Origin of the sequence: Pseudomonas tumuqii, assembly GCF_013184545.1 — a bacterium.
Classification (GTDB): Bacteria; Pseudomonadota; Gammaproteobacteria; order Pseudomonadales; family Pseudomonadaceae; genus Aquipseudomonas; species Aquipseudomonas tumuqii.
In genome coordinates, this window is the sequence record NZ_JAAOJA010000007.1 from 1 (window position 1) to 55330 (window position 55330).

56 protein-coding genes are annotated in these 55330 nt (G+C 64.2%); 42 read left to right on the plus strand and 14 right to left on the minus strand.

Translation table 11 applies throughout. The features are described from left to right. A partial coding sequence (locus G9C89_RS13940; protein ID WP_256674190.1) for a LysR substrate-binding domain-containing protein occupies window positions 1-402 on the plus strand: 402 nt, incomplete at its 5' end. Window positions 403-516: 114 nt separating this feature from the next. Here the strand turns inward: G9C89_RS13940 and G9C89_RS13945 are convergent. The 3 genes from G9C89_RS13945 to nifL all read right to left on the minus strand — a co-directional run bounded on the left by G9C89_RS13945 (window position 517) and on the right by nifL (window position 4444). Next, complete coding sequence (locus G9C89_RS13945) at window positions 517-1194, minus strand: thiopurine S-methyltransferase (RefSeq protein ID WP_172148960.1); 678 nt, start codon at window positions 1192-1194, stop codon at window positions 517-519. Between the two features lie 103 nt (window positions 1195-1297). Then, window positions 1298-2863: a nif-specific transcriptional activator NifA gene (gene nifA / locus G9C89_RS13950; protein ID WP_172148962.1), complete on the minus strand. Its 1566-nt coding sequence runs from the start codon at window positions 2861-2863 to the stop codon at window positions 1298-1300. Window positions 2864-2881: 18 nt separating this feature from the next. Further along, window positions 2882-4444, minus strand: a complete 1563-nt coding sequence (gene nifL / locus G9C89_RS13955) for a nitrogen fixation negative regulator NifL (protein WP_172148964.1) — start codon at window positions 4442-4444, stop codon at window positions 2882-2884. Window positions 4445-4885: 441 nt separating this feature from the next. On the opposite strand from nifL, the gene rsxA reads away from it, so the two are divergent. From rsxA to G9C89_RS13995, 8 genes are read left to right on the plus strand one after another with little or no spacing between them, the layout of a single operon-like run. Continuing rightward, window positions 4886-5458: an electron transport complex subunit RsxA gene (rsxA, locus tag G9C89_RS13960; RefSeq protein WP_172148966.1), complete on the plus strand. Its 573-nt coding sequence runs from the start codon at window positions 4886-4888 to the stop codon at window positions 5456-5458. Window positions 5459-5493: 35 nt separating this feature from the next. Continuing rightward, window positions 5494-6018 (plus strand): RnfABCDGE type electron transport complex subunit B, encoded by a 525-nt coding sequence (locus G9C89_RS13965; RefSeq protein WP_172148968.1) that lies wholly within the window; start codon window positions 5494-5496, stop codon window positions 6016-6018. A gap of 20 nt (window positions 6019-6038) precedes the next feature. Then, window positions 6039-7571, plus strand: a complete 1533-nt coding sequence (gene rsxC, locus G9C89_RS13970; protein ID WP_172148970.1) for an electron transport complex subunit RsxC — start codon at window positions 6039-6041, stop codon at window positions 7569-7571. After that, window positions 7568-8668: an RnfABCDGE type electron transport complex subunit D gene (locus G9C89_RS13975; protein ID WP_172148972.1), complete on the plus strand. Its 1101-nt coding sequence runs from the start codon at window positions 7568-7570 to the stop codon at window positions 8666-8668. The genes rsxC and G9C89_RS13975 overlap by 4 nt, the downstream gene beginning before the upstream one ends. Further along, complete coding sequence (gene rsxG / locus G9C89_RS13980) at window positions 8665-9348, plus strand: electron transport complex subunit RsxG (protein ID WP_172148975.1); 684 nt, start codon at window positions 8665-8667, stop codon at window positions 9346-9348. The genes G9C89_RS13975 and rsxG overlap by 4 nt, the downstream gene beginning before the upstream one ends. Next, a complete protein-coding gene (locus G9C89_RS13985) occupies window positions 9345-10061 on the plus strand; it encodes an electron transport complex subunit E (protein WP_172148977.1) in 717 nt (238 codons plus the stop codon). Before rsxG ends, G9C89_RS13985 begins: the two co-directional genes overlap by 4 nt. 31 nt (window positions 10062-10092) lie before the next feature. After that, complete coding sequence (locus G9C89_RS13990; protein ID WP_172148980.1) at window positions 10093-10359, plus strand: RnfH family protein; 267 nt, start codon at window positions 10093-10095, stop codon at window positions 10357-10359. A gap of 18 nt (window positions 10360-10377) precedes the next feature. After that, window positions 10378-11106, plus strand: a complete 729-nt coding sequence (locus G9C89_RS13995; protein ID WP_172148982.1) for a dinitrogenase iron-molybdenum cofactor biosynthesis protein — start codon at window positions 10378-10380, stop codon at window positions 11104-11106. Between the two features lie 353 nt (window positions 11107-11459). On the opposite strand, the gene G9C89_RS14000 is transcribed toward G9C89_RS13995, so the two are convergent. Continuing rightward, a complete protein-coding gene (locus tag G9C89_RS14000) occupies window positions 11460-12026 on the minus strand; it encodes a hypothetical protein (RefSeq protein ID WP_172148984.1) in 567 nt (188 codons plus the stop codon). A 39-nt stretch (window positions 12027-12065) separates the two neighbouring features. Continuing rightward, entirely contained in the window at window positions 12066-12923 is an 858-nt protein-coding gene (locus tag G9C89_RS14005) for an SIR2 family protein (protein WP_172148986.1), read from the minus strand. 415 nt (window positions 12924-13338) lie between these two features. On the opposite strand from G9C89_RS14005, the gene nifH reads away from it, so the two are divergent. The 7 genes from nifH to G9C89_RS14040 all read left to right on the plus strand — a co-directional run bounded on the left by nifH (window position 13339) and on the right by G9C89_RS14040 (window position 19623). Beyond that, window positions 13339-14220, plus strand: a complete 882-nt coding sequence (gene nifH, locus G9C89_RS14010; protein WP_172148988.1) for a nitrogenase iron protein — start codon at window positions 13339-13341, stop codon at window positions 14218-14220. A 117-nt stretch (window positions 14221-14337) separates the two neighbouring features. Next, window positions 14338-15819 carry a nitrogenase molybdenum-iron protein alpha chain gene (gene nifD / locus G9C89_RS14015; RefSeq protein ID WP_172148990.1) on the plus strand — a complete coding sequence of 494 codons (1482 nt, stop codon included), beginning with the start codon at window positions 14338-14340 and terminating at the stop codon, window positions 15817-15819. A 102-nt stretch (window positions 15820-15921) separates the two neighbouring features. Then, the gene (gene nifK, locus G9C89_RS14020; protein ID WP_172148992.1) at window positions 15922-17493 is read left to right on the plus strand and encodes a nitrogenase molybdenum-iron protein subunit beta; all 1572 of its coding nucleotides are present in this window, start codon (window positions 15922-15924) and stop codon (window positions 17491-17493) included. A gap of 122 nt (window positions 17494-17615) precedes the next feature. Beyond that, on the plus strand, window positions 17616-17837 hold the full coding sequence (gene nifT / locus G9C89_RS14025) for a putative nitrogen fixation protein NifT (RefSeq protein ID WP_172148993.1): 222 nt from the start codon (window positions 17616-17618) through the stop codon (window positions 17835-17837). Between the two features lie 3 nt (window positions 17838-17840). After that, window positions 17841-18581, plus strand: coding sequence for a dinitrogenase iron-molybdenum cofactor biosynthesis protein (locus G9C89_RS14030; protein ID WP_172148994.1), 741 nt, complete (start codon window positions 17841-17843; stop codon window positions 18579-18581). A gap of 9 nt (window positions 18582-18590) precedes the next feature. Then, on the plus strand, window positions 18591-18860 hold the full coding sequence (locus tag G9C89_RS14035) for a DUF6129 family protein (RefSeq protein ID WP_172148995.1): 270 nt from the start codon (window positions 18591-18593) through the stop codon (window positions 18858-18860). Window positions 18861-18867: 7 nt separating this feature from the next. After that, a complete protein-coding gene (locus G9C89_RS14040; RefSeq protein ID WP_172148996.1) occupies window positions 18868-19623 on the plus strand; it encodes a 4Fe4S-binding leucine-rich repeat protein in 756 nt (251 codons plus the stop codon). A gap of 84 nt (window positions 19624-19707) precedes the next feature. Here the strand turns inward: G9C89_RS14040 and G9C89_RS14045 are convergent, their stop codons facing one another. Continuing rightward, entirely contained in the window at window positions 19708-20031 is a 324-nt protein-coding gene (locus G9C89_RS14045) for a LysE family translocator (RefSeq protein WP_390623817.1), read from the minus strand. Between the two features lie 155 nt (window positions 20032-20186). Here G9C89_RS14045 and G9C89_RS14050 point away from each other — a divergent pair, with 155 nt between their 5' ends. Beyond that, on the plus strand, window positions 20187-21095 hold the full coding sequence (locus G9C89_RS14050) for a DMT family transporter (protein WP_172148997.1): 909 nt from the start codon (window positions 20187-20189) through the stop codon (window positions 21093-21095). After that, window positions 21082-22098 carry a transcriptional regulator FtrA gene (ftrA, locus tag G9C89_RS14055; RefSeq protein WP_172148998.1) on the plus strand — a complete coding sequence of 339 codons (1017 nt, stop codon included), beginning with the start codon at window positions 21082-21084 and terminating at the stop codon, window positions 22096-22098. Before G9C89_RS14050 ends, ftrA begins: the two co-directional genes overlap by 14 nt. Window positions 22099-22302: 204 nt before the next feature. Here the strand turns inward: ftrA and G9C89_RS14060 are convergent, their stop codons facing one another. After that, window positions 22303-22761, minus strand: a complete 459-nt coding sequence (locus tag G9C89_RS14060) for a MarR family winged helix-turn-helix transcriptional regulator (RefSeq protein WP_172148999.1) — start codon at window positions 22759-22761, stop codon at window positions 22303-22305. A gap of 110 nt (window positions 22762-22871) precedes the next feature. Here G9C89_RS14060 and G9C89_RS14065 point away from each other — a divergent pair, with 110 nt between their 5' ends. The 4 genes from G9C89_RS14065 to G9C89_RS14080 all read left to right on the plus strand — a co-directional run bounded on the left by G9C89_RS14065 (window position 22872) and on the right by G9C89_RS14080 (window position 26408). Then, window positions 22872-24038, plus strand: a complete 1167-nt coding sequence (locus tag G9C89_RS14065; RefSeq protein WP_172149000.1) for an aminotransferase-like domain-containing protein — start codon at window positions 22872-22874, stop codon at window positions 24036-24038. A gap of 72 nt (window positions 24039-24110) precedes the next feature. Then, entirely contained in the window at window positions 24111-24713 is a 603-nt protein-coding gene (locus G9C89_RS14070; protein WP_172149001.1) for a glutathione S-transferase family protein, read from the plus strand. 133 nt (window positions 24714-24846) lie between these two features. Further along, a complete protein-coding gene (locus G9C89_RS14075; protein WP_172149003.1) occupies window positions 24847-25449 on the plus strand; it encodes a DUF2238 domain-containing protein in 603 nt (200 codons plus the stop codon). 215 nt (window positions 25450-25664) lie between these two features. Then, complete coding sequence (locus G9C89_RS14080; protein ID WP_172149005.1) at window positions 25665-26408, plus strand: carbonic anhydrase; 744 nt, start codon at window positions 25665-25667, stop codon at window positions 26406-26408. 94 nt (window positions 26409-26502) lie between these two features. Here G9C89_RS14080 and G9C89_RS14085 read toward each other — a convergent pair whose 3' ends face one another. Beyond that, window positions 26503-29004, minus strand: a complete 2502-nt coding sequence (locus G9C89_RS14085) for a cation-translocating P-type ATPase (RefSeq protein WP_172149007.1) — start codon at window positions 29002-29004, stop codon at window positions 26503-26505. Between the two features lie 194 nt (window positions 29005-29198). On the opposite strand from G9C89_RS14085, the gene G9C89_RS14090 reads away from it, so the two are divergent. The 7 genes from G9C89_RS14090 (at window position 29199) to codA (ending at window position 35376) form a co-directional block, all read left to right on the plus strand. Continuing rightward, a complete protein-coding gene (locus G9C89_RS14090) occupies window positions 29199-29612 on the plus strand; it encodes a hypothetical protein (protein WP_172149009.1) in 414 nt (137 codons plus the stop codon). Between the two features lie 111 nt (window positions 29613-29723). Then, window positions 29724-30032, plus strand: a complete 309-nt coding sequence (locus G9C89_RS14095) for a hypothetical protein (RefSeq protein ID WP_172149011.1) — start codon at window positions 29724-29726, stop codon at window positions 30030-30032. A 10-nt stretch (window positions 30033-30042) separates the two neighbouring features. Beyond that, a complete protein-coding gene (locus tag G9C89_RS14100; protein ID WP_172149013.1) occupies window positions 30043-31455 on the plus strand; it encodes a TolC family protein in 1413 nt (470 codons plus the stop codon). Between the two features lie 16 nt (window positions 31456-31471). Then, entirely contained in the window at window positions 31472-32884 is a 1413-nt protein-coding gene (locus tag G9C89_RS14105; RefSeq protein WP_172149015.1) for a multicopper oxidase family protein, read from the plus strand. 133 nt (window positions 32885-33017) lie between these two features. Next, the gene (locus G9C89_RS14110) at window positions 33018-33632 is read left to right on the plus strand and encodes a cupredoxin domain-containing protein (protein ID WP_172149017.1); all 615 of its coding nucleotides are present in this window, start codon (window positions 33018-33020) and stop codon (window positions 33630-33632) included. Further along, complete coding sequence (locus G9C89_RS14115; RefSeq protein WP_172149019.1) at window positions 33629-33955, plus strand: copper-binding protein; 327 nt, start codon at window positions 33629-33631, stop codon at window positions 33953-33955. The genes G9C89_RS14110 and G9C89_RS14115 overlap by 4 nt, the downstream gene beginning before the upstream one ends. Before the next feature lie 182 nt (window positions 33956-34137). After that, window positions 34138-35376, plus strand: a complete 1239-nt coding sequence (gene codA / locus G9C89_RS14120; protein ID WP_172149021.1) for a cytosine deaminase — start codon at window positions 34138-34140, stop codon at window positions 35374-35376. A 179-nt stretch (window positions 35377-35555) separates the two neighbouring features. On the opposite strand, the gene G9C89_RS14125 is transcribed toward codA, so the two are convergent. Beyond that, window positions 35556-35927, minus strand: coding sequence for a glutathione S-transferase N-terminal domain-containing protein (locus tag G9C89_RS14125; RefSeq protein WP_172149023.1), 372 nt, complete (start codon window positions 35925-35927; stop codon window positions 35556-35558). Between the two features lie 195 nt (window positions 35928-36122). Here G9C89_RS14125 and G9C89_RS14130 point away from each other — a divergent pair, with 195 nt between their 5' ends. After that, complete coding sequence (locus tag G9C89_RS14130; RefSeq protein WP_172149025.1) at window positions 36123-36344, plus strand: DUF3820 family protein; 222 nt, start codon at window positions 36123-36125, stop codon at window positions 36342-36344. A gap of 161 nt (window positions 36345-36505) precedes the next feature. Here G9C89_RS14130 and G9C89_RS14135 read toward each other — a convergent pair whose 3' ends face one another. Further along, entirely contained in the window at window positions 36506-37066 is a 561-nt protein-coding gene (locus G9C89_RS14135; RefSeq protein WP_172149027.1) for a lipid-binding SYLF domain-containing protein, read from the minus strand. A gap of 298 nt (window positions 37067-37364) precedes the next feature. Here G9C89_RS14135 and G9C89_RS14140 point away from each other — a divergent pair, with 298 nt between their 5' ends. The 4 genes from G9C89_RS14140 (at window position 37365) to trhA (ending at window position 41875) form a co-directional block, all read left to right on the plus strand. After that, a complete protein-coding gene (locus tag G9C89_RS14140) occupies window positions 37365-37709 on the plus strand; it encodes a hypothetical protein (protein ID WP_172149029.1) in 345 nt (114 codons plus the stop codon). A 173-nt stretch (window positions 37710-37882) separates the two neighbouring features. Next, the gene (locus G9C89_RS14145) at window positions 37883-38347 is read left to right on the plus strand and encodes a bacteriohemerythrin (protein ID WP_172149031.1); all 465 of its coding nucleotides are present in this window, start codon (window positions 37883-37885) and stop codon (window positions 38345-38347) included. A gap of 700 nt (window positions 38348-39047) precedes the next feature. Next, a complete protein-coding gene (locus G9C89_RS14150) occupies window positions 39048-41129 on the plus strand; it encodes an LTA synthase family protein (protein ID WP_172149033.1) in 2082 nt (693 codons plus the stop codon). A 128-nt stretch (window positions 41130-41257) separates the two neighbouring features. Then, window positions 41258-41875 (plus strand): PAQR family membrane homeostasis protein TrhA, encoded by a 618-nt coding sequence (gene trhA / locus G9C89_RS14155; protein WP_172149035.1) that lies wholly within the window; start codon window positions 41258-41260, stop codon window positions 41873-41875. Window positions 41876-41939: 64 nt separating this feature from the next. Here trhA and G9C89_RS14160 read toward each other — a convergent pair whose 3' ends face one another. Both G9C89_RS14160 and G9C89_RS14165 read right to left on the minus strand, forming a co-directional pair. Beyond that, window positions 41940-42209, minus strand: a complete 270-nt coding sequence (locus tag G9C89_RS14160; RefSeq protein WP_172149037.1) for a hypothetical protein — start codon at window positions 42207-42209, stop codon at window positions 41940-41942. A 376-nt stretch (window positions 42210-42585) separates the two neighbouring features. Next, window positions 42586-43470: an SDR family NAD(P)-dependent oxidoreductase gene (locus G9C89_RS14165; RefSeq protein ID WP_172149039.1), complete on the minus strand. Its 885-nt coding sequence runs from the start codon at window positions 43468-43470 to the stop codon at window positions 42586-42588. A gap of 665 nt (window positions 43471-44135) precedes the next feature. Between G9C89_RS14165 and G9C89_RS14170 the strand changes: the two genes are divergently transcribed. The 6 genes from G9C89_RS14170 to G9C89_RS14195 all read left to right on the plus strand — a co-directional run bounded on the left by G9C89_RS14170 (window position 44136) and on the right by G9C89_RS14195 (window position 49720). Continuing rightward, a complete protein-coding gene (locus tag G9C89_RS14170) occupies window positions 44136-44477 on the plus strand; it encodes a ribonuclease E inhibitor RraB (RefSeq protein WP_079202128.1) in 342 nt (113 codons plus the stop codon). Window positions 44478-44603: 126 nt separating this feature from the next. Then, complete coding sequence (locus G9C89_RS14175; RefSeq protein WP_172149041.1) at window positions 44604-45311, plus strand: type 1 glutamine amidotransferase; 708 nt, start codon at window positions 44604-44606, stop codon at window positions 45309-45311. A 173-nt stretch (window positions 45312-45484) separates the two neighbouring features. Beyond that, entirely contained in the window at window positions 45485-46894 is a 1410-nt protein-coding gene (locus tag G9C89_RS14180; RefSeq protein WP_172149043.1) for a circularly permuted type 2 ATP-grasp protein, read from the plus strand. 266 nt (window positions 46895-47160) lie between these two features. Next, entirely contained in the window at window positions 47161-48111 is a 951-nt protein-coding gene (locus G9C89_RS14185) for an alpha-E domain-containing protein (RefSeq protein ID WP_172149045.1), read from the plus strand. Then, the gene (locus tag G9C89_RS14190) at window positions 48108-48905 is read left to right on the plus strand and encodes a transglutaminase family protein (RefSeq protein WP_172149047.1); all 798 of its coding nucleotides are present in this window, start codon (window positions 48108-48110) and stop codon (window positions 48903-48905) included. Before G9C89_RS14185 ends, G9C89_RS14190 begins: the two co-directional genes overlap by 4 nt. Window positions 48906-48985: 80 nt before the next feature. Beyond that, window positions 48986-49720 (plus strand): proteasome-type protease, encoded by a 735-nt coding sequence (locus tag G9C89_RS14195; RefSeq protein ID WP_172149049.1) that lies wholly within the window; start codon window positions 48986-48988, stop codon window positions 49718-49720. 92 nt (window positions 49721-49812) lie between these two features. Here the strand turns inward: G9C89_RS14195 and G9C89_RS14200 are convergent, their stop codons facing one another. Both G9C89_RS14200 and G9C89_RS14205 read right to left on the minus strand, forming a co-directional pair. Further along, on the minus strand, window positions 49813-50619 hold the full coding sequence (locus G9C89_RS14200) for a c-type cytochrome (RefSeq protein ID WP_172149051.1): 807 nt from the start codon (window positions 50617-50619) through the stop codon (window positions 49813-49815). Then, window positions 50616-50975 carry a rhodanese-like domain-containing protein gene (locus G9C89_RS14205; protein ID WP_172149053.1) on the minus strand — a complete coding sequence of 120 codons (360 nt, stop codon included), beginning with the start codon at window positions 50973-50975 and terminating at the stop codon, window positions 50616-50618. The genes G9C89_RS14200 and G9C89_RS14205 overlap by 4 nt, the downstream gene beginning before the upstream one ends. 746 nt (window positions 50976-51721) lie before the next feature. On the opposite strand from G9C89_RS14205, the gene G9C89_RS14210 reads away from it, so the two are divergent. Both G9C89_RS14210 and G9C89_RS14215 read left to right on the plus strand, forming a co-directional pair. Continuing rightward, complete coding sequence (locus tag G9C89_RS14210) at window positions 51722-52927, plus strand: acetyl-CoA C-acetyltransferase (RefSeq protein WP_172149055.1); 1206 nt, start codon at window positions 51722-51724, stop codon at window positions 52925-52927. 129 nt (window positions 52928-53056) lie between these two features. Beyond that, window positions 53057-55201 carry a 3-hydroxyacyl-CoA dehydrogenase NAD-binding domain-containing protein gene (locus G9C89_RS14215; protein WP_172149057.1) on the plus strand — a complete coding sequence of 715 codons (2145 nt, stop codon included), beginning with the start codon at window positions 53057-53059 and terminating at the stop codon, window positions 55199-55201. The last annotated feature ends 129 nt before the right edge of the window (window positions 55202-55330 follow it).

A 55330-nucleotide genomic window follows, 5' to 3' on the forward strand; every position in this document is an offset into this window, starting at 1 on the left:
GCCGCACCCGCCTTGCTGCGGGACGCCAAGATCAGCACGCCTGAAGACCTCTCAGCGCTGCCTGCCCTGGGTGCCCTGGAGGCGGACCGCAGAATTCACCTGCGCTTGCAGCATGACAGTGGGCGCGTGCAGGAAGTCGTGCTGGAAGCGCGCCTGGCCATCGAGGACTTCAGCGTACGCAAGCACGCAGCCCTGGCCGGCTTGGGCTTTACCATGCTGCCCGCGCCCCTGTGCCTGGATGAACTGGCCGACGGCCGGCTGATCCGCCTGCTGCCTGACTGGGCGCTGCCCACCGGCAATCTGCAGGCGGTATACACCCACAGACGCGGCATGCTGCCAGCCGTGCGCGCCTGGATCGAACATATCAGTGAAGCCTTCAGCCGCTGGGATCAGCCGGTTTAGCGGAAAAGGCGACGGATCTATTTTCCAGGGCCTGAGCGGCCGCTCCTGGCCGGCTTTTGTCTGTTGCGACTGAGCCCAATGGGCCTTTGCCACCCGCCATCAGGCCCAGCACCGCTACCGCGTTTGCACCCTCCCAGCCAAGCGGTACACCTTGTACTCGGCGCGTTTCGGCGGCTGCTCGGGGGCCTGGGGATCGGCTTCGAACAGGCTTTCGACATGCGCTAGGTCGATGTCGAAATCCGCCGCGTAGAGGGCCTGGAGTTCCGGGTCCACGCCCAGGGCTTGTTGCAGGCTGGCGTGTTCTGCTGCGTCTTCGATGGTCAGCAGGAAGACGGGGCAGGTGGCGGGCAGGAGCAGGCGCAGCTGGGCCACGTAGCGCCTGCGGAGGTCTTCCGGCAGGGCGGTGAGGGCGGCGCGGTCGTAGACGCTGTCGATCTGCCCCAGGTCGGCCTGGGTCAGGGCGAAGTAGTCGCCGCAGAGGATGGTGAGGCACCCGTGTTGCCAGAGGGTGAAGCGGCCCTGCCGGCGCTTGACCGGCTGCAGGTGGTTCTCGCGGAAGAAGGCCTTGACCGCCAGCGGGCTCAATTCGACGCCAATCACCTCATGGCCCTGCTCGACCAGCCAGAGCATGTCCAGGCTCTTGCCGCACAGCGGCACGAATACCCGGCTGCCCGGGGCCAGGCCGAGGCTCGGCCAGAAGCGGCTGAGCAGCGGGTTGACCGCCTGCTGGTGGAAATCGGTTCTGCGTTCGCGCCAGAGCCGCAGCCAGAGCTGGTTATCGCGCCCGGTCACGGGGCCGTCGGGCGCGTTGGCGCGGGGTTGCCCGCAGGCTGGACAAGGCGCCAGCGGCTGGCTGGCGCAGGGGCAGGGGCAGGGCGACGCGGGGCGGCGCCCATCAGAGCTTGCGCATATGGATGTTCAGGGTTTGCACTCGGTAGGCGATCTGCCGCGGGGTCATGCCCAGCAGGCGCGCGGCCTTGGCCTGCACCCAACCGGCCTGTTCGAGGGCGGCGATCACCCGTTCGCGGTCGTCCATGGAGCTGTCGTCCAGGTCGACCTCCGGCAGCGGGGCCAGGCGTACGGCGTCGTTGTCCAGGCCGGTCAGCGAGACCACGTCGCGGGTGATGCTGCCGTCTTCGCTCATGATCGCCGAGCGTTCCAGGCAGTTCTCCAGCTCGCGCACGTTGCCCGGCCAGCGGTAGCTCATCAGCAGGCGGATGGCGCTGTCGGTGATGCTCAACTTGCGCCCCTGCTGACGGGCGATCTTGTCCAGGAGAAATTCGGTCAGGTCGGGGATGTCGGCGCTGCGTTCGCGCAACGCCGGCACGCGGATCGCCATGACGTTGAGGCGGTAGTAGAGATCCTCGCGGAACTGGCCTTTTTCCACTTCGCTTTCCAGGTCGCGATTGGTGGCGGCGACGATGCGCACGTTGACCCGTACCGTCTGGTTGCCGCCGACCCGCTCCAGCTCGCCTTCCTGCAGCACGCGCAGCAGCTTGGCCTGGAACATCGGCGAGATCTCGCCGATCTCGTCGAGGAACAGGGTGCCGCCATCGGCCTGCTCGAAGCGCCCCTTGCGCTGTTTCACCGCGCCGGTGAAGGCGCCTTTCTCGTGGCCGAACAGCTCCGACTCGAGCAGGGTCTCGGGCAGGGCGGCGCAGTTCAGGCGGATCAGCGGCTGGTGCGCGCGCGGCGAGTTGTAGTGGATGGCGCTGGCGATCAGTTCCTTGCCGGTGCCGGATTCGCCGAGGATCAGCACCGTGCTGTCCCACTTGGCCACTCGCCGTACTTGGTCGAACACCCGGCGCATGGACGCGGTGTGGCCGACCACCATGTTCTCGAAACCGTACTTGGCGCGTACCTCGCGGCGCAGTTCGTCGCGCTCGTTGGCCACCTCACGGCCGTCCTCGATGTTCACCACCAGGCGCACGGTCTGCGCCAGCAGGTTGGCGACTATCTCCATGAAGCGTGCGCGATCGGCCATCAGTTCGTCGGCGCGGCTGTCCGGTTGTGCGGCGAGCACGCCGATGGTGTTGCCTTCATGGGTCTTGATCGGCACGGCGATGAAGGGCATCTCCATGTCATACAGGCCCAGGCGGTCGAGAAAGCGCGGCTCCGACGAGATGCGCCCGAGCACCACGCTGTTGCCGTGCTTGAAGATGTTGCCGAGCACCCCCTCGCCGATGCGGTAGCGCACGCTTTCGCAGGCGCGGATCACCGCTTCCACGTCGCTGTGGATGGCGCCGACCTGCAGGCTGGCGTGCTCTGGATCGCCGATCGACACCAGGCCGTGCAACAGGCCGAGTTCGTTGTGCAGCACGGCGAGAATCTTGGCCAGGATCTCCTCGATCTGCTGTTCACGGCTCAAGATGCGGGCGATCCGCGCCAGGGCCTGGATCTGGCTGTTGTAGAGCTCCAGCCGGGTCGGTACGACTGGGCGCTGAGCGAGCGAAGTATTCATCGGCATGGCCTCTGCGGATCAGCCAGCGGCCGAGAATGGCAGTTCCACCACCATCCTGCAGCCCGGGTGGTAGCCGGTGTCGATATGCACCGTGCCGGCGTGTTCGGCGACTATCTCCTGGACCATGGCCAGGCCCATGCCGCGCGCGGCCTTGTGCGGCGGTTTGGTGCTGAAGAAGGGTTGGAAGACCTTCAGCGCCAGTTCGCCGGGAACCCCCGGGCCGCTGTCGCTGATCTCCATGCGCACCACCTGGCGGTTCTCCACCCGGGTGCTGATGAACAGTTCGCGCAGGCTGATCTGGCTGGTGCTCATGGCTTCGATGGCGTTGTCGATCAGATGCTTGATCATGTTGCGCAGGCGGCTTTCCGCGCCCATCACCCAGGGCAGGCGCAGTGCCGGCTGCCAGTCGATGACGATGCCCTGGGCCAACAGGCAGTCGGTGCGCAGGGTGATGACTTCACGGATCAACTGGTTGATGTTGACCGGCAGCTTGGCTTCGGCGAGGCGCACCGGGATCGAGCCGCCGAGGTTTTCCAGGGCTTCCATGCCGGCCGCGCTGGCCTCGCGCATGGCCGCCAGCACCGGGTCGTTCTCGGCCTTGTCGCCGAGGCGCCGTTCGAGCATGCGCGTTGCCGCGTTGATCAGATTGACCGGGCCCTGCAGGCGGTGGATGGCCCCGTTGAAGGTCTCGCGCATGCCGTCGAGCAGTTCCTCCTCGGCCATCAGCGCCTTGAGCGCATGCAGCTGCGAGTCCTGCTGCTTCTGCCGCAGCTCGGAGATGTCGTTGAGGGTCAGCAGCAGGTAGCGCTCTTCGCCGGGGGTGAAGAACACATCGGCGCGCTCGTCCTCGATGTGGATGGCCATGCCGTGGCAGGCCAGCCAGCGCGGCGAACGGCCGCCGAGGTCGAAGGAGATTTCCTTGCCGGAGAAGGTGGCGCCGTGGCTTACCAGCGCCTCGATGGGCGCGGCGAGGTTGTCGTGCAGCAGCGTCACCAGGCATTCCGCCGAGCCGTCGGCGGTCAGTTCCCCGGCCAGCTGGCAGAAGCTCGGGTTGGACATCACCACCCGGCGCTGGCAGTCCAGCACCACCATGGCGGCGGGGGATGAGTTGAACACCGCCTCGATCATCAGGCGCTGGTTGCTGACGCGCTGCTCCAGCTCGTGCAGGTCGCTGGTGTCGCGGTGCATGCCCAGGTAGTAGATGGTCTGGCCGTGCTCGTCGAGCACCGGCGCCACGGTCAGCTCGGCCAGATACAGGCTGCTGTCCCGGCGCCGGTTGACCAGCACCCCGGACCAGGGCTTCTTCTGCGCCAGGCGGCTCCACAGGGCCTGATACACCAGGCGCGGGGTGGTGCCGTTGGACAGCATGGACTCGTTCTGGCCGATCACCTGCGCGCTGCTATAGCCGGTGGTGCTGCTGAAGGCGCGGTTGGCGTAAAGAATATTGGCCTTGAGGTCGGTGATGGAAATGGCCATGGGCGCATGTTCCACCGCTTGCTGAAACACCTCCGGGACCAGCCCTGCATCGCTGTCGGGCGCGGTTGACATCTCAGTGTCGGGAATCGGTTTGCCCTGGGTCATGCGCCTTGCCTCGTCAATCGGTGGAATCCAGCGAACGCGAACACAGCTGCCGCACGGCGTACTGCATAAAAGACGTACTGGCCATGGGGTTTTAGCAAGCACTGTGCCGCCGGCAGAAACCGCCAAAACGCCTGGGCAAACCCAGCAAAAAGCGTTTTTAGAGAAGTTTTGCCGGCCTGCCAGGGGATTCTCTGTATGAAACCGTACAGTCGCGGGGTTATGGCTGGGCCGATCTGTCGCAAAGGCTACAAACGCCTGGAGTGACAGCGGCGGCGCGGTGGATTTTTCTGCAGCTCCATTGACCTGGGTCAAGCTTTTCCGGCCCTGGCGGCCGAATCGGTGGCCTGCCGGGGCGTGGCATGCTTGATGCAAAAACGCTCACAGCACAAAGCGCCCCAGAGGGGTGCAGCGCAGCTTTCCGCGAACAGGTAGGTGGGCGTTATGGATTATCTGTTGTTTCTGATCGGCACCGTGTTGGTCAACAACGTGGTGCTGGTGCACTTCCTCGGCTTGTGTCCGTTCATGGGGGTGTCCGGCAAGCTCGACCCGTCGCTGGGCATGGGTGCGGCCACCACCCTGGTGATGACCCTCGGCGGCCTCTCCAGCTGGTTGCTCGAACACTATGTGTTGCAGCCGCTGGGCATCGGCTTCCTGCGCATCCTCGCCTACATCCTGGTGATCGCCGCCCTGGTGCAGTTCATCGAGCTGCTGATCCGCAAGAGCAGCCCGAAGCTGTACCGCGCGCTGGGCATCTACCTGCCGTTGATCACCACCAATTGCGCCGTGCTCGGCGTGCCACTGATCAGCGTGCGCGAGGGCCACAGCCTGACCCAGGCCGGGCTGTTCGGCTTCGGTGCGGCGCTCGGTTTCACGTTGATCATGGTCATCTTCGCCGGCCTGCGCGAACGCCTGAGCCTGGCGAGCGTACCGGCGGCCTTTGCCGGCCCACCGATCGCCTTCGTCACCGCCGGCCTGCTGGCGATGACCTTCATGGGCTTCGGCGGATTGATCTGAGAGATGACCGGCTAGCGGCCGGCGAGGAGGGCGACATGCTGGTGGCAACGCTTGCACTGGCGGCGATGGGGCTGATCCTGGGCGCTGGCCTGGGACTGGCGGCGCGGCTGTTCGCCGTCGGCGACGACAACCCGCTGCTGAAGGAGATCGAACAGCTGCTGCCGGGCAGCCAGTGCGGGCAGTGCGGCTACCCCGGCTGCGGTCCGGCCGCCAGCGCCTTGCTCGAGGGCCGGGCGGCGGTCACCTGTTGTCCGCCCGGTGGCGTGGCCCTGGCCGAGAAGCTCGCCGAACTGCTCGGCGTGGCGCTGGACGCGGGGCAGATGAGCGCGCCGCTGCTGGCGCGCATCGACGCTGCGCAATGCACCGGCTGTACCCGTTGCTACCGGGCCTGCCCGACCGACGCCATCGTCGGTGCCAACGGCCAGATCCACAGCGTGCTGGCGAACGCCTGCACCGGCTGCGGCAAGTGCCTGGCGGCCTGCCCGGAGGACTGCATCGGCATGGCTGCGCAGCAGCCGACCCTGGACCACTGGCGCTGGGCCAAGCCCCAGGCCGCCTGACCCGACCACGGAGCATTCGCATGTTCAATCTCGCCCGCATCCGCGGTGGCATCCACCCGGCAGGCCACAAGGACCGCTCGGCCGCGCTGCCGATCGGCACCCTGGCGCTGCCGCCGCGCCTCTACCTGCCGCTGCTTCAGCATGCCGGGGCGGAAAACCTGCCGCTGGTCAAGGTCGGCGACCGGGTGCTCAAGGGCCAGCTGCTGGCCAGCTCGCCCTCGGAACTGTCGGCGCCATTGCATGCACCCAGCTCCGGGCGAATCGTCGAAGTCGGGCCGATTCCCGCGCCGCACCCGTCCGGGTTGCAGGTCAACGGCCTGGTCATCGAGTGCGACGGCGAGGAGCGCTGGATCGACCTGGACGTCCCGGCCGATCCCTTCGCGGTAGCCCCGCTGATTCTGGCCGAGAGGGTGGCCCAGGCCGGCATCGTCGGCCTCGGCGGGGCGATCTTCCCGGCGGCGGTGAAGCTCAAGCAGGGCACCCGTCACGAGATCAAGACGGTGCTGGTCAACGGCAGCGAGTGCGAGCCCTACCTGAGCACCGATGACCGCCTGATGCGCGAGCGCGCCGAGGCGATCGTCGACGGTGCCCGCTTGATCCAGCACATCCTGCGCGCCTACAGCATCGTCATCGCCATCGAGGACAACAAGCCGGAGGCCCTGGCCGCCATGCGCGCCGCCAGCGAACCCTTCGGCGCCATCGAGGTGGTGGCGGTGCCGGCGCGCTATCCGATGGGCTCGGCCAAGCAGCTGATCCAGGAGATCACCGGCCGCGAGGTGCCCGCCGGCGGACGCAGCACGGCGGTCGGCGTGCTGGTGCACAACGTCGGCACGGTGTACGCCATCCAGCAGGCGCTGCGCCATGGCCGGCCGCTGATCTCGCGGGTGGTGACCGTGGCCGGCAGCTGCGTGACCAGCCCGCGCAACCTGGAGACGCTGATCGGCACCCCGGCGCAGGCGCTGTTCGATGCCTGCGGCGGCCTGGCCCGCGAACCCCGGCAGTTGATGCTCGGCGGACCGATGATGGGGGTGCAGCTGCCGTCCGCCGGGGTGCCGCTGATCAAGGGCGCCACCGGTCTGCTGGCGCTGGCCGCGCACGAGCTGCCGCAGCGCGAGGCGGCGCCCTGCATCCGCTGTGCGCGCTGCGTGGATGCCTGCCCGATGGGCCTGACCCCGCTGCAGATGGCGGCCCACGCGCGGGTCGACGACTTCGACGGGGCCAGCGACTACGGCCTGAGCGACTGTATCCTGTGTGGCTGCTGCGCCTATGTCTGCCCCTCGCACATTCCCCTGGTGCAGTACTTCCAGTACGCCATGGGCCAGCAGGACGAGCGGCGCAACGCGGCGCGCAAGAACGACTACATCAAGCAGCTCAGCGAGGCCCGCACCGCCCGCCTGGCGGCGGAGGAGGCCGCGCGCAAGGCAGCCAAGGCGGCCAAGGCGCAGCAGCGCAAGCCGGCCAGGCCGGTCGGCGAAGCGTCCGGCGCCGCGCCGATCCCCGAGTCCATCCCCGAGCCCGTCGCCGAGCGAATTAGCGAGAGTGTGCAACCATGACCCCTGATCAGCCGGCCTGCGGGCCGTTCGCCCACGACCGCTCCACGGTCAACCGCCTCATGCTGCACGTCTGCCTGGCGCTGCTGCCGGCCAGCCTGTTCGGCCTCTATCTGTTCGGCTGGCCGGCGATCAACCTGTGGCTGCTCACCTGCGCTGCGGCATTGCTCAGCGAAGCGGTCTGCCTGCACCTGCTCGGCCAGCCGCTGCGCCGTCTGCTGGACGGCTCGGCGCTGCTGACCGGCTGGCTGCTGGCGTTGTCGTTGCCGCCCTGGGCGCCCTGGTGGGTCGGCGTCGGCGGCAGTGTGTTCGCCATCGGCATCGGCAAGCAGCTGTACGGCGGCATCGGCCAGAACCTGTTCAACCCGGCGATGCTGGCGCGGGTGGCGCTGCTGATCGCCTTCCCGCTGCAGATGACCAGCTGGGCGCTGCCGCATCCGCTGGGGGCGGCCGGGACGCCGGACTTCCTCGACGGGCTGCGCATCACCTTCGCCGGCGCCGCGCCCCTCGACGGCATGAGTGGCGCCACCGCGCTGGGCAACCTGAAGACCCAGCTGACCCTGCAACGCAGTGCCAGCGACATCCTCGCCAGCGACTTCCGCCTGTTGCCAAGCCTGCTCGGCTACAGCGGCGGCAGCCTGGGCGAGACCTCTACGCTGCTGCTCCTGCTCGGCGGCCTGTGGCTGTTGGCGCTGCGTATCGTCCACTGGGAGATCCCGCTGGCCATGCTGCTGGCGGTGCTGCTGCCGGCCGCGCTGGCCCAGCAGATCGACCCGCTGCGCTATCCCGGCGCGCTCTACCACCTGAGTTCCGGCGGCCTGCTGCTGGGCGCGCTGTTCATCGCCACCGATCCGGTCACCTCGCCGGTCAGCCGGGTCGGACGGCTGATCTTCGGCGGCGGTTGCGGCCTGCTGGTCTACCTGATCCGCACCTGGGGCAACTTCCCCGAGGCGGTGGCCTTCGCCGTGCTGTTCATGAATGCGCTGAGCCCGCTGATCGACCGCACCTGCCGCCCGCGCGCCTATGGCCGCAACCCGCGCGGCAAACCGCTGGTCGCCGCCAGTTGGACCCGGCGGGCGAAGGAGGTGGACAAGGTATGAACAGCGAACAGACCGATCTGCCGGTGCCCCCCGAACGCGAGGCGGAGGCTTCGCGCCTTGCCCGCTGGCGCTCGCGGGTGGCATACCAGGGGCTGTCGCTGGGCCTGGTATGCGCCCTGGTGGCCTTGGCGCTGCTGCTCGGCGACCACTTCACCCGTGACGCCATCGCCAGTCGCCAGCAGGAGGACCAACTGGCCACGCTGCGCCAGGTGTTGCCGGCGCGGCTCTACGACAACGACCCGCTGGCCGAGGCCTTCCGCCTGCAGGATGCCGAACTGGGCGAGGTCGAGGTCTATCCGGCGCGGCGTGGCGGCGAGCTGGTGGCCGTGGCGCTGCGGGTCGGCACGCTTGGCTATGGCGGGCCGATCGTCCAGCTCATCGCGCTGGACAACCAGGGGCGGATCCTCGGCGTGCGCGTGCTCAGCCACAAGGAGACTCCCGGCCTGGCCGACAAGATCGAAGCGGCCAAGAGCGACTGGATCACGCGTTTCGCCGGCCTGTCGCTGGGCAATCCGCCGCTCGCGGGCTGGGCGGTGCAGAAGGACGGCGGCCAGTTCGACCAGTTCGCCGGCGCCACCATCACCCCGCGCGCGGTGGTCAAGGGCATTCTCCGGGCGCTGCAGCTGCACGCCCGCCACGCCGGCAAGCTGGCCGGACAACCTGAGGAGGTGCAGCCATGAGCCACTGTGGCGGAGCGCAGATCGTCGTGCGCCAGGGCAAGCGGCCCTGGCAATACTTCACCGATGCCCTGTGGGACTACAACGTCGCCCTGGTGCAGATGCTCGCCCTGTGCCCGGCGCTGGCGGTCACCACCAGCGCCACCAACGGCCTGGGCATGGGCCTGGCCACCACCCTGGTGCTGATCATCAGCAACGCGATCATCTCGTCGTTGCGCCATGTCATCTCGCCGGAGGTCCGCAACCCGTTGATGATCGGCATCATCGCCGGCGTGGTGACGCTGATCGACATGGCGATGAACGCCTGGACGCACGAGCTGTACCAAGTGCTCGGCCTGTTCATCGCGCTGATCGTCACCAACTGCGCGGTGCTCGGCCGCGCTGAGGCGTTCTGCCTGAAGCACCCGGTGCTGCCCTCGATACTCGATGGTGCCGGTAGCGGCATCGGCTTCACCTGGGTGCTGGTGCTGATCGGCGGCATCCGCGAAATCCTCGGCAGCGGCACCCTGTTCGCCCAGGCCTCGTCGCTGCTCGGGGTGCATTTCCAGTGGCTGGAGCTCACCGTGCTGCCGGGCTTTCAGGGCATTCTCCTGGCCATCCTGCCGCCCGGCGCCTTCATCGCCCTGGGCTTTCTGTTGGCCGGCAAACGGGTGCTCGACCGGCGCCGCGCCGAGCGGCGGATCAAGACCCATGGCGAGCTGGTGGTGCTGCCGTGAAGCCATCGAGGAGTAAGACAGGAGGGCATTTATGAGAATCGCCGTGGTGTATGTCGCGCCCACCCAGCCGCTGTTGCTCAACTGCCAGGTCGCCGATGGCAGCACGGTGGCGCAGGCCATAGAACAATCCGGCCTGTTGCGCTGTTGCCCCGAGATCGACCTGCGCACGCAGAAGGTCGGCGTGTTCGGCAAGTTCGTGAAGCTCGACAGTCCGTTGCAGGAAGGTGACCGCGTGGAGATCTATCAACGCATCACGCGGGTGCTCGATGAAGACGAGGACGATGATGAAGACGACTAGGTAGCCGAGGAGGCCCCGATGAATAGCCCCGTGAACATGAACCGTGAAACCGCATTACGCATTGCCCTGGCCGCCCGGGCCATGCCCGGCATCGGTGTCGGCCAACTGCTGGAGATCCTGCATCAGCGGATCGACGGCGAGCTGACCGAGGAAAGCCTGCAGACCGTGACCGTCACCGATCTGAAAACCGGCTTCGCCAGCGCCGACGGCGAGGAGGACGGCGAGGACATCGGCATCGGCCTGCCGGCCATGAAGGACGCCGTGCGCATCCTCTGGGGCGAGCACGTCACCGAAGCCCTGCCGCAACCGGTCGCCCTGGACAGCCTGGCGGAAGGCTCGATCCGCGTGGCCATCGCCTCCAACAATGGCGAGCGCCTGGACGGCCACTTCGGTTCCTGCCTGCGCTTCCTGATCTATCAGGTCAGCCCCACTGGCAAGGCCCTGGTCGCCATCCGCTCGGCCCTCGAAGCGGACTTCGCCGAGGACAAGAACGCCTACCGCGCCGAGCTGATCGCGGATTGCCAGGTGCTCTATGTAGTCTCCATCGGCGGCCCGGCGGCGGCCAAGGTGGTCAAGACCGGCATCTACCCGATGAAGAAGATCGACGGCGGCCATGCCGACGAGATCCTCGCCGAACTGCAGCAGGTGATGGCCAGCGCACCGCCGCCCTGGCTGGCCAAGCTGCTGGGCATCGCCGCCGAACAGCGGGTGCGCTTCGCCCTCTCGGACGACGCGGCCTGCGCATGAGGGAAGCGCGTCGAACGCGCCGAAACGCATAAATTGTAGGGGCGGGGGGGACGCCTAGTTGCATGCCCGCGATCTCTGGACTGACGAGGAGTTTCGCGGGCATGGCCCGCTCCTACGGGATTGGGCGTTTCCACGCTTTTGTAGGATGGTGTTGAGCGCAGCGATACCCATCGATAGCGCTTCGCGACGTCGCCGCCGATTCCGGCAAGGCAACATGCCCGCGATCTTTGGGCTGACGACGCATTTCGCGGGCATGCAACTAGGCGTCCCCGCCGCTCCTACGGCCTGCCAAAAAGAAACTCCCCCAGGAGCACAAGGGGGAGTGGCTTATCGGCCGAAAAGGGACATCCGGGTCAGACCGGGCCGCGGGCCTCGCGGCGCGGGGCGATGGTGAAGCCGAGGGCTTCGGTGTAGCCGAGGCTGGCGAGTGTCGGCTGGTAGTCGGCCAGGGCCTGATAGAGGGTGATGACCTTGTCTTCGGCGCTCTGGCCCTTGAAGTCGTCCTTGTCCAGGCGCAGGTCGGCCATCAGGGTGTTCCATACGGCGCCGCCATCGGGGTGTGGCAGGAGGATCATGCTCAGCCCGTCGAGTTCGCAGCGCAGGGCCTTGCCGAGGTTCTCCACGTAGAACAGCACCTTCGCATCTGCGGCCAGGTCGCCGCGGTAGCCTTCGATAAACAGCGGCAGCAGAGCCAGGTCGATCAGCGCGCCGGCGACCATGCTCAGTTTGTCGTGGTTTGCCAGCAGCACGGCCTGCTTGATCACCGCCTTGGGTGGCATGCGCCGTCCGGACGCATCGGCGATGTCGCCTTCCTCCAGCACCAGGTCGCCACGGAAGGCATGGATGCCGGCCTGGCTGGTCGGGCCTTTGAAACTCAGGTTGCACAGCAGATTGCGGGTTTCATAGGTGTTCAGCAGCATGGTTGGGTTCTCCCTGTTGTTGATGGTGTGTGAAGTGGTTCAGGCCACCCGGGTGGCGTCGGGCGCGGCGAGGGCGAACAACTCGCTGCAGTCGGCTTCGATCAGTTGCAGGCGTTTGCGCTGACAGACCTTGCGCTCCTTCGCGCTGGGCTCGGCAATCAGGGCCCAGCCGGCAGGGTCGGCGGCGTCGTGGATCAGGTCGCTCATCAGCATGCGTTCGGTGTCGCGGTTGAAGTGCATGCCGAGGAACAGGTAGCTGTTGCCGCGACGTTGCTGCTTGATCCAGGCCGGCACGGCGAAGCCGCCCATCAGCTCGGTGATGTAGTCGACGAAGTCGGCATCGCTGGCGACGAAGCTGGGTTTGGGCAGCGGCGTGCCGAGCGGCTTGAACAGCACCGGCAGTTGCGGATCGACCTCGGCCTGCTCGATGCGCCGAGACTGGCCGCCCTCGCAGCGATACAGATCGAAGCGGTAGTGGCTGCCAGTGAGACGCGCGGCGCCGACGATCAGGGTGTAGGCGCGGTCGGCGTAGCAGCGCTGCAACTGGGTGTCGCGGTTGCAGTCGATCACGTAGGGCAGGCGCAGGTCGGCCAGCCACTGGTGGAAGGGCGAGGGCGTCCAGTTGTCGCCGCCGTAGGTCTGGGTGAGGAAGCGCTCGATGAAGCTGCGGCCCTTCTTGTTCTCCAGGTGCATGGCGGCGCGCGGGAATTCGTACATCAGCCGCGGCGCCATCGGCTGGCCGCCGGTCATGGCCAGGATCAGGCTGTCGCTGTCGGCCGGGATCGGCTGACCTGAGTGGCGATCGACCACGCCGCGCAGGACCTCGGGGCCCAGGTAGGGCACGATTTCGCCGGCGGCGAGGCGGGCGAGGATCTCCTTGAGCAAGCTGTTATTCACGGGGCTCTCCTGCTGAAAAAACGTGAGTTCGCAGGAGCCTTTCGCAATATCCACGCCACCCCCTGGCGGCGCGTTAAGGCATTGATATACCGGGTATTGATCGAAAACGCAGGGGCAGAGGGGCGGGCGTGTTCACGACAAAATGTCGTATTTGCCACAGTATCAATGTGTTGGGAGAAGTGGCCTGGACTTCGCCTGGAAGTTTGTTGGGTTGTCGCCATTGCAACAGACAGAGTTGGCCATTTGTTATCTATCAAACGGCCTTGTTGTTGCTCTGTATAACAAATAATTGCTTTAAAAACAGTTGCTTGGGATTCGTTTGAAACGCTGGCACAAACACTGCACTTGTCCTGTTGCGCAGGCTTGTTCGTGCCTATAGCCCACTTCATGTGGAAACGAAACTGAGGAATTGATTATGGCAATGCGTCAATGCGCTATCTACGGCAAGGGTGGGATTGGCAAATCCACGACCACCCAGAACCTCGTAGCGGCCCTGGCCGAAATGGGCAAAAAAGTGATGATCGTCGGCTGCGACCCGAAAGCCGACTCCACTCGCCTGATTCTGCACTCCAAGGCCCAGAACACCATCATGGAAATGGCGGCCGAGGCCGGCACCGTGGAAGACCTCGAGCTGGAAGATGTGCTCAAGGCCGGCTACGGCGGCATCAAGTGCGTCGAGTCCGGTGGCCCTGAGCCAGGCGTTGGCTGTGCCGGTCGTGGCGTGATCACCGCGATCAACTTCCTCGAGGAGGAAGGCGCCTATGACGACGAACTGGACTTCGTCTTCTACGACGTACTCGGTGACGTGGTCTGTGGCGGCTTCGCCATGCCCATCCGCGAGAACAAGGCCCAGGAAATCTACATCGTCTGCTCCGGCGAGATGATGGCCATGTATGCGGCCAACAACATCTCCAAGGGCATCGTGAAGTACGCCAACTCCGGCAGCGTGCGTCTGGCCGGCTTGATCTGCAACAGTCGCGAAACCGACCGTGAAGACGAGCTGATCATGGCCCTGGCCGACAAGCTGGGCACCCAGATGATCCACTTCGTGCCGCGTGACAACGTGGTGCAGCGCGCCGAAATCCGCCGCATGACCGTGATCGAGTACGACCCGAACGCCAAGCAGGCCGACGAGTACCGCGCGCTGGCTCGCAAGATCTACGAGAACAAGAAGATGGTGATTCCGACCCCGATCACCATGGACGAGCTCGAGGCCCTGTTGATGGAGTTCGGCATCATGGATGAAGAGGACACGAGCATCGTCGGCAAGACCGCCGCCGAAGAAGCCGTGGCCTGATCGCATCGTTTCAGTAGGACGGGGCAGGGCAGATTGGCCCTGCCGGAGCCTCGCACTGCACGCTGTGCGGTGCGAGGCATCCGTGACCCGCATATGAACGCAAGAGGAGGTCATCCCATGACCGGTATGTCACGCGAAGAGGTGGAATCCCTCATCCAGGAAGTCCTGGAAGTTTATCCCGAGAAAGCCCGCAAAGAGCGGGCCAAGCACCTTTCTCCGAATGATCCGAGCCTGGAGCAGTCGAAGAAGTGCATCACCTCCAACAAGAAGTCCCAGCCGGGACTGATGACCATCCGTGGCTGCGCGTACGCCGGCTCCAAGGGTGTGGTCTGGGGGCCGATCAAGGACATGATCCATATCTCCCATGGGCCGGTGGGCTGCGGTCAGTACTCGCGGGCCGGCCGGCGCAACTACTACATCGGCACCACCGGGGTGAACGCCTTCGTCACCATGAACTTCACCTCGGATTTCCAGGAGAAGGACATCGTCTTCGGCGGTGACAAGAAGCTGGCCAAGCTGATCGACGAGATCGAGACCCTGTTCCCGCTGAACAAGGGCATCTCGATCCAGTCCGAGTGCCCGATCGGCCTGATCGGCGACGACATCGAGGCGGTCGCCAAGAAGAAGGCCGCCGAGCACGAGACCACCGTGGTGCCGGTGCGCTGCGAAGGCTTCCGCGGGGTGTCGCAGTCCCTCGGTCACCACATCGCCAACGACGCCATCCGCGACTGGGTGCTGGACAAGCGCGACGACGACAGCAGCTTCGCCTCCACTCCCTATGACGTGTCGATCATCGGCGACTACAACATCGGCGGCGACGCCTGGTCCTCGCGCATTCTGCTCGAGGAGATGGGCCTGCGCATCGTCGCGCAATGGTCCGGCGACGGCACCCTGTCCGAGATCGAACTGACGCCCAAGGTCAAGCTCAACCTGGTGCACTGCTATCGCTCGATGAACTACATCTCCCGGCACATGGAAGAGAAGTACGGCATCCCATGGATGGAGTACAACTTCTTCGGCCCGACCAAGACCGCCGAGTCGCTGCGCGCCATCGCCGCGCATTTCGACGACAGCATCAAGGCCAAGTGCGAAGCGGTGATCGCCAAGTACCAGACGGAATGGCAGGCGGTGATCGCCAAGTTCCGCCCGCGCCTGGAAGGCAAGCGCGTCATGCTCTACGTCGGCGGCCTGCGTCCGCGCCACGTGATCGGCGCCTACGAAGACCTGGGCATGGAAGTGGTCGGTACCGGCTACGAGTTCGGTCACAACGACGACTACGACCGCACGCTCAAGGAAATGGGCAGCGCCACGCTGCTGTATGACGACGTCACCGGCTACGAGTTCGAAGAGTTCGTGAAGAAGGTCAAGCCCGACCTGATCGGTTCCGGGATCAAGGAAAAGTACATCTTCCAGAAGATGGGTGTGCCGTTCCGGCAGATGCACTCCTGGGACTATTCCGGCCCGTACCACGGCTTCGACGGCTTCGCCATCTTCGCCCGTGACATGGACATGACCCTGAACAACCCGTGCTGGAAAAAGCTCCAGGCACCCTGGCAGAAGAGCGCCGAGGCCGACCTCAAAGTCGCCGCCAGCGCCTGACGTCCAGCAGTCGTACGTAACGTCCTGCGGCGGCCAGCCTGGCTGGTCGTCGCCGACATCCGTTATCGCCGTTCACAGATAAGTGAGGCGAAGGAGAGAGTCATGAGCCAGCAAGTCGACAACATCAAAGCCAGTTACCCCTTGTTCAGGGACGCTGAATACACGGAAATGCTCGAGCGCAAGCGCGACGACTTCGAGGAGAAGCACCCACAGGAGAAGATCGATGAGGTCTTCCAGTGGACCACCAGCCTGGAATACCAGGAGCTGAACTTCCAGCGCGAAGCGCTCACCGTCAACCCGGCCAAGGCCTGCCAACCGCTGGGCGCGGTGCTCTGCGCCCTGGGCTTCGAGAAGACCATGCCCTACGTGCATGGCTCGCAGGGTTGCGTGGCGTATTTCCGCACCTACTTCAACCGCCACTTCAAGGAGCCGATCGCCTGCGTGTCCGACTCCATGACCGAAGACGCCGCGGTGTTCGGCGGCCAGCAGAACATGAAGGACGGCCTGCAGAACTGCCGGGAAACCTACAAGCCCGACATGATTGCGGTGTCCACCACCTGCATGGCCGAGGTCATCGGCGACGACCTCAATGCCTTCATCAACAACGCGAAGAAGGACGGCTTCGTGCCGGACGAGTACCCGGTGCCTTACGCCCATACCCCGAGCTTCGTCGGCAGCCACGTCACCGGCTGGGACAACATGTTCGAAGGCATCGCCCGCTACTTCACCTTGAAAGAAATGGATAGCAAGGTGCTGGGCAGCAACGGCAAGGTCAACATCGTGCCGGGCTTCGAGACCTACCTGGGCAACTTCCGCGTGATCAAGCGCATGCTCAAGGAAATGGACGTCGACTACAGCCTGCTCTCCGATCCGGATGAGGTGCTGGATACCCCGGCCGACGGGCAGTTCCGCATGTACTCGGGCGGCACCAGCCAGGCCGAGATCAAGGACGCGCCGAACGCCATCAGCACCCTGCTGCTGCAGCCCTGGCAGCTGGAGAAAACCAAGAAGTTCGTCGAAGGCACCTGGAAGCATGCAGTGCCCAAGTTGAACGTGCCCATGGGCCTGGATTGGACCGACGAGTTCCTGATGAAAGTCAGCGAGATCAGCGGTCAGGAAATCCCGGAAAGCCTGGCCAAGGAGCGTGGTCGCCTGGTCGACATGATGACCGACTCGCACACCTGGATGCATGGCAAGCGTTTTGCCTTGTGGGGCGATCCCGACTTCGTCATGGGCATGGTCAAGTTCCTCCTGGAACTGGGGGCCGAGCCGGCGCATATCCTGGCGAACAATGGCAACAAGCGCTGGAAGAAAGCCGTGGAGACCTTGCTGGAAACTTCGCCCTACGGCAAGAACTGCACGGTCTACATCGGCAAGGACCTCTGGCACATGCGCTCGCTGGTGTTCACCGACAAGCCGGACTTCATGATCGGCAACAGCTACGGCAAGTTCATCCAGCGCGACACGCTGCACAAGGGCAAGGAGTTCGAGGTGCCGTTGATCCGGCTCGGCTTCCCGATCTTCGACCGCCACCACCTGCATCGTCAGACCACCATGGGCTACGAGGGCGCGATGCAGATGCTCACCACCCTGGTCAACGCGGTGCTCGAACGGCTGGACGAGGAGACCCGTGGCATGCAGACCACCGACTACAACTACGACCTGATCCGCTGAGGGCGAAAGCGCTTCGTCGGTCGAGCCGGGGTGGCATGTGCCGCCCCGGCTTCCCCTTTTGTCCGTCGGCCGGGCGTTCCGCAGGGCTCACGTCGACGGACTTTTTTCCCTGGAGTAGCCCCATGCCCAGCGTCATGATCCGCCGCAATCCGCAAGGTCAACTGACTATCTACATTCCCAAGAAAGATCTCGAGGAGGCAGTGGTCGCTCTGCAGCACGACAGCCCGGATTGCTGGGGCGGTGAGGTCACTCTGGCTGACGGCTCCCGCTATTACCTCGAACCCCTGGCTGCGCCGCCCAGCCTGCCGATCACCCTGCGCGCCAAGCGGGCAGGCGAGGGCTGAAAGATGGCCGCGCACATCTTGGCCGGGCGGACGCAGCTGCCTGCCCATCTGGCCCTGCGCATCGCCCTGGCCGCGCGTGAACTGAACGGCGTGGACAACGCTCGATTGCTGCGTGCGTTGCTGGCCATAAGCGGCGAGCCGATCACCGAAGCGCGCCTGGGCAGACTGCGGGTGGCGCGGTTACGGGCGCAGCTGCTCGATCCCGCTGGCGATGAACTGTCGCTGACCCCGAGCGAGCGTCAGTTGCAACGTGCGGTCAGCCTGCTCAAGGGCCGCGGCGTGCGGATGCCGGAGGAGCCTTTGCCGGTTGCCGAGCCGTACCGCGATGGCGAACTGGCGGATTCGGTGCGCATCGCCTGCGCCTCCGACCAGGGCGAGTGCCTGGATGGCAGCTTCGGCCGTTGTGCGCGCTACCTGATCTATCAGGTTTCGCCCAGCAGCAGCCGCCTGATCGACCTGCGTGAGCCCGGCTCGCTCGCGGCGGATGAAGACCGCCATGCCAGGCGCGCGTCGCTGCTGCAGGACTGCCAGCTGCTCTACACCCTGAGCATCGGCGGGCCGGCGGCGGCCAAGGTGATCCGCGCCGGCGTGCACCCGGTGAAAGTCGCGGGGCCCATGCCGGCGCGCGCGATAGTCGAAGAACTGCAGCGCGTACTGGCCAGCGCGCCGCCGCCCTGGCTGGCCAAGGTCATGGGCATCGAGCCCGACCGGCGCGTGCGCTTTACCTGTAACAGCCGAGGATGAGGATCCAACATGATCAACCACATGCTGCTGTGCAATGTCATTCAACAGGCCGAACAAGGCGAACTCGACGAGGCGCTGCTGGGCAACCTGCGCAGTGCCCATCCCGGGGTGCATTTCACCCTGTGTCTGGATGACGACATCACGGTCAACGCCAAGCCGGTCGCCGAGCGGCCGGGCTTCAATATCTATCTGGTCAACTCCAGCGATCACTGCTCGACGCTGACCAACGACCCCGACTGCGCCTCCGGCATCGTCCTGGCGCAACTCATCGCCGACTGAGGGCGCTATGGCCGACGACCCGGTTCAGGACATCACCCCCCTCGGCGACTGCCGCGCATGCGGCTTCCGCTGCAGCCTGCTGCCGAGCGGCCGCTGCACGCCCGGCGACAGCTGCGTGGCGGTGCAGAGCGGCCGGCAGATCGACCGCTTCTTCCGCAACAACCCGCAGGTGGCGGTGCAGTACCTGAGCGACCCGTTCTGGGAGCGCCGCGCCATCGCCGTGCGCTATGCCCCGGTCGAGTTCCTGGGGCCTTTGCTGCACGACAGCGACGAGGTGGTACGCCGCGCCGTGGCCTACCGTCTGCCGCGCGAGCAGCTCGCCGCGCTGCTGCACGACGAGGATCGCGAGGTGCGCATCACGGTGGCCGACCGCCTGCCGGTCGAGCAGCTGGAACAGATGGCCGTCGACCGCGACTACCTGGTGCGCGCCTATGTGGTGCAGCGCATCGCCCCGGGCCGGTTGTTCCGCTTCATGCGTGACGAAGACCGCGAGGTGCGCAAGCAGGTGGCCCGGCGCCTGCCCGCGGAAAGCCTGGGCTTGATGGCCCAGGACCCCGAGCCGGAAGTGCGGCGCATCGTCGCCTCGCGCCTGGCCGGCGAGGACCTGCTCGAGCTGCTGCACGATCCCGACTGGACGGTACGCCTGGCCGCCGTGGAAAACGCCGCGCTGGATGCCTTGCGCCGACTCGTCGAAACCGATCCGGAAGTGCAGCGGGCGATCGGCGAACGCCTGGCCGGTGGCTGTCCTGAGGGCGCGCGATAAACCCAGCGGTCAAAAGCAAGGCCATGTCCCGGTTGGATGTTGCATGAGCCGGTGCTTCTTGCAGGAGTGGGCGTGCCCGCTCACTCAGGCGGCCATCACGCTTCGCGACCAGGGCGGAGCGTCCTCCCACCGCTGCGGCCTGGATTGGCTATCCGGCGCGCCTGAATTGGCGATTTTCCAGGCCAGGTACAACAGATAGGCCGCGCCCAGGTAGCGCAGCAGGGTATAGAGCTGGGGAACCTGTTTGAACACCTGGCCAAGGCCCAAACCCACCGCCATTACCAGCAGCCTGAACCCAGGCTGATGCCGCACATGTGCGGCAGGCATGCGGCGCAGGCCGAAGTTCACCCCGGAGGCAAGCAGCATCATGTTGTTCGGCCAGGGGACCGTCGAAGCGTGCTCCAGCACTCGCAGTGAGAGTTCGAACGATTGGCTAAAAATTACCGAACAATGGCTATTTCGCCACTCACGGGATCGACACGCCGCGCCGATAATGCACTCACGGTGGCCCCATGGACCACCAGGGGATCGACCCCCAGGCGGTCGCTGCTGGAGAACAGGTGATGACTACAAAATCTCGTCGTGCGCAGGAAGGCGTCGCCCTGGTGCTGCTCTCGGCGTGCTGCTTCGGTGCCATGGTGCTCTTCGGACGCTGGGCTTACGCCGATGGCGTTGCACCGGCGAGCCTGCTGTTCATGCGCTTCGCGATCGCCGCACCGATCTTGGGGGCGCTAGTGCTCTGGCGCGGCAGCGCCTGGCCGACAGGGCGCTCGGCGTTGATCTCGGTGCTGATGGGGGCAGTTTTCGTCGGCAACTCCCTGGCCTATTTCGTCGCCTTGACGCATGCGCCGGCGGCCACCGTGGCCATCGTGTTCTTTGCCTACCCGGCCATAGTGACGGTCGCGGCATGGGTGATTTTCCGCGAGTCCCTCGACACGGCGCGGATGCTCGCGCTGCTGCTGGCGCTCGGCGGCTGTGTGGCGACGCTCGGGCTTACCGCGCTGGGGGCGCTGGGGGGCGCCGCGTATGCGTTACTGGCGGCCGGCATCTACACGCTGTATGTGCTACTGGCCCGCGGCGTTGCCCCGGAGACCGACCCGCTGGCACAGGCCGCGGTGATCACCGCGGTGGCGGCGACTGTGCTGGGCGGCATCGCGTATGGGCAAGGCTTGAGCCTACCCAGCAGCACCCTGGGCTGGAGCGGCGTGGTCGCGCTGGCGGTGATCTCGACGGTGATCGCGCTCACCGCGTTCCTCGCCGGCGCGGCGCGCCTCGGCTCGACCGGCGCGGCGACGCTGTCGGCCGCCGAGCCGGTGGTGGCGGCGATCCTCGCCGCGCTGTTGCTCGACGAACCGCTGTACGCCGGGATCGTGCTCGGCGCAGGCCTGATGGTGGGGTCAACCCTGCTGATCGTGAACAGTTCCGCGCGGGATAAGGCGGCTCCTGAGGGTAACGTGCATGCCAACGGATAACGCCAAGCGCAATGCGCAGACTGCCAGTCCCAGGCCGACGGCGCCGGCAGCGCCGCTGGTGGTGTCCATCGCCTTTCGCGGCCTCAGCGTATTCGAGGCGGGCATTGCCGCCGAGGTCTTCGGTGCCGAACGGCCGGAGTTGCCCGCGCCGCTGTATCGCTTCGCGGTGGCCCAGGTCGAGCCAGGTCTGTTGCGCACCAGCGGGGGCTTGCGGCTGCGCGCCGATGCGGGCCTCGAGCTGCTTTCCCAGGCACACTGGATCGTGGTGCCCGGCTGGCGCGATGTGCATGAGCGTCCCCCGCAGCGCCTGCTCGATGCCCTGATTGCGGCGCACGCGCGCGGCAGCCGGTTGCTGTCGATCTGCTCGGGTGCCTTCGTGCTGGCCGCCGCCGGCTTGCTGGACGGACGCCCGGCTACCACCCACTGGCGCTACGTCGACGCCTTCCGCGCGTTGTACCCGCAGGTGCGGCTCGATCCTGACGTGCTCTATGTCGATGACGGCGACATCGTCACCTCGGCGGGCAGCGCGGCCGGCATCGATGCCTGTCTGCATGTCGTGCGCAGGGATTATGGTACGGACATCGCGAACCTCGTCGCCCGCGCCATGGTCAGCAGCCCGCACCGCAGCGGCGGCCAGGCGCAGTACATCCCCGCGCCCGTGCCGAGCCGCAGCCAGGCGGGCCTGGCGCAGGTACTCGACTGGGTCCGCAAGCGCCTCGATCAGCCCTTGTCGATCCCCCAGCTGGCCGAGCAGGCGGCGATGAGCGAGCGCACCTTCCTGCGCCGCTTCATCGAAGAAGTGGGCATGACGCCCAAGGCATGGCTGATCCAGCAGCGGGTGTTCGCCGCCCAACGGATGCTGGAAGCGAGCGCTTCGTCCATGGACGACATCGCCTTGGCCTGCGGATTCGGCTCGCCCGAGGCGTTTCGCCTGGCATTTCGCAAGACCAGCGGCGTGGCGCCATCGGTCTATCGGGAGCGATTCCGGATCGGACCGACGTAGCGGCGCAGGCACCCCAGGTACTCATGGCGTCGGGTCAGTGATCTCGAGGCGGCTCAGCAGAACTGCCTTGAGCACCTTGTCGGGGCTGGTAGCAACAGGTCACTGGGCCATGCCCAGGTAAGACCTTGCCCCCATTAGGTGCTGCGCGCAGCGTCTGTAAATACCCTCTTGCCCCCTCGGTGCCCGAACACCGGACGATCTGGATCAGCTGTTCGCGCTGCCGACCTGACGCCCCTTGCCCTGCAGCGCCAGATTGACCTGCAGCCAGCCATTGACCGCGGGTTCTCCCGCTTCGGCAAACGCGCGTTGCAGCAGCTTGGCCTGCTCGCGGCGCAGGGCCAGTTCCAGCTTGGCCCCTTCAGGGGTGAAACCGAGCAGGCGCTTGCGCTTGTCATCGGCGGCCGTCAGGCTCTCGACCAGGCCCATTTCCAGCAACTGGCGCAGCGGCGTATTCAGCGCCTGCTTGCTCACCCCTAGGTAGGCCAGCAATTCCTTCATGCTCAGCCCCGGGTACTTGGCGATAAAGAACAGAATGCGGTGGTGCACCCGCGACAGGCCGCGCCGCGCGAGCATTTCGTCGGCCTTGGCGGTGAACGCCTGGTAGCCGAAGAAGAAGGCTTCCATGGCGGTCTGCTGGGTGGTGACGTTTTTCAGGTCAAGCATTAAGGTCAAGCCTATTGACGTATTGGGGCAGGGCGTCGTAATTTCGGTCAAACAGGTTGACCTATAAACAGTTTGACCTATTTTTAATCACCTTTGCTACCGGTGTCTCCATGGCCTTCTCCGAACGCGTTGCCCGCCTGAAAAGCTCCCTGATCCGTGAAATTCTCGCCGCGGCGCAGCGCCCGGAAGTGATGTCCTTCGCCGGTGGCCTGCCGGCCGAACCGATGCTGCCCAAGGTCGAATGGGCGGATATGCCGACCAGCATGGGCCAGTACGGCATGAGCGAAGGCGAACCGGAATTGCGCGAGGCCATCGCCGAGGAAGCCCGCGCCCTGGGTGTACCCTGCGAGGCCAGCCAGGTGCTGATCGTCAGTGGTTCGCAGCAGACCCTGGACCTGGCCAGCAAGCTGTTCATCGATCCGGGCACCGAAGTGCTGCTCGAGGCGCCAACCTATCTGGCCGCGCTGCAGGCCTTCCAGCTGTTCGGCGCCGCTTGCATCGCCGTGCCGCAAGAGGCCGACGGCCCACAGATCGACGCCCTGCGCCAGCGCCTGGAAAACCACAAGCCGGCCTTCGCCTACCTGATCCCGACCTTCCAGAATCCCTCGGCGGTGCGCTACAGCGAGGCCAAGCGCGATGCGGTGGCGGCCTTGCTCGACGAATTCGGCGTGACCCTGATCGAGGATGAGCCCTACCGCGAGCTGGTGTTCGACGAAGGCAGTGCCACGCCGATCGTCAGTCGCCTGCGCAAGGCCAGCTGGATCTACACCGGCACAGTATCGAAAACCCTGCTGCCGGGCCTGCGTGTCGGTTACCTGATCGCCAGCCCGGACCTGTTTCCCTACCTGCTGCGCCTCAAGCAGTCGGCGGACCTGCACACCAACCGCATCGGCCAGTGGCAGGCCCTGCAATGGCTGGGCACCCGCCACTACCGAGAGCACCTGGCCGAGTTGCGCGATTTCTACCGCATCCGCCGCGATGCCATGCAGGCGGTGCTGCAGGAGCACTTCAGCGACCTGGCCGATTGGCAGATCCCCCAGGGCGGGCTGTTTTTCTGGCTGACCCTCAAGCAGCCGCTGGATACCCGCACATTGCTGGCGCCGGCGCTGGCGCAGAACGTCGCCTTCATGCCGGGTGAGCCGTTTTTCATCGATCCGGATCAGCATCCGGGGCATTTGCGGCTTAACTTCAGCCACGTCGCGCCGGAGCGTCTGAATGAAGGGCTCAAGCGCCTGGCCGGCGTGATTCGCCAGGCCCAGGCCAGTGCCGTGGCCTGAACGAGTAGGGCGGCCTCGCCGCGCAGCGGCAGCCCGCCGCACATGACTGACGAGTAGAGGGAGGGCAGGACGATGTACAAGGTCTACGGCGACACCCGTTCGGGCAACTGTTACAAGGTCAAGTTGATGCTCAACCTGCTGGGTATTGCCCATGAGTGGGTGCCAGTGGACATCCTCAAGGGCGAGACCCAGAGCGAGGCCTTCCTGACGAAAAATCCCAACGGCAAGATCCCGGTGCTGGAGCTGGAAGACGGCACCTGCCTGTGGGAGTCCAATGCGATTCTCAATTTTCTCGCCGATGGCACGGAGTTTCTGCCCAGCGAGCCGCGCCTGCGCACCCAGGTGCTGCAGTGGCAGTTTTTCGAGCAATACAGTCACGAGCCCTACATCGCCGTGGCGCGTTTCATCCAGCTCTACCAGGGCCTGCCCGAGGCGCGCCGCAAGGAATACGAGGAGTGCCATGCGCGCGGCCACAAGGCGCTCAAGGTCATGGAACGGCAGCTGCAGCGCACCTCATACCTGGTTGGCGAGCAGTACTCGATCGCCGATATCGCGCTGTACGCCTACACCCATGTGACGGACGAGGGCGACTTCGATCTCGGTCCCTATCCGTCAATTCGCGCCTGGCTCGATCGGGTGGCCAGTCATCCCAGGCATGTGAGCATGCTGGGTTAACCAGGCATCCCGCTCTGCTCGATGCCCGCGGCATATCTCGCCGGGCTGCTACAGTTCCAGGCAGGTCGAGCAGTCGTCTGCCTTGACACAATGCCAGCCGCCTTGGCGGCAGCCGTCCGGAGTGACGCCGCCCATGATCGAAGCCCCCAGTCGCAAAATCCAGTTGGCGCTGATCGTGGCCATGCTCCTGCTGATCTGGCTGTGGGCCGCGATCAACCCCCTGAGTCGCGAGGACTGGTTGCTGGAAAACCTGCTGGTGTTCTTTTTCGCGGGCCTGTTGCTGGCGACCTATCGGCGCTTTGCCTTCTCCCTGACCGCCTATTGGCTGTTCGCCCTGTTCATGGCCATGCACCTGTACGGCTCCCATTACACCTACTCGGAAACGCCCCTGGGCTTCTGGTTTCAGGACGCCCTTGCGCTGGGCCGCAACCACTACGACCGGCTGGTGCATTTCTCCTTTGGCTTGCTGCTGGTCTACCCGCTGCGGGAATTGCTGCAGCGTTCGGCCGGGCTCACCGGCAGGTGGCTGGCGATCCTCAGCCTCGCGGTGGTGATGGCCATGAGCGCGTTCTACGAACAGGTGGAAATGCTCGCGGCCTTGCTGGTCAGTCCGGAACTGGGCTCGGCCTTCCTCGGCACCCAGGGCGACGAATGGGATGCCCAGAAAGATTCCGGGCTGGCCATGCTGGGCGCCTTGAGCATGTTGCTGCTGCTCGCGCTGAGAAAGGCGCATTAGCCAATGGGCTCATCCAGTGCCGTCTTGGCCTGGTGTGCAGTCGCTGTCATGCTGATGATCGGCCTGACCCGCGTGACAACCGTGGCGCCCCAGTGGGCAATCGCGAATAATCGGCCAGCTGCGGCGCCGTATCTGTGCGGGCCCGCCACGCTGCGACCCTGGTCATGGCCATGTGGCGGCGTTCATAGCCGACGACATAGAGAGAAGGGATACTCATGAGAACCATTCTGCCGGGCGCTTTCGCTGCGCTTTTGCTATCCGTTGCGGTTGCTGGCGAACAGCAGCCCCCGCATTGGAGCTATCGAGGCGAGCACGGGCCGACGCATTGGGCGCAGATGGATCCAGGCTTCAGCACCTGCGCGCTGGGCCGGGTGCAGTCGCCTATCGACATTCGCAATGCGCTAAAGGCCGATCTGCCTGAGATCGATTTCGCCTATAGCGCCGGGCCGGCCGAAGTGCTGAACAACGGCCACACGGTTCAGGTCAATCTGCCGGCATCGGGTGGCATCGCCATAGCCGGCGTGAACTATGCGCTGCTGCAGTTCCACTTCCATACGCCCAGCGAGGAAAGGATTGCCGGCATGGCCATGCCGATGGTCGCGCACCTGGTGCACAAAAGCGCGGCGGGGCAACTGGCGGTCGTCGCCGTGCTGTTCAAGCAAGGCAGGGAAAATCCTGCACTGGCGAATGTCTTCGCCACACTGCCGGCGGAAGGTGGCAAATACCGGCTGGCGGACTCTTTCGACCCCAGCCGGATCCTGCCCGTCAAGCGTGGCTACTATGCCTTCGAGGGTTCGCTGACGACCCCGCCATGCAGCGAGAATGTGCGTTGGCAGGTACTCAAGGAACCGCTTGAAGTGTCCGGGGAACAGCTCGCTGCCTTTCGTGCACTCTATCCGATGAACGCCCGGCCAACCCAGCCGCTGAATGGCCGCGAGGTGCTGGAAAGCCGTAACTGACCGTCCCAGCCAACAGGGCGGTGACCATTCGCGGCTCGGAGTTCGAGGCGATCTCGAACACCGTCGCAGCGGGCGAGCGTTTTTTCACCGGCTCTCAGCGCCGTGGCCGTTGCTGCATGCCGATCTTGACCATTTCGAAGAACATCAGCAGCGCGCCGCCGTAGGCAAAAGCCAGTAGCCAGTGCTCGATAGAGGCGGGCTGAAAAGCAAAAACCCGAGCAATCGGCGTGATGGCGGTAACCACCAGCAACATCGCCAGGGTGCCGGCGAGCACCCATTTGCCGACCCGGGACAGCCCCAGCAGCATCGATCTCCAGCCGCGTTCGGCTGAACGGTTGGCGAGAATCAGCCCGGTATTGGCCACCACCAGGGTGATGAAGGCCAAGCCACGGGCCACATCCTGCGCCAGGCCATTGGCCAGTCCGCTGCGATACAGGGCCACCACCACTATGCTGACGCCGAGGCCCTGGAGCATGCCCAACACGATGTGGCGCATGTTCACCAACGGTTCGTTCAGCGCGCGTGGCGGCTGCCGCATCGGATCGCCACGGCCGTTCTCGGCCTCGAACACGATCGAGCAGGCCGGGTTGATCAGCAGTTCGAGAAAGGCGATATGAATCGGCGCCAGCAGCAGGGGCAACCCCAGCAGGACCGGCAGCAGGCTCAAGCCGATGATCGGCATGTGCACGGCGATGGTGTAGATCAGCGCCTGGCGCAGGTTGGCGAAGATCTTCCGGCCGCGCCGGATGGCGGCGATTATGGCGCTGAAATCGTCGTCGAGCAGCACCAGCGCCGCCGCTTCACGCGCCACATCGGTGCCGCGCTTGCCCATGGCGATGCCGATATGGGCGGCCTTGAGCGCTGGCGCATCGTTGACCCCGTCGCCGGTCATCGCCACCACCTCGCCACTGGCCTTGAGGCTTTCCACCAGTGCCAGTTTTTGCTGCGGGCTGACCCGGGCAAACACGCTGGTCGTGCGCAGGCAGTCGGCCAGTTGGCTGGCATCCATCGAGGTCAGGTCGCTGCCGCTGCACACCCGCGTGCTGGCGATACCGGCTGCGGCGGCAATCGCCCGGGCCGTGCGCGGATGATCGCCGGTGATCATCACCAGGCGGATACCGGCGCGCTGGCATTCGGCGATGGCGGCAGGCACGTCGTCGCGCAGCGGGTCGGCCAGCCCGAGCAGGCCGATGAACTGCAAGGCAAAATCGTGCTGAATGGCCGGCCATTGCGGGCCGGGGGAATGGCGCGCCTTGGCCACGCCGAGTACCCGCAGGCCGCGTTCGGCCAGCTGTTCGGCCTGCTGCAGCACCTGTTGGCATTCGCTTGGTGACAGGTGGCAGAGGTCGACAATCGCCTCGGGCGCGCCCTTGGTGGCGACGAACGCCGGTGCGGCGGCATGTTCCTGCCACAGGTGCGACATCGCCAACTGTTCCGGCGACAGTTCGTATTCGCGCACCAGCAGCCAATCCGGGTGCAGGTGTTCGGTGTTGGCCAGGTAGTCATGGGCGAAGCGGTGAAAGGCTTGCTCCATCGGGTCGTGCGGTTCGATTTCGCTGGCCAGTACCGCGTATTCGAGCAACTCGTGGAACGCTTCCGGCAGCACCGCGGAGGTCAGCGTATCGACCTCGAGAACCTCTCCGCCGGCGCACAGGGCCGCCACCTGCATGCGGTTGTGCGTCAGCGTGCCGGTTTTGTCCACGCACAGCACGCTGGTTTGCCCCAGGGTTTCGATGCTGCTCAGACGCCGCGTGAGGACTTGATGGTGGGCGATTCGGCGCGCGCCGAGCGCCAGAAAGATGATCATGATCACCGGCAGTTCCTGCGGCAGGATGCCCATGGCCAGGGTGATGCCGGCCAGCAACGCCTCCAGCCAGCCGCCGCGCAATAGTTGATAGAGCAGCGTCAGCAGCACGCACAAGCCGGCACCGATCAACGCCAGGCGCTGGGTCAGGCGCGCGATTTCAGCCTGCAGCGGGGCCGACTGCAGGGAGATGTCCTGCAGTGACTGGCCGATATGACCGATCTGGGTGGCGCTGCCGGTGGCGCTGACCCGCATCAAACCTTGCCCGCGAACCACCAGGGTGCCGGCGAAAACCTCGCTGCCATCGGCGAATTTGGCCACTGCCGCGGATTCGCCGGTGAGCATCGATTCATCCACCGCCAGTTCGTGCGCCTGCAGGAGCAGGCCGTCAGCGGGTACGCGGTCGCCCTCGGCGAGCATCAGGATGTCCTCGCGCACCACGTCGCGCCCGGCGATGCGCATAGGCTGGCCGTCGCGGATAACCAGCGCCCTGGGGCTTGAAAGGTCGCGCAGCGACTCCAGGGCGCGCTCGGTATGGCGCTCCTGGAGCACCGTGATGGCGATAATGATCAGCACGAAACCGAGCAGGATCAACGCCTCACGCGGGTCGCCCATGCTCAGGTAAATCGCCCCGGCACCCAGCAACAGCAGGAACATCGGCTCGCGCAGCACGCTAACGGCGATGCTGAGCAGGCTGCGGCGCTGATCGGTGCCCAGCTCGTTGGGGCCTTCGGCACTGAGGCGGGCGGCGGCTTGATGCTGGCTCAGGCCGCCAGGCAGTTCAATACTCATCGGTTCCCCTGAATGCGGGCTGTCGCGCCATTCGCTGGACCCATTCGGCAACGGATCTGCAGCCCTGCCACGGCGTTTGCAGATCCAGTGCCACGCGCTGCTGCAGACCGTGGGCTATTTGCAATTATGGACAAACCGCCGAATCGGTGGATAATCCGCGGGTCTCGACTTCTCTGCCGGCCCTATCGAACTCTATGCGCAAATCGCTGCGAATTGCCTTGATCTGGATGCTTATGCTCGCCCTCCCGGCGCAGAGCATGGCGGCGATCGGCATGCAGTTGTGCGCAGTGGTCAATCAGGGTGGGGCGGTCAGTCAGGATAACCAGCAGCTGGCTGCGCATCATTCCGGGGCTGTTGCCATGGCTCACCACGGCGCTGCTGTCTCCGACCACGGAGAGCCGCAGGGCAGTTCCGCCGACGCCACGCAACCGAGCGACAACCGCATGTGCAGCCTGTGTGCCTTCTGCGTCGGTGCGGTTGCGTTGAACAGCGTGGTTGTCAGCAGTCCGCCACTGCAAGCAGTCGAGCCGTCCCGGGTACGCCCGCAGCGTTTGCTCGGCCTGGTTGCCGACACCCCCGAACGTCCCCCTCGTGTTCTTCTCGCCTAAGCCAAACCGCGCCTGCAGTCCGTGCAATAACGGCTGAGCGGCGCATTTAGCTCATTCGCGGTCTTCGCCTGTCATGTGCGGGCGTGCCGTTATCTGCGAGAACATCTGATTATGCGTTTTCTATTTGCCGTTCGGCCGAGGCTTGTCTGCCTGGCCTTGCTGGCTGTGCCCGCGGGCGTCTGGGCCGAGTTGCCCGATCCGCTGGATGCCGAGGCCGCCACGCCGGCCCTGGACTATCAATCACCGCTGAACGCCTATCAGGGGTTGGCCGACGAACCGCCGCAGGACTGGCGCGAGGCCAATGAGCTGGTCGGCCGCATCGGCGGCTGGCGCACCTATGCGCAGGAACCCTGGGAACAGCCGGCTGCTGCGGATGCGCCGAGCGAGTCCAGCCCACCCAGCCAGCATGGCGATCACTGAGGATGCGCGTATGAACGGATTTATACGGGCGCGTCAGCTGGGGCTGGGCGCCGGGTTACTGCTGCTGGCCGGCTGCGCCAGTTTTTCCCAGGATGGCGGTTTTGCCGTGGTCGAGCAGGCCGCCGAGCAGCAGCTGGACAAGCAACTGAGCTGGAGCAAGACCACCGAGGAACGGGCGGTCGTGGCCGAACGGGTCGCCGAGTTGCTGGCCCAGCCGCTGTCGGCGGACGATGCAGTGCAGGTTGCTCTGCTCAACAATCCGGGGTTGCAGGCGAGCTTCGATCAGTTGGGCATCAGCGAGGCCGAGCGGGTTCAGGCCGGGCGTATCCCCAATCCGGGCTTCTCCTTCGGCCGTCTGGAAAAGGGCAGCGAGGTGGAGTACGAACGCGGCCTGCACGTCAACCTGGCGCGGCTGATCGCCATGCCGATGACCTCCGGCATGGAGGCCAAGCGTTTCGAGCAGGTGCAACGGCAGACCAGCCTGGCGGTGTTCGAACTGGCCAGCCAGACGCGCAAGGCCTGGTACCGCGCGGTGGCGGCCGAGGAGAGCCTGGGTTTCATGCGCCAGGTGATGGACTCGGCTGAAATCGGCGCCGAGCTGGCCCGACGGCTGGCGGCGGTGGGCAACTACAGCAAGCTGCAACAGGCCCAGGAGCAGAGCTTCTATGCCGAGGCCGGCTTGGGCCTGATCCGCGCCGAGCAGGCGCGGCTGCAGAGTCGCGAGCAGTTGACCCGGTTGCTGGGCCTATGGGGCGAGCAGATCGCCTACCGCCTGCCCGAGCGCCTGCCCGAGTTGCCGGCCGAGGCCGAGCAATTGCCGGATGTCGAGCGCCAGGCCATGAGCCAGCGCCTGGATATCCAGGCCATGCGCCTGGACGCCGAGCGCTTGGCCAAGAACCTCGGGCTGAGCAAGACCACGCGCTTTATCAACGTGCTCGAGCTGGGCGTGGCCAGCAACAAGTCCAATGAAGAGCCGACCCAGCGCGGTTACGAAATCAGCGTCGAGTTGCCATTGTTCGACTGGAGCGGGGCCAGGGTGGCCAAGGCCGAGGCGCAATACCGGCAAATGCTCAACCGTGCGGCCGAGACCGCGATCAACGCCCGCTCGCAGGTGCGCGAGGCCTATCTTGGTTATCAGTCGGCGCATGACATCGCCCGCCACTACCGTGACGAGGTGCTGCCGCTGCGTCAGCGCATCGCCGAGGAAAACGTCCTGCGCTACAACGGCATGTTCATCAGCACCTTCGAGCTGCTGGCCGATGCGCGCAAGCAGATCCTCGCGGTCGATGGCTACCTGCAGGCCCAGCGCGACTTCTGGATCGCCAAGGCCGACCTGGACATGAGCATGCTCGGTACCGCGAACCTCTCCACTAGTGCGGGCGCCGCCATGAGCGCCGCCGCCGATGAGCCCGCCGGGCACTGATCAAGGATTACTGAAAATGGTTTCTCGACGTGATTTTTTCCTCGGCGCCAGCGCGATCACCGCGGCGGTCGCCACCTCGGCGGTCAGCCGGGTGTCCCTGGCCGGGCTGCCGGAAGCGGTGACCCAGACCAGGGCCGACACCATGCCGCCGCTGCAACCGCAGAATGGCCGGCCCTACAACCCGGTGGTCACCCTCAACGGCTGGACCCTGCCGTGGCGCATGAACAACGGAGTCAAGGAGTTCCACCTGGTCGCCGAACCGGTGGTGCGCGAGCTGGCACCGGGCTACAAGGCCCACCTGTGGGGTTACAACGGTCAGTCGCCGGGGCCGACCATCGAGGTGGTGGAGGGCGACCGGGTGCGCATCTTCGTCACCAACAAGCTGCCCGAGCACACCAGCGTGCATTGGCACGGCCAGCGTTTGCCTAACGGCATGGACGGCGTCGCCGGGCTGACCCAGCCGGCCATTCCGGCAGGCAAGACCTTCGTCTACGAATTCGTCGCGCGCCGTCCCGGTACCTTCATGTACCACCCGCATGCCGACGAAATGACCCAGATGGCCATGGGCATGATGGGCTTCTGGGTCACCCACCCCAGGGACAGTCATCCGCTGATCAGCGAGGTGGATCGCGATTTCTGCTTCCTGCTCAACGCCTATGACATCGAGCCCGGAGCGGCCACGCCGAAGATCATGACCATGCTCGACTTCAACCTGTGGACCTTCAACAGCCGCATCTTCCCCGGCATCGACCCGCTGGTGGTGCGCAAGGACGACAAGGTGCGCATCCGCGTCGGCAACCTGACCATGACCAACCACCCGATTCACCTGCACGGCCATGAGTTCGAAGTCACCGGCACCGACGGCGGGCCGACGGCCAAGGGCTCGCGCTGGCCGGAGGTGACCACCGATGTGGCGGTGGGGCAGATGCGCCAGGTCGAATTTCTCGCCGACGAGGAGGGCGACTGGGCGCTGCACTGCCACAAGAGCCACCACACCATGAACGCCATGGGCCACGATATCCCGACCCTGGTCGGCGTCGACCACCGCGACATGACGCGCAAGATCGCCAAGTTGATCCCCGATTACATGGTCATGGGCGAACGCGGCATGGCCGACATGGCGGAAATGCAGATGCCGTTGCCGGACAACACCGCGCCGATGATGACCGGCGACGGTCCGTTCGGCTCGGTGGAGATGGGCGGCATGTTCACCATGCTCAAGGTGCGCAAGGAGCAGCAGCCCGGCGACTACCGCGATCCGGGCTGGTTCAAGCATCCGGCCGACAGCGTGGCTTACGAATGGCGTGGCGAGTTGGCCACGCCGACTCGCTCGGGCGAAGCCGGCGGCCAATCCATGCCGTTGCAACAGCCGCCCAGCGAGACGGTCGAAGTACAGGTGCGTAAACCCAGCGGCCATGCCGGGCACTGATGTGCAGAAATCCGTAGGCGCCAGCTTGCTGCGGTCCGGCCTCCCGGCGATCTTGGCCGGTCAAAAGCATCGCCAGCAAACTGGCACCTACAAAAAAACAGTCGCTGTTTTCATTGAAACCGAGGAGATACAGATGGATCGACAGATAAAACCTGCCGCCCTGGTGTTGGGCTTGTGCGCCCTGTTCGCCGGCAATTCGGCGCTGGCCCATGGCGGCATGGCCACAGACGCGCATGACGCCGATGCGCAAGTGGTCAAGGAGCAAAAGGACTGGGGCATCGCCGGCGACCGCGATCAGGTCGACCGCACCATCGAGATCCGCATGAACGACCAGATGCGCTTCACCCCGGACAAGCTGCAGGTAAAGGTCGGCGAGACCATTCGCTTCGTCCACCGCAACGACGGCCAGATGCTGCATGAGTTCGTGCTCGGAACCAAGCCCGAGCTGGACAAGCATGCTGCGCTGATGGTCAAGTTCCCCGGCATGCAGCACGACGAGCCCTATATGGCCCACGTCGCGCCGAGCAAAAACGGCGAGATCATCTGGACCTTCAACCAGGCCGGCGAATTCGACTTCGCCTGCCTGATTGCCGGTCATTACCAGGCTGGCATGGTCGGCGAGATCAGCGTAGTGGGCGACGCCGAGGCGGACTCCATGCCGATTGTGGCGCGAGAGCCGTCTGCCAGCCCGACCGATTCTTCGACCCGCGCAGCGCGGGCCCAACCACGTGAAGGAGATACCCTATGAAAAACCTGCTTATCGCCAGCTTGCTCGGCTGCGCCTTGACCTTCCCCGCATTTGCCGCCCAGCCCGCCGCCCCGGCTGCCGCCAGCGCTGAGGTCGCCGCCCCCCTGAGTCAGGGCGAAGTGCGCAAGATCGACCTGGCCGGGCAGAAGATCACCCTGCGCCACGGCCCGATCGACAGCGTCGGCATGCCGCCGATGACCATGGTCTTCAGTGTGCGCGATGCGGCCCTGCTGGAAGGCATCAAGACCGGCGACAAGGTGCGCTTCCAGGTCGAACAGCAAGGCAGTCAATTTGTCGTGACCGAGCTGCAGGCGGCCGAGTAACGACGGCAGGAGCCAGCTTGCTGGCTCCTGCAAGTCTGTCCGCGAATGCGGGCCGAGCGTAGCGAACAGTCCGGCATTAGCGGCAACGGCGGTGTACTGCTGCGCGAGTACGCCCTGCGGTGCAGGACCTGGGCGGCCTGTTAATCTACGCCTGAATCTGTGCCCGCCCCCCGGAGTAACCCATGAATATCGTCAATGCCCGTCTGCGCGGCCGCAGTGGCCTGTTTCGCATCGAGTTGGCGCAGGCGCGTATCGCCGGCATAGTTGCGCAGGCGCAGGAATTGGTCGCCACGGCAGACGAACTGGATGCCGCCGGCAATCTGCTGGTGCCGCCTTTCGTCGAGCCGCATATCCATCTGGACGCGGCCCTCACCGCCGGCGAGCCGAGCTGGAACCTCAGTGGCACCTTGTTCGAAGGCATCGAACTCTGGGCCGAGCGCAAGGCGCTGGTCACCCACGAAGACAGCAAAACCCGCGCGCGCAAGGCCATCGACATGCTGGTCGAGCACGGCATCCAGCATGTGCGCAGCCATGTCGACGTCACGGACCCGGGCCTGGGCGCGCTCAAGGCGCTGCTCGAGGTGCGCGAGGAAACCCGCCACCTGATCGACCTGCAGATCGTCGCCTTCCCCCAGGAGGGCATCGAGTCCTACGCCAATGGCCGCGCGCTGATGGAGCAGGCGGTGGCGCTGGGCGCCGACGTGGTCGGCGGTATTCCACATTTCGAGAACACCCGCGAGCAGGGCGTCAGTTCGATCAGGTTCCTCATGGACCTGGCCGAGCGCAGCGGTTGCCTGGTGGATGTGCATTGCGACGAGACCGACGACCCGCACTCGCGCTTTCTCGAAGTGCTGGCCGAAGAGGCGCGCGTGCGCGGTATGGGTGCTCGGGTCACGGCCAGCCACACCACCGCCATGGGTTCCTACGACAACGCCTACTGCTCCAAGCTGTTCCGCCTGCTCAAGCAGGCGCAGATCAACTTCGTCTCCTGCCCGACCGAGAGCATCCACCTGCAGGGCCGTTTCGATACCTTCCCCAAGCGCCGCGGGCTGACCCGTGTGGCCGAGCTCGACCGCGCCGGGCTGAATGTCTGCTTCGGCCAGGACTCCATCGTCGATCCCTGGTATCCGCTGGGCAACGGCAACATCCTGCGCATCCTCGAGGCCGGGCTGCATATCTGCCACATGCTCGGTTTCGAGGATCTGCAGCGAGCGCTCGATCTGGTCACCGACAACAGCGCGAAAACCCTCAACCTGGGCGAGGGCTATGGCATCGAAGTGGGGCGCCCGGCCAACCTGCTGATCCTCTCCGCCGCCAGCGACTACGAGATGCTGCGCAGCCAGGGCCACGCGCTGGTGTCGATCCGCGCCGGCGAGGTGCTGATGCGCCGCACACCGGCCCGGGTGCTGCGCGCACCGTAGGATGGCGCGGGCGGCGATCCGTCGGGCCGCGTAGGATGGCGTTGAGCGAAGCGATACCCATCACAGCGATCTGCGGCCAATTCATAAAATCCGGCGGTTGTGCAACCGATCGATGGGTATCGCTGCGCTCAACCTACGCGGCCCGCCACATCCTACAAGAGCTCCTTAGCGGGGGTACTTCAGGCCGCAGAGAAGCGCTCGTTGAGATAGGCAATGATCGCCTTGGACTCATACAGCCAGGTGCTCTGGCCGTTGTCCTCGATGCGCAGGCACGGCACCTTGATCTTGCCGCCTTGCTCCAGCAGGACCTGGCGATGCTGATCGTCGTTCTTGGCGTCGCGCAGGGTGACCGGCACGTTGAGCTTGTGCAGGGTGCGGCGGGTCTTCACGCAGAATGGGCAGGCATGAAACTGGTACAGTGCCAGGCCTGCTGCGGCTTGCTCGACTGCCGCCTGCGCGGCAGGCGCGCGCTTGAGCTTGCGCGGGCGGGTGATGAAGTCGAGAAACACGATCAACTGGCCGAGACCGATTCTGAGTGCCTTGATAAGCATTGCGTGACAACCCTGGGTAGCAAATGGCGGGCGCAAAGCTTACCCGAGTTTGCCGGCGCCGGCCTGCGCGTTGGTCGAATGGCAGGAGCTTTTGCGCCAACCAGGGGCGACGTTAGGCATAATTGCGCGCATGACCCGCATGACCCGCATGGCCGAGCCGCGTTGCCCATGCTCACCCATGAACCCGAGCGCCCAATGAAACCCGAAGACCTGCAACTGCTGGTGACCCGCGAAATGCCGTTCGGCAAATACAAGGGCCACTTGATCGCCGACCTGCCGGGGCGCTACCTCAACTGGTTCGCCCGCGAGGGCTTCCCCGCAGGCGAGATCGGACGCCTGCTGGAGTTGATGCAGGAGATCGATCACAACGGCCTGTCGTCGCTGCTCGATCCCTTGCGCCAGACGCCGCGCAGGTAGCAGCAGGGGGTGACCCGATTGCCATGCGGACACGCCAACTACTGCCAGGTGTCAACGGACGGTTACACCAATCCTGTCCGCCCCGAGCCTGCCTGCCCAGGGTGGTTGGCACTCGACAGCAGCGGCAATGGCCAGCATAGGGCTGGCCATTGCAGTCGACTTCAGCGGCGGATTTTGGAGATCTTGGTGCCTTCGATACTGACCCCCGCCATCAACCCTTGCTGATTGAAGATAAATGCATAGGCGTCGTCCTGTATCGTGGATGTCGACAGATTCTTCGCGACCCCCTCGTCGACCACGACGACGGTTGGTCCAACACCGATTTCCCAGCCACTGGTGTTGGCCAGTTGTGCGATGACTTTATCGCTCATCAGGAACACGGCATATCCGTAGGATTGGGCACCTATCTGCAGCCCCCAGGAGCCGGATACGGAGTTGTAGTAGTCTTCAACCTCCGACCCCTTCATCAACACCCCCTCGCCGTAGCTGCCGCCAAAGACCAGGCCGGCTTTGACGATGTTCGGAAATACCAGCACCGCCTTGGCCGAGCGCGAGAGTTCCTCTGCCAGTGGCTGGGATTTATAGAGGTTCTGCAGCGCCTGCCGGGCGTCTGCGTTCAAATCCTCGGCGCTGGCAGCGCTGGCGTAATTCACAAAGCTCGCCATTACCAGAGCCAAGGTCGCGAGGACGATCGCTGAGAAACGCTTCTGTACGATGTTCATAGTCGTGCTCCGACGGTAACGATAAACAGGAGAGCGAAGCCGATAAGGCAGGCCCGCATGTGCGTCGAGTGGCATGGCTGCCTCCCTGTAAGCCACTCCTGCCTCAGTGTAGCCAGCGCCAATCGTTGGCAACGGTGGCTGAGTCGGAAATTTTGCCTGCTGTGGCTGCTTGGCTTTCTGCTTGTCGCGTTGACCGCTGGTCATCTGGCTTCTGAACCCCGACCCCGCGCCATGATTGGACAGCCTTCGGCGCACTCGACTACCTTGAGGGTTCATCCTCCAATGGCGAGACACGACCATGGCCTTGAAGCACGCCGCATCGGGAGAAGTAGTCAATCTGCTGTCTGCCGCAGAGTCGCCTGATTTCATCTCCCAGGCGATTGTCAGTGCCCCGCGCATCGAGGTCATGCGACTGGTGTTGCAGGCCGGCAAAGTCATTCCCGGGCACGCCGTGGCCGGCCCGCTCACCCTGCATTGCCTGCGGGGCTGCGTTGACGTGCAGGCCCAGGGCAGATGGCATGAAATGCGCGACAACGATCTGATGTACCTGGCCGAAGAGGCCGAGCATGCCCTGCAGGCCAAGACCGACTCGATCATGCTGGTCACACTCTTTCGGCCGTCTCATGCATCCTTTGGCACCTGAATAATCGCGCCGAACCTCCGTTCGGCTGAGCGTTGTACGGATCCCCTGAGTCCTATCGATAGGCTCCTAAGCAACTATTCACTGATCTGCGTCAGCCCCTATTCCAGAGCCGTTGAGTAGCCTTGGCGCAGCGCTCGCATTGCAGTCGAGCGGCACGCTAGGGGCTGAGGGAAATGAGTTATCTGGTTTGGCAGGACGATCTGAACACGGGCATTCAAGTCATCGATGACCAGCACAAGCGCATCGTCGACATGATCAATTCGCTGCACCAGGCGAAGGCGAGCGGGGGCAGTGGCGGTGAGGTGGGGGAGGTGCTCAACGGTCTGGTGGATTACACCCTGTCGCATTTCGCCTTCGAAGAGTCGCTGCTGGAGGAGGCCGGTTACGAGTTCACGCGGCCGCACAAGCGAGTCCATGAAATCTTCATCGGTCGGGTCAAGGACTTCAATCTGCGCTTCCAGGCCGGTGAGGACATCACCGATGAATTGCTCGGTTTGCTCTCGCGCTGGTTGTTCAACCATATCCGCAGCGACGACGCCGGCTATGTGCAGGCGGTCAAGGACAACATGAATAGCCTGGTCAGCAATAAACAGGCTGGCGGCTGGTTCTCGCGCTCGATGAAGAAGTTCTTTGCCTGAGGGGCTGTCTACCCTGGCCGATTGACCGGGTGTTACAGCGCAAGGCCAGGGCGGCACATATGGGTGATCGTCCGGGTGCAGCAGCGGGGGCTCACCCAGACCTCAGCAACATCTGATCGGCACATCCGCAGTCAGAAAGCGGCACGTTGCAGCCGTCGCGACAAAATTTTCACACTGCACTTGGCAGACTCCCGGCCGTTGCCTTTGGGCTGGCTGTGGAGTGGTGTCGATGCGATTAGCTTTGCGCTACCGGCGGTGGCTGCTGTGTTGCCTGGTCCTGCTGGGGCCTGGTCTGGCTTACCCGGCATACTCGGTCATGTCTGCGCCCGATTGGCCGTATCGCGTTTTTCAGGCGGATATTGTCCGCGTCAGTGCCCTGGCTCCCGAAGCCCAGGGCAGGCTTGCTATCCGCCAGGAACTGGCCGATGGCGAGGGCACAATTCTCAGGCAGAACAGCGCCGGAACCCTGGGAACGGTCTTGCACGGCCTGTCCAAACCCGGCGGCCTGTGGTTGGCAAAGGCAGCACCCATACGACTCGGCTGTTGCTGCTCGAGCCTTGCGGCCAGTTGCAAGTGATTTGGCCACATTTATGCTCTGCACAAACCCCGATTACCTTGGCCTCCGGTCGCTATTTACCGGCCGAGCAAGGTCGCAAGCGCATTTTCGAACTCAAGCGTCGACCCCACGGAATCTGAACCTATGGCCTCCACGCCTGCCCCGAGACACCCGTCATCCGCATTGCATCTAGCGGCCCCGAGCCTGAAAAGTCACCTGGCCTTCACCCTCTTGAGCGCGCTGGCGCTGCTGCTGATCTATGCATTGCTGCGCGTCGCCTTGCTGGTCTACAACCGCGAGCTGATCGGCATCACGCCGGCGGCTAGCTTCGCCGAGGCCTTCTTCAACGGCCTGCGTTTCGACCTGCGGGTGGTGGTCTATGCCTGCATTCCGTTGCTGCTGTCCTTGCTCAGCGTGCGCGCCATGGCGGCCAGAGGCTTGCAGCGCTTCTGGTTGACCGGATTCGCCAGCATCACGCTGTTTCTCGGCCTGTCCGAACTGGACTTCTACCGAGAATTTCATCAGCGTCTCAATAGCCTGGTGTTCCAGTACTTTCAGGAAGATCCACGGACCGTCTTGAGCATGCTGTGGAACGGCTTCCCGGTCGGGCGCTACCTGCTGGCCTGGGCCGTTGCGACCTGGTTGCTGGACAAGTTGTTCAAGGGCCTGGATCGGCTCAGCCGACCAACGCCCAAGGCGCCATCATCAGCAACCGGCGCGCCGGCCTGGCATTGGCGCATCGCTACGTTCTGCGCCTGCCTGCTGGTGGCCGTGATTGCCGCCCGTGGCCATCTCAGTCAGGGCCCGCCGCTGCGCTGGGGCGATGCCTATACCACCGAGTCGATGTTCGCCAACCAGCTCGGCCTGAATGGCACCCTGACCCTGGTATCGGCTGCCCAGGCCAGTTTTTCCTCGCACCGCGACAACGCCTGGCAGTCGACTATGACCGATCAGCAGGCCTTGGACACCGTACGCAAACTGCTGCTGACGCCGCACGATCAGCTGGTCGATGCCGATACGGCAGCGATCCGGCGTGACTACACCCCGCCAGCCGACGGCACGCTGCCGATTCGCAACGTGGTGGTGATTCTGATGGAAAGCTTTGCCGGCCATTACGTCGGTGCCCTGGGCTATCCGGGCAATATCACGCCGCACTTCGACAAGTTGGCCAAAGAGGGCCTGCTGTTCGACCGCTTCTTCTCCAACGGCACCCATACCCACCAGGGCATGTTTGCCAGCATGGCCTGCTTCCCCAACCTGCCGAGCTTCGAGTACCTGATGCGCACGCCCGAAGGCGCGCACCAGTTTTCCGGCTTGCCGCAACTGCTCGGCGCCCGCGGTTACGACAACCTGTACGTCTATAACGGCAACTTTCAGTGGGACAACCAGTCGGGCTTCTTCAGCAACCAGGGCATGAGCAATTTCATCGGCCGTGAGGACTTCGTCGACCCGGTGTTCATGGACCCGACCTGGGGAGTGTCCGACCAGGACATGTTCGACCGCGGTGCCCACGAATTGGCGAACAATTTCGGCGCCAAGCCGTTCTATGCCTTGCTGCAGACCCTGTCCAACCACACCCCATATGCCTTGCCGACGGACTTGCCGGTTGCCCCGGTGACCGGTTACGGTTCGGCCGATGAACACCTGACGGCCATGCGCTATTCCGACTGGGCGCTCGGTCAGTTCTTCGACCAGGCGCGCAAGGCGCCGTATTTCAAGGACACCCTGTTCGTGGTGGTTGGCGATCACGGCTTCGGCAGCTCCGAGCAGCTGACCGAGATGGATCTGTTCCGCTTCAACGTGCCGCTGCTGCTGATCGCCCCGGGCATCCAGGACAAGTTCGGTGCCGTCAGCCACACGCTCGGTACCCAGGTCGATATCGTACCGACCGTCATGGGCCGCCTGGGTGGCGAGGTACGTCACCAGTGCTGGGGCCGCGACCTGCTCAATCTGCCGCCAGGCGACCGGGGCATCGGCGTGATCAAACCCTCGGGCGGCGACCAGACCGTGGCCATCGTCACCCCGGAGCGCATCCTGATTCAGCCCAAGGATTTCGCCCCGCGCCTGTATGACTATCGTCTGGGCGCCAAGCCGCAAGCCGAGCGCGTGGAGGGTGATATCGATCCTGAACTGCAGAAGAACCTCGAGGCTTTCCTGCAGACGGCCACCAAGAGCTTGCTGGATAACAGCGCTGGCGTGGTGGATGGCACGCTGCAGCGGCAGTGAGGCGGCGGATGCCGAAAAAGCAGCTGATCGCCCGTGTTCTCGACGAAGCGCTGTCAGCCATCTACGTTAGGATCTGGCTGTATTCAATAAGTCATTGATAAAGAGTGGTGGATCGAGGTCGTTGACACATGTACTACGGGGAAAGATTCAACGCCTGGACCCACCTGGTCGGTGCAGTGCTGGCATTTGTCGGGGCGCTCTGGTTGCTGGTGCTGGCGAGTCTGGATGGCGAGGCGATGAAGATCGTCAGTGTCGCCATCTACGGCGCCACCTTGCTGCTGCTCTACAGCGTCTCGACGATCTATCACAGCGTGCAGGGGCGGGCGAAGGTGATCATGCGCAAGATCGATCACCTGTCGATCTACCTGCTGATTGCCGGCAGCTACACGCCGTTCTGCCTGGTGACCTTGCGCGGCCCCTGGGGCTGGTCGCTGTTCGCGGTGGTCTGGGTGCTGGCGCTGATTGGCATGCTGCAGGAGATCAAGCCGCGCTCCGAAGCTCGGGTGTTGTCGCTGGTGATCTATGCGCTGATGGGCTGGATCGTCCTGGTGGCAGTCAAGCCGCTAATAGCCGCCCTGAGCGTTGCGGGCTTCGCCTGGTTGGCTGTGGGCGGCGTTCTCTACACCGTCGGGATCATCTTTTTCGCCTACGACAGTCGCTTCCGTCACTGGCATGGCATCTGGCACCTGTTCGTCATGGCCGGCAGCTTGCTGCATTTCGTCGCGATCCTGTTCTACGTCCTCTGATTCGGTGCGAGCACCGAGAGTGCTCGCGTATACCCGGGTCCGACGAAAAGGCCGATCAGTGTCCTCAAGCCTTGGCGGCGGGTTGGTCGAAGAGTGCCACGCCTTGATCCAGGCATTGGTCAACCAGCCATTTGCCGTGTGCGATGGACACGCGCTGGGCGTTTTCCAGCTCGGCGAGAAAGGCCTGGTCGAGGGGCAGCGGTAGGCGTCTGGTGGTATGGCCGTCCGGGGTGGTGATATGGCAGCCGCCGGCCCAGGGCGTCGGGATGCCCGGGTGCTCCACGACATCGGCTGTGATGATGTGGTCGCGGTGGGTGCATTGCATCGTAGTCATGAGATCAGCCTCTATGTTGAAGGCCTCTGGCAGATCCGCACGGCTGGAATCGAATCGGTCAAAGGGCCTGATGGGCGGCATGGATATCCGAGCTGGATATAGGCACTGCGCGTTCCTCGCTGCTTTTTCCTACTCCCGATGGTATAGCACATGCCGATATCCTCAAGTCGTTGGCGGCCGTCCTCGCCTGGACAGCCTTGCCTGAAGACCATGTGGCGCTGATCGTCGAGAATGAGTGCTTTCTCGCTCCGATCACCAAGAACGACGGACTCGGTCTCGGCCGTCGCACCCTATGCAGGGGCGGGCTTGGCGCAATAGTTCGGCTAGCCCCAATGGTCGGATAAACCGAGATCCTCTCATGCCCCGTTAACATGATTTACAGCGAAGTGATTTCACCCGCTGCCACATTCTTCAGGGTCGGGCTGGCTTCGGCGCTATCGAAGGCCAGGCTCAACTGCTGGCTGCGGCCTTCCACCACCGGCCGGTAGTGGGGGTGGGTAAAAACATACAGTTCGTTATGCAACACCGCTTCCAGCAGCCGGTCGGCCACGATATACGTCTCGATACCATTGGTTACCGCCGCTTTGGCCTTGGCTGCGGCCTCCAGGGTGCGAGGGCTCGGCTGCGCATTGAGCGAAGGAACACCACCGTATTCCGCCTGACGGTTACGCTCACTGCAATAAATGCGCGACTTGGCAAACGCCGGGCAGAGCACCGAAACGCCAATGCCAGCCGACTTGAGCTCCCCTTGCCAACTCTCCGAGAGCGACACCACCGCCGCTTTAGTCGCACAGTAAGGGCCGGCAAAGGGCATGCCGAGCGTACCGGCCACCGATGCCACATTGATCACATGGCCACCTTCACCATGCTCCTTGATCAGGGGCACAAAAACCTGTGCGCCGTAAACCACGCCCATCAGGTTTACATCGATAATCCAGCGCCAGTTGTTTTCCGAAATCCGATCCTGAGGCCCCGCCACCGATACACCGGCATTGTTCACCAGCACATGCACCTTGCCGAAGCGTTCCAGGGTAGCCTTGGCCGCTGCTTCCAGCGCGTCGCGTTGCGCCACATCGCAGACCACGGCGGCCACACTGTGGCCCTCATCTTTCAACGTTTGCCGCGCCTGTTCCAGCATGGCGGCGTCTATGTCCGCCAGCATCACGTTCATGCCCTGTTGCGCAAAGGTGCGGGCGATGTGAAAACCGATGCCTTCGGCGGCGCCGGTGATGAAAGCGGTTTTTCCAGTAAGAGCTTGCATAAAAATCTTCTACCTTCCTGAATTTCTGGAATAAGTGCAGCGTTTGCAACGACGCACGAGTGTTTTCGCTCAGGCGCTGTCGGTATGCAGTCGCTCTTCAGAGAATATGGATATCTAGCCTGGAGACCGCTGGCCTACCAACAGAATTTGTTGCCCGTATAGGTCGGCATCTTCGCTGTGTATGAGTGGTACAAGGTCTGCTGGACCTTCAGCTGTCGCCACCTGACCTCACGCCCCGGAGTTGACCTCCTATGAATGCAGCCGCCGAGTTCAGCGCGCCCGCCGCCAAGCAAGCAGTTTGCGCAGCCGGCTGCGTGGCGTGCGGAGCGGGGCCCGTAGCCCGCCTGATCCGGATGCGCTTGCAGCGTTGCGCAGGTGACCGCCAAACCCGGCAACCTGCTGGCGGTCGCCGGTTTTGTCACAAGTTGTCTTTTGCTCCTGCAATTCTTCCTGCTTCGCGCTACTCTGCAGTCGACAGCTTCGCGCCATTCGCTCTGAATGGCGCATCGTCGACCAGCCCTGTCTTCAGGTCTGGCTTATGACACGTCAAGCAGCTCCTTGCTTGAATCTCGGGCGGCATGGTTACAGGTGTCGCAACACCGTCGCGGTTATGGCGGTTGCAATGGGAAAGCAGTTAATCATTCCATCGCTGAGGAGATCACTTCATGAGCACAGCCTTGCACGATGATGTCAGTAACGGAGTGTTGCGGCGGATGAAAGAAGGTGGTTTCGACTTCACCAGCTTTCATCCCATCGAGTTCTATGCCATTTTCCCGGATGAGGAGCGGGCCCGCATGGCGACCCGAAACTTTCGTGGCGAGTCCTTGCATGCCCTGGTCACCGAGCGTGATGACGGCGCCTGGCACCTGCAGGTGAGCAAAGTGATGTATGCGACCTACCACGGCATTGGCGACTTCGAACATGACCTGGAGTCTGTCGTGGCGCCGCTTGGCGGAAAACTGGACGGTTGGGGTGTGACGCAGGAGGTCAAAGGCCTGCAACCTTGATAGCCATGCGCTTCCCGTAATGAGCATCGGCCGGTCCCTGGCTGGTCGATGCACCAATCTGCTCCCGCTATTGCCCGCTCGACCCGAGCATCCGCTTTGCTGCAGACTTGGCGGCGGAGGCTGTTGATGAGCGATATCCTGATTCTCACCCACATCGATTATTGCCCGCCGGGCCATCTGGCCAGGGTGCTGGATGAGGCGCGCCTGGATGTTCAGACGCTACGGGTCGATCTTGGCGAACTGCAAGGCATCGACCTGGATCGGCCCAAGGTCGTGGCGATCATGGGTGGCCCGATGAGCGTCAACGATCCCTTGCCCTGGCTGGCCAGTGAAATAGCGGCGCTGCAGCATTTCATCCGGCGCGATATTCCCCTGATCGGCCATTGCCTGGGTGGTCAGTTGCTGGCCAAGGCGTTGGGCGCTGAAATCAGCCGTATGCCTTACACCGAGAGCGGTTGGCAGTTGCTCGAGCAGGTGCACGGCGCCGCCGCGAGTCCCTGGTTGGCCCATGTACCGCAGCAGTTTCCGGTGTTCCAGTGGCACGGCGACACCTTCGGCCTGCCCCATGGCGCCCAGCCATTGTTGCGTAGCCCCTGGTGCGACAATCAGGCGTTCAGCTGGGGGGAGAAGATCCTCGCCCTGCAGGGGCACCCGGAAATGACCGAGGCGCTGGTGCGGCAATGGCTCGGCGACTGGCGGCATCTGCTCGATGAGCGTCAGCCCAGCCAGCAGAGCCAGGCGCAGATGCTGGATGATTTGCCGAGCAAAATTGCTGCCCTCAATCAGGTGGCCGAAGGCTTCTATCGGCATTGGTTGAAGCTGGCGTTGGCTTGAGATGCACGGCATTGCCGTATGGCAGTGCGTGATGCCCGGTGATGCGCGCGGGGCTGCTCCAGATTGGTGCGTCGGGGGCTCGTTTCTTTCTTAACCCTATGATTATTAATGGATAAGCCTGATGGCTCGGGCTTTGCAGTGCTCTGGTATGTCCGGGTGACAAGGAGCACGGCATGGTCCGCACCTTTTATAACGAGATGTACCAGGCGAATGGCGAATGCCGTCCGCACTATCAAGCGTTCGCCCGTTGGCTGGCCGAAACGCCCAAGGAGTTGCTGGCCCAGCGCCGCCGCGAAGCGGATCTGTTGTTTCACCGCGCCGGCATCACCTTCACCCTGTATGGCGATGAGCAGGGCACCGAACGCCTGATTCCCTTCGACACCATCCCGCGCAGCATTCCCGCCAGCGAATGGCGGATGGTCGAGCGCGGCTGCATCCAGCGCGTGCAGGCGCTGAACATGTTCCTCGCCGACCTCTATCACGAGCAGCGCATCATCAAGGCCGGGATTATTCCGGCCGAGCAGGTGCTGGCCAACGAGGGCTATCAGATCGCCATGCAGGGTTTGAATCTGCACCGCGACCTGTATGCGCATATCGCCGGGGTCGATCTGGTGCGCGATGGCGATGGCAGCTACTACGTGCTGGAAGACAACCTGCGCACGCCGAGCGGCGTCAGCTACATGCTCGAAGACCGCAAGATGATGATGCGGTTGTTTCCCGAGCTGTTCGCCGCGCAGCGCATCGCCCCCATCAACCATTACCCGAACCTGCTGCTCGAGACCCTGAAGACCTCCAGCCCGCTGGATAATCCCAACGTGGTGGTGCTGACCCCGGGGCGCTTCAACAGTGCCTATTTCGAACATGCCTTCCTCTCGCGGGAAATGGGGGTGGAGCTGGTCGAGGGCGCGGACCTGTTCGTGCGTGACGACAAGGTCTATATGCGCACTACCGCCGGGGCCAAGCAGGTGGACGTGATCTACCGGCGCCTGGATGACGACTTCCTCGACCCGCTGGCCTTCAATCCGGACTCCATGCTCGGCGTCCCCGGGCTGCTGTCGGCCTACCGCTCGGGCCATGTGGTGCTGGCCAACGCCATCGGCACCGGGGTGGCGGACGACAAGTCGACCTATCCCTACGTCACCGAGATGATCCGTTTCTACCTGGACGAGGAGCCGGTCCTCAAGAACGTGCCGACCTGGCAGTGCAGCAAGCCGGCCGATTTGTCCCATGTGCTGGCCAACCTCGGCGAGCTGGTGGTCAAGGAAACCCAGGGCTCCGGCGGCTACGGCATGCTGGTCGGGCCGGCCGCGAGCAAGGCCGAGATCGAAGACTTCCGCGCCCGCCTGATCGCCAAGCCGGAGGCCTATATCGCCCAGCCGACCCTGTGCCTGTCGACCTGTCCGACCTTTGTCGAGACTGGCATCGCGCCGCGGCACATCGACCTGCGTCCGTTCGTCCTGTCCGGTCGCGAAGTGCGCCTCGTGCCCGGCGGACTGACCCGGGTGGCGTTGCGCGAGGGGTCGCTGGTGGTCAACTCGTCGCAAGGCGGCGGTACCAAGGACACCTGGGTGGTGGAGGACTAGGGTCTGTTGCCGTTTCGTCGCGGCCACGTCACTGGCTCGCAAGGCGCAAGACAAGGAATGAGGAAGGAAGTTTGGCTATTCCACATGAACGACGAATAACGCGGGATTGCGCCTTGCGGGGTGCGGCCCTTCGGGTTGGTGCTGTGAGCCCGCCATGCAGCGTTGCGGGGCTCGACGAGGGAGTGGCCATCGCCTGCGCCCGCGTCTTGCCTGGCAGGTTCACCGCGCCAACGTGGCTCGCCATTTAACATGAGAGCGCCCTGACTATGCTGAGTAGAACTGCCTCCGATCTGTACTGGATGTCGCGTTACCTGGAGCGCGCGGAAAACCTCGCGCGCATGCTCGATGTCAGTTATTCGCTGTCGCTGATGCCGCAGGATGGCCGTGGCGATGGCCTGGAAGAGCTGGCCATGCCACTGCTCATCACCGGCACGCTTGAGGAGTACATGGCGCGCCATGGCCAGTTGCATGCCGAGCGCATCCTGCATTTCTTCGCCCTGGATGCCGAGAACCCTGCGAGCATCTACAACTGCCTGGGTGCGGCGCGCAGCAATGCCCACGCGGTGCGCGGGCGGATCACCGCCGAGATGTGGGAGAACATCAACGCCAGCTGGCTGGAGATTCGCGGCATCGCCGAGCAGGGCCTGGGGCGCTACGGCATCAGCCGCTTCTGTGAATGGGTCAAGGAGCGTTCGCACCTGTTTCGCGGCGCCACCTTCGGCACCATCATGCGCGGCGATCCGTACCGCTTCATTCGCCTGGGCACCTTTATCGAGCGGGCGGACAACACCTTGCGCCTGCTCGATGCGCGCTACGAAATGCTCGGTGAGGACATCGACGAGGTCGACGGCCGCCCGGCACGCAGCTATTACCAGTGGAGTGCGCTGTTGCGCGCATTGTCCTCGTTCGAGGCCTTCGCCGAGATCTATCGCGGCTCGCCGGGTACGCGCAAGGTCTCGGAGCTGTTGCTGTTGCGTCCCGAGGTGCCGCGCTCGCTGCGCGCCTGCATGGACGAACTCAGCCTGATGCTCGCCAGCCTGCCTGGCGAGAATGGTCGTCCGGCCCAGCGCCTGGCGGCCGAACTGGAAGCCCGCCTGCGTTACACCAGCATCAACGAGGTACTGGATGAGGGCCTGCATACCTGGCTCACCGACTTCATCCTGCTGGTGCGCAAGCTGGGCCACGCCATCCACAGTTCTTACCTGGAGGTCGCATGAGACTGTCCATCAGCCACGACACCACCTATCACTACGAAAATCAGGTGCGCGCGAGCATCCAGTACCTGCGCCTGACCCCGCACGACAGTGAACGCCAGCGTGTGCTCAACTGGCAGCTCAAGCTGCCGCGCCCGGTGCGTGCCCAGCTCGATCCGTACGGCAACATCCTGCATGTACTGACAATCGATGAGCCCCACGAATCCATCGTCATCGGCGCCAGCGGCCAGGTCGAGATCGATGAACAGCATGAGGCCGAACACGAGAACCAGTCGGCGCTGCCGTTCCTGCGCTTCACCCGCCTGACGACGGCGGATGCAGCCTTGCGCGAGTTCGCCCAGCAGCATTGCAAGAAGCGTCGCGACCGCAGCGCCCTGATCGACCTGATGCATGGCTTGCATAGCCACATCAGCTACCTGACCGGCAGTACTGCCGTGGAAACCAGCGCCGCCGAAGCCTTCGCCGGCCAGCAGGGCGTCTGCCAGGACCATGCCCATGCCTTTCTCGCCTGCGCGCGCAGCCTGGGCATCCCAGCGCGCTACGTGTCGGGTTACCTGCTCACCGACAGCAGCGACCACCTGGCCAGCCACGCCTGGGCCGAAGCCTGGCTGGAGGGTGCCTGGTACAGTTTCGATGTGACCAACTGCCTGGCCAAGCCGGAACGCCATTTGAAGCTGGCGATCGGCCGCGATTACCTGGATGCCTGCCCGGTGCGCGGCATGCGCCGTGGTGGCGGCACCGAGCAGATGCACGCCCTCGTAGAAGTTTCTCCGCTGTTGCAGGTGCAACACCAGTAGAATTCGCACGATGAGTACTCAACCGCGCCCGGTGCAGGATTTACGACTGCACCGGGCGCATTGGTTCTACAAGGTGAAGCATGACCTACTGTGTTGCCATGAACCTGGCCGAAGGGCTGGTGTTCGTTTCCGACTCGCGTACCAACGCGGGTGTCGATCACATTTCCGTATTTCGCAAACTGCATGTGTTCGGGGTGCCCGGCGAGCGTTTGATCGTCCTGCAAAGCGCCGGCAACCTGGCCACCTCGCAGTCGGTGATCAGCCTGCTACGCCATCGCCTGGGCGCTGACGGCGAGCATTTGCACAATGTCCCGAGCCTGTTTGCCGCGGCGACGCTGGTGGGCGAGACCCTTCGCGAAGTGCTGGCCCATGATGAAGGCGCAACCCTGAACCAGGGCATTGAACTGGGCTGCTCGTTTCTGCTCGGTGGGCAGATTCATGGCGAAGCCCCGGCGCTTTACAACCTCTATCCGCAGGGCAACTTCATCGCGTCCAGCGAAGACACACCGTACTTCCAGATCGGCGAAAGCAAATACGGCAAGCCGATCCTCGATCGCGCGCTGAGTTACCAGACGCCTTTGCAACTGGCGCTGCGTTGCGCCCTGATTTCCTTCGACTCGACCATCCGCAGCAACCTGACGGTCGGTATGCCGCTGGATCTGCTGGTCTATAAAACCGACAGCTTCGAGGTGCCGAGCGGTTTTCGCGTACGCGAAGGCGATGCCTACTTCGAGGGGATTCGTCAGCAGTGGAGCAGCGGCCTGAATGCATTGCTCGGCCAACTAGCGGAACCGCCGAGCGATTACTGGGAGTAGTCGACGGCGGGCTTGGCACAGGGGGCGTAATCCTGGCGCATGGGGCGATGCTTCGCCTGCTGGGCTGTTAACCAGGAGCAGCAGCCTTCAGGTTAGCCATCCTGCACCTTGCGTCCGGCCATATGCCGCAGGTAGTCGAGCAGCTGCGCCAGTTCGGCATCGCTCAATACTGTCTCTGCGAACCCCGGCATCCGGCCTTGCGGCCAGCGCCGCAGATGCTGCGGGTTACGGATGTAGCGGCGGAGAAAATCAGCCGCGAAATACTCGGTCGGGTTATGCGGCACATTCAGGTCGGGGGCGAACTGCGAGTCACCGGCAGTATTCAGGCGATGGCAGGCCATGCAGTGTTTCTGGTACTGCATGAGGCCGGCCTGCACCTGCGCAGGCGCATCGGCAGCCGGCAGTAATTGTGGAAAGCGCTCGGCCACTGTCGCCAGCTTGCGGATACGCGCGACCTGAAATGGCCACTGCTCCGGGCCGATATGACTGGCCGCCGGGTTTTGCCACACCAGATAAAACGGCCCGGCACTGGCTTTGCCGGTCGCCAGGGGTGGCCAGGGCAGGGCCGGATCTTCCACCGCCAGCCAGGCCTGCGCGCCACTTTGGTTGAGCACGGCGGCCGCCGGCAGTTCGGCGACAAAACCATCGAGTGCCAGGGCCTGTAGATGATCGCCAGGCTGCACGCCGTCGAGCAGCGCCGCCAGCGGCACCGCGCGGTAGCTCATGGTGCGCTTGTAGCTGACGTCCTCGGCAATCTCGATGTGCCGGGCCTGGGGATGGGCGAGTAATTCGGCGCTGCTCCAGATCCGCTTGACGCCGCCGAGTTGCAGGCGCAACTCGGCGCCTTGCGTGGCGCTAGCCAGGGTCAGCAAGGCAAGCAGCACTACCCGCGGAGTCAATTTTGCTGCGCCAGGGCCTGTTTCAACTGGTCGTAGCCGCCAGCGTTGATCAGGTTGCGATAACCCAGTTGCGCCAGGCTGTCCTGGGCGATTGCCGAGCGCCTGCCGCTGCGGCAATAGAGCACGATGGGCGTGTTTTTGTCGGGGACCAGGGCGGCAATCTGCGCGGCGATCTGCTCATGGCCGATACGACTGGCTCCGGGCAGGGCGCCGGCGGCAAATTCTTCTGCAGTGCGTACATCGATCAGCACCGAACCAGGTGTTTGCAGGGCAATAACGGCGCGCTGTGGCGAGATTTCATCTGCGCCAAGCGGCAAGCTGAGCAACAGTGCCAGAACGCCAGTCAAGACACGCATGCAGAACTCCTCGGGGAAATATCGATCGAGGTTCTAGCATAATTGAAAATGCCCGAGAGCAAGCGCCGGCGTTGGCCGGCGCGGCTTTGCGCGCGATTGGCCTGGTCATGGCTGCCACGCTTGCCTGTGCCATGCTGCGTTGCCGCGCTTTGTGCGGTACGCAGCCACTGGACAGGCAAGGGGTCAGCCGACCAGACGGGTCAGGTTGGGGATTATCAGGATCAAGGTCGTGGCGAATACGATCAGACTTGCTTGCCGGATTTTGGGCTGTTTGAACATGGCCATCTGCCTTTTGTTTTTGTTGGTGTGGCGTCGAATACCCGCTCTAAAGGCCTGTCGGGTTACAGCGTCACGCCTGGGCGTGGACTGAATAACCGCCCCGGCAAAACCCGGCGGCGGCATCTACTTTTGTCGCTCTATTTCCATGTAGTCATGCTAACTCTAGGGGGCATGTCACAGATCGCTTAGACGACTTGGTTGCTAGCCGTTGCGAATTCTGAACATTGAGTTATGCCCGGTACCGCTAGGCGCCTGAGCAACCCTTGAACCAGAGCCATTGGGCCGGCCTGTGCCTGCATAACGCCAGCAGACGACCGTTCGTCTGAGCAAAGCGGTCAATCTGCCTGAGCACTTCGGTCATTGAGCCTGCCCCATCTGGGGGTAAGGTAGTGCAGCCAACAAGAATAGGCGCAGCCAGGCAGCAATGCGCCGCCATCCATACCCTCCAAGAGAGGTCTGAGGACGCCATGACCGAAGCATTCATTTTCGATGCGGTGCGCACGCCCCGCGGCAAAGGCAAGAAAGACGGCGCGCTCTACAGCGTTAAACCGGTCAACCTGGTCGCTGGCCTGCTCAACGCCCTGCAAGTGCGCAACAACCTGGATACCAGCCAGGTCGACGACATCGTGCTCGGCTGTGTGACGCCCGTGGGTGACCAGGGCGCCGACATCGCCAAGACCGCCGCCATGGTCGCCGACTGGGACGTCAGTGTCTCGGGCATGCAGCTCAATCGTTTCTGCGCGTCGGGCCTGGAGGCGGTGAACCTCGGTGCGATGAAAGTGCGTTCCGGCTTCGAGGATCTGGTGGTGGCCGGTGGTGTCGAATCGATGTCGCGCGTGCCCATGGGTTCCGATGGCGGCGCCTGGGTGATGGACCCGGAAACCAATATGCACAGCCATTTCACCCCCCAGGGCATCGGCGCCGACCTGATCGCCACCCTGGAAGGATTCTCCCGCGCGGACGTGGACGCCTTCGCCCTGCGTTCGCAGCAGAAGGCCGCGCGCGCCAGCAAGGACGGCTCGTTCAACAAATCGCTGATTCCGGTGTGCGATCAGAACGGCATCGTGCTGCTCGAGCACGACGAATTCATTCGCGGCGACAGCACTCTCGACGGCCTCGGCAAGCTCAAGCCGAGCTTCGAGGCGATGGGCCAGATGGGCTTCGACAGCACCGCGCTACGGGTCTACAGCCATGTCGAGCAGATCAACCACGTGCACACCCCGGGCAACAGCTCCGGCATCGTCGACGGCTCGGCGCTGATGCTGATCGGCTCTGCCGCCAAGGGCAAGGAGCTGGGTTTGCAGCCCCGCGCGCGAATCGTCGCCACTGCGGTGATCGGCACCGATCCGACCATCATGCTCACCGGCCCGGCCCCGGCTACGCGCAAGGCGCTGGCCAAGGCCGGCCTCAAGGTGGAAGACATCGATCTGTTCGAGGTCAACGAAGCCTTCGCCTCGGTGGTGATGAAGTTCATGAAAGACATGGGCGTGAGCGAAGACAGGGTCAACGTCAACGGCGGCGCCATTGCCATGGGCCACCCGCTGGGCGCCACCGGCTGCGCGATTCTCGGCACCCTGCTCGACGAACTGGAGACGCGCCAGTTGCGTTACGGCCTGGCCACCCTCTGCGTCGGTGGCGGCATGGGTATTGCGACCATCATCGAGCGTATCTAATCGGAGCGTAGGAGCGGGCCATGCCCGCGAAACCACGGTTTCGCCGATGATCGCGGGCATGGCCCGCTCCTACGGTTTCTGCGTTGCCCTCCAGTCGAGCGCAACTGCCTGCATGAAAGGAATTAAGTAATGACTGACGCCATCCGTTACGAAAAAGGCCGGGACGCTATCGTCGTTCTGACCATCGATATGCCCGGCCAGAGTGCCAACACCATGAACGCGGAGTACCGCGAGGCCATGGGCAAAGCCATCGCGCGCCTGGAAACCGAGAAGGGCAGTATTGCCGGGGTGATCGTCACCTCGGCAAAGAAGACCTTCTTTGCCGGCGGCGATCTCAATGAACTGATCAAGGTCACCAAGGCCGACGCCAAGCCGTTCTACGAGATGATCCTGACGCTCAAGGGCCAACTGCGCCGCCTGGAAACCCTGGGCAAACCGGTGGTGGCGGCGATCAACGGTGCGGCCCTGGGGGGCGGCTGGGAAATCTGCCTGGCGTGTCACCACCGCATTGCCCTGGACAGTTCCAGCGTGCAACTCGGCATGCCGGAAGTGACCCTCGGCCTGCTGCCCGGCGGCGGCGGGGTAGTGCGCATGGTGCGCCTGCTCGGCCTGGAAAAGGCCCTGCCGTATTTGCTCGAAGGCAAGAAGGTGCGCCCGGATGCCGCGCTCAAGGCCGGCCTGATCGATGAGCTGGCCAGCGACAAGGATGACCTGCTGGCCAAGGCCCGGGCCTGGATCCTGGCCAACCCGAATGCCGTGCAACCCTGGGATGGCCAAGGCTACAAGATCCCCGGCGGCACCCCGGCGAGCCCCAATGTGGCGCAGATGCTCGCCATCGCCCCCTCTATTCTGCGTGACAAGACCAAAGGCTGTTTCCCCGCCCCGGAGAAGATCATGTGCGCCGCGGTCGAGGGCGCCCAGGTCGACTTCGACACCGCGCAGATCATCGAGGCGCGCTACTTCACCGAACTGGCCACCGGCCAGGTGGCGAAGAACATGATCGGCACCTTCTGGTTCCAGCTCAACCAGATCAATGCCGGTGGCTCGCGGCCGCAGGGTTTTGCGCCCTATGTCACGCGCAAGGTTGGCGTGCTCGGCGCCGGCATGATGGGTGCGGGCATTGCCTATGTCTCGGCCGTGGCCGGTATCGAGGTGGTGCTCAAGGACGTCTCGCTGGAAGCGGCCGAGAAGGGCAAGAGCTATTCGGCCAAGTTGCTGGAGAAAAAGGTCGGCCGCGGCCAGATGAGTGCCGACAAGCGCGACGGCATCCTGGCGCGGATCAAGGCCACCGACAAGGACGCCGACTTTGCAGGTTGCGATCTGATCATCGAGGCGGTATTCGAGGATCGCGACCTCAAGGCCAATGTCACCGCCGCGGCCGAACGGGTCGCGCTGGCGGATGCGCTGATCGCCTCCAACACCTCGACCCTGCCGATCACCGGCCTGGCCACTGCGGTACAGAAACAGGACAAATTCATCGGCCTGCATTTCTTCAGCCCGGTGGACAAGATGCCGCTGGTGGAGATCATCAGGGGCGAGCGCACCAGCGACGAGTCCCTGGCGCGCGGCTTCGACTATGTCATGCAGATCAACAAGACCCCGATTGTGGTCAACGACCGCCGCGGTTTCTTCACCTCGCGCGTGTTCGGCACCTTCACCAACGAAGGCATCGCCATGCTCGGCGAAGGCGTGTCGGCGGCGATGATCGAGAACGAAGCGCGCAAGGCCGGCATGCCAGTCGGCCCGTTGGCGATCAGCGACGAAGTGTCGCTGAGCCTGATGAACCATATCCGTCAGCAGACTCTCAAGGACCTGGCCGAAGAGGGCAAGAGCATCGTGCAGCACCCCGCCTTCGCGGTGATCGAGCTGATGCTCAATGAATACAAGCGACCGGGCAAAGCGGCCGGTGCGGGTTTCTACGAGTACCCGGCCGGCGGCAAGAAGCACCTGTGGCCACAGCTCAAGACCCGTTTCGAAAAACCTGAGGCGCAAATCTCGCAGCAGGATGTCCGCGACCGTATCCTGTTCATCCAGGCCATCGAGACCGTGCGCTGCGTGGAGGAGGGCGTGCTCGAGTCGGTGGCGGACGCCAACATCGGCTCGATCTTCGGCATCGGCTTCGCCGCCTGGACCGGCGGGGCGCTGCAGTTCATCAACCAGTACGGCATCCGCGATTTCGTCGCCCGCGCCCAGTACCTGGCCGAGCAGTACGGCGAACGTTTCCTGCCACCGGCCTTGTTGCTGGAGAAAGCCGCCAGGAACGAAAACTTCTGACTCCGAGTGACCCGCAGGGGCTCGCACGCGAGCGCCGATCATGCTGCGCCGCTGCGCGAGTTCCCTGCGGTGGGGACTTGTTGCTGTTTCTGGAGCGTTGATCGAGTGCCCGTCCTGGTTGCCTGGGCT

What these genes read in the sequence shown, in the direction of transcription:
- nifA (WP_172148962.1), bottom strand. Translation starts at nt 2,863, where the DNA reads ATGAATACTTCGCTCGCTCAGCGCCCAGTCGTACCGACCCGGCTGGAG.
- nifL (WP_172148964.1), bottom strand. Translation starts at nt 4,444, where the DNA reads ATGACCCAGGGCAAACCGATTCCCGACACTGAGATGTCAACCGCGCCC.
- rsxA (WP_172148966.1), top strand. Translation starts at nt 4,886, where the DNA reads ATGGATTATCTGTTGTTTCTGATCGGCACCGTGTTGGTCAACAACGTG.
- G9C89_RS13965 (WP_172148968.1), top strand. Translation starts at nt 5,494, where the DNA reads ATGCTGGTGGCAACGCTTGCACTGGCGGCGATGGGGCTGATCCTGGGC.
- rsxC (WP_172148970.1), top strand. Translation starts at nt 6,039, where the DNA reads ATGTTCAATCTCGCCCGCATCCGCGGTGGCATCCACCCGGCAGGCCAC.
- G9C89_RS13975 (WP_172148972.1), top strand. Translation starts at nt 7,568, where the DNA reads ATGACCCCTGATCAGCCGGCCTGCGGGCCGTTCGCCCACGACCGCTCC.
- rsxG (WP_172148975.1), top strand. Translation starts at nt 8,665, where the DNA reads ATGAACAGCGAACAGACCGATCTGCCGGTGCCCCCCGAACGCGAGGCG.
- G9C89_RS13985 (WP_172148977.1), top strand. Translation starts at nt 9,345, where the DNA reads ATGAGCCACTGTGGCGGAGCGCAGATCGTCGTGCGCCAGGGCAAGCGG.
- G9C89_RS13990 (WP_172148980.1), top strand. Translation starts at nt 10,093, where the DNA reads ATGAGAATCGCCGTGGTGTATGTCGCGCCCACCCAGCCGCTGTTGCTC.
- G9C89_RS13995 (WP_172148982.1), top strand. Translation starts at nt 10,378, where the DNA reads ATGAATAGCCCCGTGAACATGAACCGTGAAACCGCATTACGCATTGCC.
- G9C89_RS14000 (WP_172148984.1), bottom strand. Translation starts at nt 12,026, where the DNA reads ATGCTGCTGAACACCTATGAAACCCGCAATCTGCTGTGCAACCTGAGT.
- nifH (WP_172148988.1), top strand. Translation starts at nt 13,339, where the DNA reads ATGGCAATGCGTCAATGCGCTATCTACGGCAAGGGTGGGATTGGCAAA.
- nifD (WP_172148990.1), top strand. Translation starts at nt 14,338, where the DNA reads ATGACCGGTATGTCACGCGAAGAGGTGGAATCCCTCATCCAGGAAGTC.
- nifK (WP_172148992.1), top strand. Translation starts at nt 15,922, where the DNA reads ATGAGCCAGCAAGTCGACAACATCAAAGCCAGTTACCCCTTGTTCAGG.
- nifT (WP_172148993.1), top strand. Translation starts at nt 17,616, where the DNA reads ATGCCCAGCGTCATGATCCGCCGCAATCCGCAAGGTCAACTGACTATC.
- G9C89_RS14030 (WP_172148994.1), top strand. Translation starts at nt 17,841, where the DNA reads ATGGCCGCGCACATCTTGGCCGGGCGGACGCAGCTGCCTGCCCATCTG.
- G9C89_RS14035 (WP_172148995.1), top strand. Translation starts at nt 18,591, where the DNA reads ATGATCAACCACATGCTGCTGTGCAATGTCATTCAACAGGCCGAACAA.
- G9C89_RS14040 (WP_172148996.1), top strand. Translation starts at nt 18,868, where the DNA reads ATGGCCGACGACCCGGTTCAGGACATCACCCCCCTCGGCGACTGCCGC.
- G9C89_RS14050 (WP_172148997.1), top strand. Translation starts at nt 20,187, where the DNA reads ATGACTACAAAATCTCGTCGTGCGCAGGAAGGCGTCGCCCTGGTGCTG.
- ftrA (WP_172148998.1), top strand. Translation starts at nt 21,082, where the DNA reads ATGCCAACGGATAACGCCAAGCGCAATGCGCAGACTGCCAGTCCCAGG.
- G9C89_RS14060 (WP_172148999.1), bottom strand. Translation starts at nt 22,761, where the DNA reads ATGCTTGACCTGAAAAACGTCACCACCCAGCAGACCGCCATGGAAGCC.
- G9C89_RS14065 (WP_172149000.1), top strand. Translation starts at nt 22,872, where the DNA reads ATGGCCTTCTCCGAACGCGTTGCCCGCCTGAAAAGCTCCCTGATCCGT.
- G9C89_RS14070 (WP_172149001.1), top strand. Translation starts at nt 24,111, where the DNA reads ATGTACAAGGTCTACGGCGACACCCGTTCGGGCAACTGTTACAAGGTC.
- G9C89_RS14075 (WP_172149003.1), top strand. Translation starts at nt 24,847, where the DNA reads ATGATCGAAGCCCCCAGTCGCAAAATCCAGTTGGCGCTGATCGTGGCC.
- G9C89_RS14080 (WP_172149005.1), top strand. Translation starts at nt 25,665, where the DNA reads ATGAGAACCATTCTGCCGGGCGCTTTCGCTGCGCTTTTGCTATCCGTT.
- G9C89_RS14085 (WP_172149007.1), bottom strand. Translation starts at nt 29,004, where the DNA reads ATGAGTATTGAACTGCCTGGCGGCCTGAGCCAGCATCAAGCCGCCGCC.
- G9C89_RS14090 (WP_172149009.1), top strand. Translation starts at nt 29,199, where the DNA reads ATGCGCAAATCGCTGCGAATTGCCTTGATCTGGATGCTTATGCTCGCC.
- G9C89_RS14095 (WP_172149011.1), top strand. Translation starts at nt 29,724, where the DNA reads ATGCGTTTTCTATTTGCCGTTCGGCCGAGGCTTGTCTGCCTGGCCTTG.
- G9C89_RS14100 (WP_172149013.1), top strand. Translation starts at nt 30,043, where the DNA reads ATGAACGGATTTATACGGGCGCGTCAGCTGGGGCTGGGCGCCGGGTTA.
- G9C89_RS14105 (WP_172149015.1), top strand. Translation starts at nt 31,472, where the DNA reads ATGGTTTCTCGACGTGATTTTTTCCTCGGCGCCAGCGCGATCACCGCG.
- G9C89_RS14110 (WP_172149017.1), top strand. Translation starts at nt 33,018, where the DNA reads ATGGATCGACAGATAAAACCTGCCGCCCTGGTGTTGGGCTTGTGCGCC.
- G9C89_RS14115 (WP_172149019.1), top strand. Translation starts at nt 33,629, where the DNA reads ATGAAAAACCTGCTTATCGCCAGCTTGCTCGGCTGCGCCTTGACCTTC.
- codA (WP_172149021.1), top strand. Translation starts at nt 34,138, where the DNA reads ATGAATATCGTCAATGCCCGTCTGCGCGGCCGCAGTGGCCTGTTTCGC.
- G9C89_RS14125 (WP_172149023.1), bottom strand. Translation starts at nt 35,927, where the DNA reads ATGCTTATCAAGGCACTCAGAATCGGTCTCGGCCAGTTGATCGTGTTT.
- G9C89_RS14130 (WP_172149025.1), top strand. Translation starts at nt 36,123, where the DNA reads ATGAAACCCGAAGACCTGCAACTGCTGGTGACCCGCGAAATGCCGTTC.
- G9C89_RS14135 (WP_172149027.1), bottom strand. Translation starts at nt 37,066, where the DNA reads ATGAACATCGTACAGAAGCGTTTCTCAGCGATCGTCCTCGCGACCTTG.
- G9C89_RS14140 (WP_172149029.1), top strand. Translation starts at nt 37,365, where the DNA reads ATGGCCTTGAAGCACGCCGCATCGGGAGAAGTAGTCAATCTGCTGTCT.
- G9C89_RS14145 (WP_172149031.1), top strand. Translation starts at nt 37,883, where the DNA reads ATGAGTTATCTGGTTTGGCAGGACGATCTGAACACGGGCATTCAAGTC.
- G9C89_RS14150 (WP_172149033.1), top strand. Translation starts at nt 39,048, where the DNA reads ATGGCCTCCACGCCTGCCCCGAGACACCCGTCATCCGCATTGCATCTA.
- trhA (WP_172149035.1), top strand. Translation starts at nt 41,258, where the DNA reads ATGTACTACGGGGAAAGATTCAACGCCTGGACCCACCTGGTCGGTGCA.
- G9C89_RS14160 (WP_172149037.1), bottom strand. Translation starts at nt 42,209, where the DNA reads ATGACTACGATGCAATGCACCCACCGCGACCACATCATCACAGCCGAT.
- G9C89_RS14165 (WP_172149039.1), bottom strand. Translation starts at nt 43,470, where the DNA reads ATGCAAGCTCTTACTGGAAAAACCGCTTTCATCACCGGCGCCGCCGAA.
- G9C89_RS14170 (WP_079202128.1), top strand. Translation starts at nt 44,136, where the DNA reads ATGAGCACAGCCTTGCACGATGATGTCAGTAACGGAGTGTTGCGGCGG.
- G9C89_RS14175 (WP_172149041.1), top strand. Translation starts at nt 44,604, where the DNA reads ATGAGCGATATCCTGATTCTCACCCACATCGATTATTGCCCGCCGGGC.
- G9C89_RS14180 (WP_172149043.1), top strand. Translation starts at nt 45,485, where the DNA reads ATGGTCCGCACCTTTTATAACGAGATGTACCAGGCGAATGGCGAATGC.
- G9C89_RS14185 (WP_172149045.1), top strand. Translation starts at nt 47,161, where the DNA reads ATGCTGAGTAGAACTGCCTCCGATCTGTACTGGATGTCGCGTTACCTG.
- G9C89_RS14190 (WP_172149047.1), top strand. Translation starts at nt 48,108, where the DNA reads ATGAGACTGTCCATCAGCCACGACACCACCTATCACTACGAAAATCAG.
- G9C89_RS14195 (WP_172149049.1), top strand. Translation starts at nt 48,986, where the DNA reads ATGACCTACTGTGTTGCCATGAACCTGGCCGAAGGGCTGGTGTTCGTT.
- G9C89_RS14205 (WP_172149053.1), bottom strand. Translation starts at nt 50,975, where the DNA reads ATGCGTGTCTTGACTGGCGTTCTGGCACTGTTGCTCAGCTTGCCGCTT.
- G9C89_RS14210 (WP_172149055.1), top strand. Translation starts at nt 51,722, where the DNA reads ATGACCGAAGCATTCATTTTCGATGCGGTGCGCACGCCCCGCGGCAAA.
- G9C89_RS14215 (WP_172149057.1), top strand. Translation starts at nt 53,057, where the DNA reads ATGACTGACGCCATCCGTTACGAAAAAGGCCGGGACGCTATCGTCGTT.